Origin of the sequence: Nocardiopsis rhodophaea, from assembly GCF_039530945.1 — a bacterium.
Taxonomy (GTDB): Bacteria; Actinomycetota; Actinomycetes; order Streptosporangiales; family Streptosporangiaceae; genus Nocardiopsis_C; species Nocardiopsis_C rhodophaea.
The window spans coordinates 55,562-113,232 of sequence record NZ_BAAAPC010000019.1; the positions used below are offsets into that span (position 1 = coordinate 55,562).

Genomic DNA, 57,671 nt, shown 5'->3' on the forward strand with positions numbered 1-57,671 from the left:
CATCTCCAGCCCGCGCGACGCCGTGGTCGACCCCGATGTGCGCGGCGCGGTCCAGGATGAGGTCGACGCCCTCACCGCGCGGGGCATCGACAAGATCATCGTGGTCTCGCACCTGCAGGGCATCGGCGAGGACAAGAAGCTCGCCCGCGAACTGCGTGACGTCGACGTGATGGTCGCCGGTGGCGGGCACGAAACCCAGGCCTCCGCGGGCACCCCGCTGGTGCCGGACGACGTCGTTCCCAACGACCCGGAGACGGGTGAGCCGCTGGAGTACCCGCTCTGGGTGGCGGACTCCACCGGCACCCAGGTCCCGATCGTGACGGCCGGGTCGGACTACAAGTACGTCGGGCGGCTCGTCGTCAACTTCGACAGCAACGGCAAGGTCACGTCGGTCGCCGACCGCTCGGCCCCGGTACGTGTCTCCGGCGTCGGCGACGACGCCGTCGAGCCTGACCCCGACGTGTACAGCGAGGTCCACGAGCCGGTCGCGGCCTACGTTGCGGGGCTGGCGGAGAGCACGGCCGCGACCACCGACGTCGGCCTGGACGGGCGGCGCGACCCGGGGGTGCGGACGGGGGAGACCAACCTCGGCAACCTGTTGGCCGACGCCCTGCTCGCCACCGGCCGGGCGAACGCCGCCGCGTACGGCGTGCCGGAGCCGCGGATCGCACTGCAGAACGGCGGCGGGATCAGGAACAACTCGGTGATCGGCCCCGGACGGGTCTCCGAGCTCGACACCTACACGATCGCCCCCTTCCCCAACCAGGTGGTGGTCGTTCCCGAACTCCCGCGCGCCCAGATCAAGGAGCTGCTGGAGAACGGCGTCTCCTCGATGCCCGCCGCGGACGGCCGGTTCGCGCAGGTGGCCGGGATGGACTTCAGCTATGACGTCTCACGGACCGCCCAGCAGGTGGACGACGACGGCAACGTCCTGCGGGAGGGCGAGCGGGTACGCGACCTCGTCCTGCACGATGGCACCGTCATCGTCTCCGACGGCGAGGTGGTGGACGGGCCGCCGATCACCGTGGCCACCATCGACTTCTCCGCGCGCGGCGGCGACCAGTGGCCGTTCCGCGGCGCGGACTACACCGTGGTGGGCGCCAATTACCAGACCGCGCTTTTCGACTACCTCACCAAGGACCTCGGCGGCCGGGTAACCGCCGCCGACTACCCGGAGGACGGCTCGGGCCGGATCACCCCCCTCGGGTAGGGCGGATCGGCAGCGCCACCACCGCCGCTGGCCGGTGGGTTTCTGGTCGAGCTGGGGTGCGGCGCGGCGCCGCACCCCCGCTCGACCCGGTGCGGGGCGTTGAGGAACCGGGTGGCTTCGGCCGCGCTGATCAACTCCCCGCGCCGCGCGGCTTCGACCATGGGGACGAACTGCGCGCGCGGCGCCGCGGTGGAGAGATCGGCGAGTGTGCGTGCCACCGTGGTCAGGCGGAGTGGCCCCATGCGGGTGGTGTCCCGCGCGCCGACCCAGCGTGCGTGGACGCGCAGCGGCGGCACCGGACGCCGGGCCCGGCCCGTGGGCCGAATGGCCATGTCCACCGAACCGCACCACCGCGGGGATCCCCGCAGGCCGTGCAGCCGGGCCGCGGTGTCGAGGCAGGCGCAGGAGTCCCGCCCGAGTGCGAGCTGCGCCGCCATGGCCTCCCGCTCCAGCCCGGGGGAGGCCAGGCGCGGGTCGCCGGCCACCTGCGCGAGCGACATCGCCACCACGTACACCCCCACATAGCGGCGGATCAGGTGACCCTCCTCGATCATGGCGACGAGCCGCCGCCTGCCGAGGCCGGACTGGTACACCTGCTCGGTGGTCACGCACCCGCACTGCTGAACGGCGGTCTGGGCGAGCCTGGACTGGGCGGCGACCAGGCCCGCGAGTGGGGAGCCATTGGCGAGGGAGTGGTTCGTCGTGTGGACTGAGGGGCCGGACGTGCGCTGTGTTTGGGTACGAGCGTTGCGAGGGGTCATGGACTCCAGCGTGCGTGGACGCCCTCCCGATCTCCATGGCGGTTCCACGGCCTGTGGATAACCACGGACGGAGGACATCTCCACGGCGCGCGTCGGGCCTCTGGTTCCGTTGGCCTTCCTGGCCACCGCCCGCGCGTGGGCATCGGCCGCGCCACGGGCCCGCGTGACCAGTGTCGAAGGCAGCGTGATCAGCGGCGCGGGCGGCCGCAGCAGCAGGCGTAGGACTGGCCCGAACTGCACCAGCACGGAGCGGGGTCATTGGGCGGCCAGGCCTGCGCACCCTCGCGTTCGGCCTGGTCGCGCAGGTAGTACTCGCGCGTACCGGGCTGGTCCTCCCTCCCCGACGGAAGTCTCTTCACCACCTCGGCGTCCTCGACTGTCACGGGGATCAGCAAGCGGCGCCACACCCCGCTCGTTTCGGCGGCGATCTGCCAGATGATCTCGTTGCGCTGGTAGTACATCCCGGACTCGACGCCGGGCGGCAGCGCGTCCACGGCCTCCGCGCGCTCGACCTCGCTCCGGGGGAAGAAGGGGGTCAGCACGGGTTCCCCTGTGTCGGGATGCTCCCGCAGGCAGCGGGCTTCTGCTTCGAGGTCCTCCTGGAACATGCGGAAGTCGAGGTCGTCCGGGGGCAGCCCGAGCGACGTCCGCAGCGCCGTGCGGTTCCTCCCCGCCTGCCGGCGGTCGCGCCGCTCCGCGCCGTCGGAAGGGCATTCGAGGGTGAGGGCGCAGGTGTACCAGTGCAGCGCGCGTTCGAGGTCGCCGTCGGCGGCCCACAGTGAGCCGAGCTGCTCGGCGGTGTGCACTGTGGGGGCGCAGCGCTCAAGCAGTTCGAGCTCGGCCATGGCCCGCTCGGGCTCGCCCTGCTCACGCAGGAGCATCACCTTGAAGTACCGGGCACTCAGTGAGACTTGGCGGTCGCCCTCCCGAATGAGGTGGTCGCAGAACTCCAGCGTGCTTGCCTCGGGGTCCGCCACGCCCGCGCTGCGCGAGGCGGACCGGAACTGCAGCAGCCCTGGGATGGTCGACCTGCCGTCACGCCACGCCATACGCCGCGCCACGGCGATCCGATCCTCATCCCGCTGCCAGCGGCCGAAATCGGAACCCTTGTACATGCGGCGAATATAGTGCGGACATCACCGCCGCATCCGGCTTTTCCGCGCATTCGTCGCCTCTGCACCACCTGGCATCGGCTTCCGCGTCGTTCCCCGGCTTCCCCCACACGGCCGCTGAGTCGGAACGTCGCCATGTGCGGACCGAGCCGCAGCGGGTCCACGCCCCCTCACTTCTTTGGGGTGCCGTCCGTGATACCCAAGCCTGACCGAAACCCGGGGGGACGCGCGGGCGCTTCGCAGCGAACTCCGGGCGGTTACCCGCCGAGCCACTTCTCCCGATGAGTGCAAACCAGAAGGTCGAACTCGTCCGACGCGTAGCCGAGGGCACCGCGCACCCGGGCACGTCCGACCAGTTCCGGCACATACGCGAGGTCCACATCCTCCAGCTGCTCGACACTGCTGTTCAGGTGACCGCGGCAGGCGAAGTCGAACCAGCTCAGCGCGTCCTCCATCCGTCCGTTGCCTTCGAGTAGCTCCCCCAGCAGGACCGCGGGGCCCTCCATCGGCCCTCGGGACCACAGCTCCCGCAGCTCCGCGTCAGCGGCGGTCCCGTCTCCCCGCTCCAAAAGCACGTCGATCTTGCCGACCGTGGCGTACTGGGCGTCCTCCCGGTCCACCGCCTCCTCGATGAGGTACTGGTACACGCCGAGGGCCCGGGTCAACTCGCCGTCGCCCCGCAGGACGGCCGCGGCGTCGAGCAGGATCTCACCGCGTTCCTCCGGGTGGTCGCGCAGTTCCTGCTCGGTTTTCCCGCCCAGTTCCAATTCGGCGATACGCGCGGGAAGTCCCTCGGGTCCTATTATGCTCGCTTTTACTTCGGCGGAGGGGTTGATCGAAGTCATGAACACCACGGTAGAGGACGCGCGCGCGTCGATGTCGACATTCCAAGCCATAAATCATTGGCGCGTGGGGAGGTGCAGGGCGTGTTTCCTGTTGACCGCGGGCCGACCCGGTTAGCATGCTGCCGATTGGCACTGTCGATTCAGCTCCGATTCGATATCGGAGCGTGTGGGGAATCCCGACCGAGTTCCCTTGCCACAGCGCCCATTAGGCAATCATCGGTCGCGGGCATTTGGACACAGAGATTTTCTTCGATCACGGGGGTTCCACCATGCCGCTACCGCGGACCCGACTCCTGACTCTGCTCGTGGTCGGCGCGGTTGGCGGTGCTGGGCTGCTCGCCACTGTGCGCACGGCCGACGCTCTGGGGTGGGCGGTGGCGCTCGGGCTCGCCGCCCTGGGCGCGGTCGGGCTCGTACTCGGCATTCTCGCGCTGCTGGTGCGCCGCGTGTTGCTCCAGATACGAGGACTGAGCCGCACCCTCGACAAGAACACGCGGAGTATGTCGGAGGCGATCGGCGAACACCGCGTGGAGTTCACCGAGATTATCGAGGGCACGCGCGCCGAACTCGCCGGATCGTTCGACCGTGTGCGCGCGGCCGTGCGGGAAATTCATGGAAATCTGGACCATATACGCTCGGGAGCCGCGGACTCCCCGCAATCACAGCAGTTCGGGCATTTCCCAGGAATCTCCGGCCAACCACTCCGCGAGGACGGCTCCGACCCCGGCGACACGCTGCGGGAACAGGCCCCGGAAACGGATGACCTGGTGCGGTTCGGCCCGTACATGCCGACTCCTCGCGGCTGGGCGACCTCGCCGGACGTCCAGCGGTTCGTCGCCCTCGCGATCCTGGAGCGCCAGCCTGAACTGATCGTCGAGTGCGGGAGCGGGACCAGCAGCATCTGGCTCGGCGAGACGCTGCGCCGGACGGGCACCGGACGACTCGTGACGCTCGAACACGACGAGCGCTACGCGCACCTGGCCCGGGACATGGTGGCCGCGCACGGCTTGGACGGCATCATCGAGGTGCGCTGCGCGCCGCTGACGGAGTGGCAGCGAGAGCAGGGCGAGGACGGCGCCACTCCGGCCAGCGCCGACGCCCCCACCTGGCGCTGGTATGACCGTGAGGCCGTGCACGACCTCTCCGGAATCGACATGCTGTTCGTGGACGGGCCGCCGACCGACGCGGGAGCCCGGGCGCGCTACCCTGCCGGCCCCGTCCTCTTCCCTCGGTGCTCGCCAACCGCGCTCATCGTCCTAGCCGACACCACCGACGCCACTGGCGCCGACGCGACCGCGGGCGACCACTGGATGGCCGAGGACCCCGTCCTCCAGCGCGAAAGCCTGCCGGGGGAAACCGGCGGAGTCCATGTCTTCACCTGGAAACAGGAAACGCCGTGATCCGCGATGAGCTGCGCACGGCGCTGGACCTGTCGTCCCGGCACGAGCCCGCGCTCCTGTGCCACATCGGCGGTGCGGCGGCCCTGGACCAGCTCCCGGACGGAGCACCCTACGCCGACTGCCGCGTGATCGACCTGGACGGCGGACTCCCCGAGCCCCCCGAGACCCCGTCCGGCCCGCCCTCGCCCATCGGCGTGGCCGCGCTCGTCGCGGCGACGCCCACCGACCTGCGCCGCGCTGTCGTCCTCACCGAGGCGCTGCCGCCCTCAGCACACGTCGTCCTCGGGATCGCCGCCCTCCCGCAGGGCGGCACACCGCCCCTCCCGGCCGCGCCGGGTCTCGACCAATGGGCCGACCTCCTCCACGACCTGCGCGCTCACCGACACGCGGACGACGCCTGGAGCTGCGAGTTCCGATTCCTCGAACCGGTGGCCGTCCGAGAGGCGGTCCTGGCCGTCGCGCGATCGATCGGCGGGGGCCGACGGCAGTCGAACGCCGCACCCCTGGTGGCGCTCAGCGGGCCGGACGCGTCGCTGTGGCGTCCGGGAGACCCCACGGCGGTGCGCGTCGGCGCGCGCGGCCCCGTGCCCCTGGCCCGAGTCGCACCCATCGCGGACATCGCGCTGCGCACCCACACCAGCCATCCGCCCCCGTGGACCGACGACCACGTCGACTGCGTCGACCGTCCGACGATCGCCTCGCTGTCGTGGGCGCGATTCGGCCATGCGGGGGACGAAACGCGTGTCTGCGATCTGCGGCCGGGCGCGCTGGAGGTCGACGACGTTCCGCCCATCGACGAGCGCGTCGTCAACCCGAAGGGCTTCCGGCCGACGGACAGCTCGCGCGTCGCCGGTCTGGTCCCGCGGCCGGACCGCTGGTCCGTCGTCGTCGGCAAGACCGAACTTCTCCGTGTACCCGATTCCGGGACCATCACCGACGTCGACCTCGACCGCCTCCGCTACCTGCGCGGGGTGCGCGTCGACTGGGGGCGGCACAGCGGTCCGCTGGCCGCGGTTCGGGCGGTCGCCGGTCTGGCCGCCGGGGGCGTGCCCGTGTTCAGCGCGTCGGTGCCCCGGTGGGGCCGGTGCCTCGGTGCGGAGCTGCGGTCCCTTCTCACCTCGGTCACCGCGGACGATCTCGCCGACCCGCTCACCCGCGAGGAGCACAGCGTGCGTCTGCGCCGCGCCGCACTGCGCACACACGGCACCATGGCGCGGTGGCGGCGCATCGGTGCCCGCGCCGGGTTCCCCCCTCCCCCTGCGCCCACCGTCTCGGTCATCCTGTGCACCCGGCGGCCCGACATGCTCGACTTCGCCCTGCACCAGGTCGCCCGCCAGCGCGGCGTCGACCTCGAAGTGGTCCTCGGCCTGCACGGGTGCGACCCCGACCTCCCCGAGGTGCGTGCGGCGGTCTCCGCCTTCCGCGCCACCGGTCGCGAGCTGACCGTCCATATCGCCGACAGCGGCACCCGCTTCGGCGCTGTGCTCAACCGGCTGGCGGCGCGTGCGGGGGGAAGCGTCATCGCCAAGATGGACGATGACGACTGGTATTCGCCGGACCACCTCGCCGACCTGCTCCTGGCGCGCGACTACTCCGGAGCCGACGTTTTCGGCTGCTCCGACGAATACGTCTACCTGGTCGACTTCCATCAGACCCTGCGCCGCGCGAACTGGGCGGAGCGCCCCGTGACCTTCGTATCGGGCGGGACGATCGGCATGGACCGCGCCGTCGTGGAGGACCTCGTCGCGTTCCGGCCGATCACCGTCTCCGAAGACTCCCAGTTCCTCCTCAACGTCGCGCGCTCCGGCGGCCGGATCTACCGGACACACGGACTCGGCTACGTGACGCGCCGCTCTGGATCATCCGGCCACCTGTGGGATGAGGGCACCGCGTACTACCTGCGCCGCGGCGGCCAGCAGTGGTACGGGTGGCGGCCCAGCGCTCTGCTGGAGTGCGAGCAGCCGTTCGCCACGCCGCGGGAAGCGCGCATGAGCCACGCGCAGGAGATCGGGGGAGAACGTGACGGTCGTCGACACGACATCGCCTGAGCCCGGGGGCGGGGCGGGGAGCGGTGGCGCGGCGGACCCCGCCGACCACCAGCCCCGGATTCGCCGCAACGACTACTCCGTGCTGCGGCCACCGCCGATCGGCGGTTGGACACCGACGCTGGGCGTCTCCGTGATCATTCCGGCCTACGGCAACGCGGAGAAGCTGCGCCTGGTGCTCGCGTCCCTCGCCGCGCAGACCTACCCGGCGCACCTGATGGAGACCGTGGTCGTCGACGACGGCACCGATCCCCCGCTGTCCCTCCCCGAGATCCGGCCGGACGATACCCGGATCATCCGCCCGAACACCCGGGTCTGGGGTCCGAGCCACGCGGTCAACGCGGGCGTGGCCGCATCGGACGGGGAGGTCGTCCTCCGCCTCGACTCCGACATGGTGGTCTACCGCGATCACGTGGAGTCGCAGCTGCGCTGGCACCACCTCGCCGACTACCTCGGGGTCCTGGGCGACAAGCGGTTCGTGGACTACGCGCCGGAGAGCCGCACGCCACACCAGGTCTACGAGGCGGTGCGCGAAGGGCGCGCCGCCGAGCTCTTCGACCACGACAGCGGCGGGGAACTGTGGATCGAGAAGATCCTCGCCCGCACCAACAGGCTGCGGTCCGAGGGGGCCCAGGCCTACCGGATCTTCACGGGGGCCAGCTGTTCGGTGCGCCGCGACCTCTTCGACACCGTAGGCGGCATGGACCCCACGCTGGTTCTCGGCGAAGACGCCGAACTGGGATACCGGCTCGCGCAGGCCGGCGCGGTCTTCGTCCCCGACCTCGACTCCAGCGGCTGGCACCTCGGCCTGCCGAGCATGCGGGTGCGCCGCGAGGAGGGCACCCGCTACCGGGTCCCCTACATCGGCCACCGCATCGCTGACTCCCCTCTGCGGCGCGACATCCGGGGCCGACAGTGGCAGGTGCCCTACGCCGAGGTCATCGTCCATGTCTACAACCGCCCCTGGGAGCAGGTCTGCGACACGGTGGACCGGCTGCTCACCGGGGAGACAGACGACATCCGCGTCGTCCTCGTCGGACCATGGACGGCCCTGGACACGGACCCCTCCCGCGCACCGCTCGACGACCCCAAGATCGAACTGCGCCTGCTCCGGGAAACCTACCGGGTGGACAGCAGGGTCCACCTGAGCGACGCGGTGCCGGTCCGGGACGGCTCCGTTCCCTTCCGGCTCACCCTGCCCGCGGGCAGCCGACCCACGCACCACGCGTTGAGCACCCTGATCGACATCGCCGAGAAGGAAAAGGCCGGGCTGGTCGGCGTTGTGCTGCCCACTCCCCCGGACGGCGGGGCGCACCCTCGCCTGGAACGCACAGCGGCCTTCGCCCGCGCGTACCGGCTCGGCGCCACAACGAACGACGTGGACGAGATCGTGGACGAGATCTACGGGGTCCGGTGGGTGGACGGGACCGGCGTGTTCGTCGATGTCCCACCCAGGGGCAAGAACGGAAAAGAGCCACCCGCGTGCCGCGAATGCGGCGAGAAGCTGGCGGCCGCCCAGCGCCGAGCCGCGCACGAGCGCGCCCGTGCCAATCGCTTCCAGCGCCAGCTGCGCTGGCTGCGCCGCTCCCCGAGCTCCCGATTCTGGCGCCGTGTGCTTTCCGGAGCGTGGTCGAAATGGTGAAGGACTCCCCGCCCGCCGACGGCCTGGCGGCACGCGCCCGCTCCCGCGCCGCCGACACCTACGACGTGCTGGTGCGGCGCTCGTATCACATCGCCCGGTGGTTGCCGCACCGCGTCACGAACGCGCTCCTGCGCCTCGCCTGGGGCCCGCGGGACCGTTCCCGACCACGGCTGCCCGCCGTCGCCCTCCTGCTGCTGGCGGCCCAGGAACGGGCGACGGACGCGCGAGACCTGGCGCCGTACCTGGCCGAGCAAGCCAGTGAGCCAACGCCACGGGGACGGCGCTTCCTCCACCGGCTGGCCGCGGTCCTGACCGCGGTGAAAGAGCCGCGGCTGAGCGAGGCGGTGCTGCGTCGGCTCCCGCGCGTGCCCGCCCGCTACGAGGCACCGCTGCGCGGCGCGAGCGCGTACCGCGGCGGTCAGACCCTGTTCGAGGAAGGGCGGATCGGCGACGCGCTGGCCGAGGTCGCGCCCTACGCCGACGCGCACGCGCTCTGCGAGCGGCTCTACCGCCACCTGCTCGGCGAGCGCGCGGCGCTGGGCCCCTTGCCGGTTCGGCCCAAGCTGGAGGCCCCCGCCATGGACTGGATACCGGGGCGGGTGCTGCACCTCGTCTCCACCGCGCTTCCGCAGGCCGATGCCGAGTGCACGGCGCGCACCCACCGCCTGGCCGCAGCGCAGCGCGACGCCGGGCTGGACCCGCACGTGGTGACATTCGCGGGCTGGCCGCGCGGCGGCGCCGACACGGCCGAACGGGTGCTGGTGGACGGTATCCCCTACCACCGGCTGGGCCCGGGTCCGGGGCCGCACGAGGGATTCGGCCCCCGGGTCGAGGAGTCGGCGCGTGAAGCGGCCGACGTCGCCCGCAGGCTGCGCCCGACCGCCCTGCACGCCGCCAGCGACCACCGCAACGGGTCGGTGGCGCTGGACGTCGGCGCGCGGCTGGGGATTCCGGTCGTCTACGAGGTGCGCGGGCTCGCGGAGGAGGCGTCACCGTCCACGGCGGGGGCGGGAGCCGAAGGCGGCGAGCGGCACCGGCTGGCCGTCCAGCGCGCGGCGGAGGTGATGCGCGCCGCGGACGCGGTGGTGACGCCGTCGCGGACCATGCGGGAGGAGATCGTCGCGCGGGGTGTGGCCCCGGACCGCATCGTGCTGGCCCCGCACTCGGTGGATCCCGCGCTGCTGGACACCGCTCCCGACGGCGCGGGCTTCCGACGCGAACACGGCATCGCGCCGGAGGAGTTCGTCGTAGGGTCGGTCTCCCGCCTCGTGCCCGACGAGGGCTTTGACGTGCTGGTCGAGGCGGCGGCTCTCCTGCGCGACATGGGCGTCGCGGTGCGGGTGCTGCTGGTCGGGGACGGTACGGCGCGGCCGCGCCTGCTCTCGCTTGTCGAGGAGTTGGGGCTCCAGGACGCGTGCGTGCTGCCCGGGCGGGTGGGTCCGGGGGACGCCCAACGCGCGTACGCCGCGCTCGACGTCTTCGTGGTTCCGAGGGAGGACACGCAGGCGTGCCGCCTGGCGACGCCGCTCGAACCCGTGGAGGCGATGGCCCTGGGGCGCCCCGTGGTGGCCAGCGACCTTCCGGCCCTCCGGGAACTGCTCGGCGGAGGCGACGCGGGCGTGATGGTGCCGCCGGGCGACGCCGAAACGCTGGCCAAGGCGCTGGACCGCGTGCAAGGAGACGCGGAGCTGCGCCGCACCCTGGCGGAGGCGGGCCGCGCGGAGGTCGCGGCACAGCGGACCTGGCCCAGGATCGCCGCGACCTACCGCGAGCTGTACCGCGTCCTGAGGGAAAACTGAAGGGAAAACTGATCGGTCAGCACGGGGCGGGTCCACGCCCTGGCCGCGTGCCTTTTTTGCAAACGGCACCGCGCTCGGGATGGCGCCCCCGCGTCGGCGGCCCCACCGCGTCGGCGACGACAGTAGGCCCCGGCGGTGCGACAGCGGCCTCGTGGGCCCGGCCCGCCGTCCGCCGGAGCCCGTGCACGATGTGCGGCTCCGGCAGCCGGTGCGTCGGACTATCCGACCCCGCAGGAGCCGTCCCGGCCCGAGGCGGAGGCACCCGCGCCGGGCCGGGTGCCCTCGGCCGGACCATCGGGGCGAGCCAGGGGAGCTGTGGTTGCGGTCGTCGCGTCCGCGGTGTGCCAGGTCGGGCGCTCAAGGTTGGTCACGGCCCGCAGGACCCACTCAACGGGGCCGTAGGTGTGCGCGGCCATCCACCGGGCGCTCGCCCACAGCTGGAGCAGGTAGATCGCGACCGCGATGAGCAGCACGTAGCGGGGCGCGACCTGGCCGACCAGGCCGAAGCCGAGCCCCGTGAAGATGATCCCGCAGACCAGGGACTGGCCGAGGTAGTTGGACAGCGCCATGCGGCCGGCCGGGGCGAGCGCCGCGGCGAGTCGCTGGCCGCGCTCACGCTGGAAGAACCGAAGGAGGGTGGCGGCGTAGGCGGCCGACAGGAACGGCCCGGTGAGGATGACCATGGACAGTGCGTAGAGGTCGCTGGTCCCGCCCATGTCGGCGAGCATCAGGGAGCCGGTGAGGCCGACAGGGAATCCGATCCACTGGATGAGGCGCAGCGCCCGGTCGTGCACGCTCACGTCGGCCAGCGCCCGGTGTCGGCCGGCGGCCAGGCCGACGAGGAAGGCGGCCAGCGCGACCGGCCCCTGCATACCGACCAGCGCGACGGCCATGTGCGGGAGGGCCTGCACGTGCTCCGCGATCACGGTCAGGGGGCTTCCGGCCAGTGCGGCGGTGGTCTGGCTGCCGGCGGCGCGTGCGGCATCGGCGTCGAAGGGCGCCATTCCGCTCAGCGCCAGCCAGCGGAACTGGATGACCACGAGTCCGACCAGGACCGCGGCCGTGATGAGCGCGGTGCGCGCCTTCACGCGGCGCATGGCCAGAAGGACGAGGCCGAGGAGGGCGTAGGTGGTCAGGATGTCGCCCTGGAAGAGCAGCACGGCGTGCAGCGCGCCGATGACGAACAGCCCGGCGAGGCGGCGCAGGAAGCGCCACGTGAAGTCGGCGCCCTTTCGCTCGGCGGAGTCGAGCTGCAGCGTGAAGCTGTAGCCGAACAGGAACGAGAAGAGGAGGTAGAACTTGGTCTCGAAGAACATCGTGACGAACCAGTGCGCTCCCTTGTCGATCAGGGAGGGGAACGCCGGGTCCTGCACCTCGTGGAAGGCGTAGCCCGAGGCGAAGTAGCCGATGTTGACGATCAAGATGCCGAAGAGCGCGAAGCTACGCAACGCATCGAGGTCGAGGATCCGTCGCTGCGGGGTCGTTGGTGGGGAGGGAGTGCTCACCGCGCTTGTGCTCATGCCGCCGAATCTATTGATCATGCGGCTCACCAGGCCATATTCCAGGCATGCCAGTGCGGGGTAGGGGGTTTGCCCTCCCTGAGTGGTGATGCGGGAACGTGACGAGTGGTGCCTGCACCCCTCGCACATGGCGCTACCCCCGGTGACCGAGGAAGTCGCTGCCGGCTCGGAGAGCAGCCGGGTTCCACGGCGGGGAGCGTCTGTCCCACGTCCGGCTCGGCCCAGTGCGTGTCGCGGTCACCTCATCTCCCGGTCCGTGCCCCGTACGTCCCGGGCCGGATCGGGGTCGTCAACTCCGCCGAACCACGTGGATCCCGCGGCACGCGGTGGCCGGGAGATGCCACAACCGTCATCACGTCGTTACCGAAACGAGGGGAGGGTGAAGGCCGCCCGCGACCCGACGCGGCGACGTCTCGGGCGGCCTTCACCCCCTCCTGCGGTGGACCCGCGGGCCCGGGATCAGCATGGCTTGCCGAGAATCCGCAGTACGGCGACCAGCAGCAGCTCGCGCAGCTCCGAGCGGTCCGCGTCCGTGTGCGGGGCGGCCAGCACCTCGTGGCACCTCTTGAAGACCATGCCCAGGATCATCTGGACCAGCGGTCGGACCGGACCCGCGTCCTTCGGCAGCAGCTCGGCGAACCTGGCCTCCTCGACCGCTTCGCACAGAGCGTCCTCCCAGGGGGCCATGTGTCCGGCCCACCACTCCGGCTCCGAGTCCTTCGCCTCGCAGGAAGCCGCCATCGCCGCCCCGAGCAGCCCGCCGGACTCCTCCGAGAAGCCGATGATGTCGTCGAGCAGTCGCCCGATGTACTCCTCGAAGTTCTCCATCCTCCCGAACCGCAGGTCGACGCGGGCCATGAGGGCGGCGAACCGCGCGTCCATGGCGTCGCGGAGGATCTCGGTCTTGGCATCGCGGTCGCCGTAGTAGGTGTAGACGCTGGAGTGGCTGATGCCGGCGCCAGCGGCGACCTCGGTGACCGAGATGTCGCGGAACGACTTGTGCCGAAGAAGGTCGGCCAGGCTCTGCTGGAGCTGAAGCTGGCGACGTACACGCCGAGCGGCACTGTCCTCGGCGCTCTGACTGCGCCGGAGGCGCGAAGATTCAGGCGGGGTCATAGTGCAGAGCGTAGATGCTGCGATCACGGCCCACGCCCCCTCTCCCACCTGCAACCACGAATCGCACTTGTTCGACAAAGTGTTTACTACAGACGATTCAGTGTTGACTATGCGGGGTGGGCTGCGCAAGACTCACCCCGGGCCGGACGCGCACAGCACGCGTCCGACCCCACGACGCGCTGGAGGGGGAGCGGCATCCGGACCGGCTCTCCGTGGACGGCTTAGGTGGAGTGCCCGGCGCCATCCCCCTCCTTCGCAACGGACGGCCCAGGCGGCGGGGCTCTTTCCCGAACTCCAGCCATCAGGCGCGTCGCGTGAACAGGCGCCGCCATCCGCGTCGGCCGGGAGCCGCGAGAGGGCGGGTGAATGGGGCCCGTGCGACGGCGGCCCCGGGAGTACCCGCCGGCGTGGACGTGGCCGACGTCGAAAGCCCGCCACATCGCGGAGCAGAGCGGCAGGCTGTCCGCGCGCATCGCATCCGACCGGTTTCGGGCCACGCTTTTCGGCCGAGTCGTTACCCCCCGCTGGGACAGGGGTGAGCACCATCGCCGACGGGACTTACGCTTCCAAGAGCTAACCCGACAGCAATCAGGTGACGGAACCCGCATGGCAGGCAGAGGGAACAGACCTCCACTCGTTCTTGGCGTGGATGTCGGTGGCGTGATCATCGATCGCGTCGCCGACGGCCAGGACACCTCGTTCTTCGGCGATCGGCCCATGGAGACCCCGGCCGTGGACGGCGCGTTCGACGCCCTGGCGGAACTGGCAACAGCGCCCTTCGCGGGGCGGGTCCACATCGTGTCCAAGGCCAAGCCCGCGACCGCCCAGCGCACCCGGGAGTGGCTGGACCAGCACGGCTTCGCCGAACGCACCGGCATCCCCGCGAGTCACCTGCACTTCGTGCCGGAACGCGCCGACAAGGCACCCGTGTGCGCACAGCTGGGGGTGACCCACTTCGTCGACGACCGCCTCGACGTACTGGAGCACCTCACGACCGTCCCCCACCGCTACCTCTTCACCGGGGGACTGGGTCACCACCGCCCGCCAACCGAGGTCCCTCCCTGGGCCACCCGCGCCGACACCTGGCCCGAACTGGTCGACCTGATCCGATCCAGTGCCCCGTCCTGATCGGCGGCACGACACCCACCTACCGCACCCCATCGCCGCCCAACGAGGACCCCACCCATGTCCGGCCCGCGCCTCTCCTCCCCGGCCCTCGACCGCATGCGCACCCTGGCCCTGCTCGAATGGCTCAACGCCCTCGTGATCTTCCCCGTCGCTGCCTGGGTGTGGCACATGCCCGTCACCGGGGCCAACCTCACGGGGTTCGCCCTTCTCGCGCTGATCCTCGTCGAAGGTGGCGCCTACTGGTGGCTGAAGTACCGGCACCTGCGCATGGGCCGACAGCTTCCCGCAGGCCTCACGGTCTTCCGGTACCTGCGCACCGCCAACGTCGCCCTGCTCGCCGCCGGGGCCGCGGTCATCGGCGCCGGATTCGCCATCGGGGGGCCATGGACGCATGTGTGGCCCGGCGCCGGACTGTGGGCGTTCGCGCTCCTGGAGCACATCAACTACTTCCACATCCAGCTGTCACACGACACCCGCGCGGACATCACCCGCCTCCTCCGCACCCGCCGCCTCCACCGGTCCCACCTGGCCCGCGATCTGGAACGGCTGAGCACCACCAGAGCGCCAGATGCTGCTTCTCTCCCAGGGCGTTAGTGTCCCCGGGCCGTCAGAGACCGCCCGGAAACTGCCATAGGCCACACTGTGCGCCCGCTGCTCCCAACGCCTGCGCATGTGCTTCCTACCCCTCGTCTGGCCAACGGGGTACCGCGCCGCCGGCGCCATCTTCCCCACGATGAACGACGATGCCCCTCTGGTCGCGCACCGGAGCGCCCGGTCTGTTCCTGCCGTGGGAGCGGGCGACGCCGTCGCCCGGGGACCGGCACCCCGTGGAGGTGCGCGGTGGCCCCGCAAGCGTGGTCGCGTCTGACCGGATCGTTCCGGTTCCGGTCCCGAACGTGCCTGTTCCCCAATGCGTCGGCGGCGAGAGGATCACCGACATGAACAGAGCCGTTATCGCCATCGACGTCCAGGAGTCCTTCCGCCAGCTAGAGATCTGGCAGGCAGCATCGGATCCGGACATCTCCCGTCCCGTCCAGCGGCTCGTCGGCGATGCGCGCGCCAAGGGTGACCTGGTCGTGTGGGTCCTGCACACCGAGCCCGGCAGCGGCACCGTCTTCGACCCCGACCTCGGGCACGTCCGCCTGATGGAGGGACTGGAGCCCCGCGGGGGCGAGCCGGTCCTCACCAAGACGTCGCACAACGCGTTCACCACCACCGACCTGCAGCGCCGCCTCACCGCCCGGGGGATCGGCGAACTGGTGGTCTGCGGCGTTCGCACCGAGCAGTGCTGCGAGACCACCGCCCGCCTGGCTTCGGACCTGGGGTACAGCGTCACCTTCGCCATCGACGCGACGGCCACGACGCCACGCGAGCACCGCGACGCTCCCTCGGGGCGCACGTTGGCGGAGGTCCTGGCCGACCCGCGTACGCTGTCCACCGATGACATCCGTGCCCGAACCGAATACGCGCTCGCCGGGCGCTTCGCCGCCATCCGCACCGTCGACGACATCACTGGGGCCGCTCCGACCGCGGGGAACCGCGCGTGACCGGATCGTGCGGCGCGTCGTCTTCCTGCTGATGCCGGGCGTCCATCTGCTCGATCTCGCCGGGCCGGCGCAGGTGTTCTCAACCGCCGACGAGGTCGGCCACGCCTATGCCATGGACTACGTCGCTGAGCGGGCCGACGTCCCCACCGCCCAGGGCGTGACGCTGCGCGCGTCGACCACCTGGCCCGGCCTCGGCCCCGCCGACCTGGTGCTGGTCCCGGGGTGGAAGTGGCACGGTCCCGCCGAACCGCCGGCATGGGTCAGTGCGGACCAGGCCCGACGTTTGGCAGCACACCACGCGGCCGGAGGGGCGGTGGCCAGCGTCTGCGCGGGAGCGTTCGCGCTCGGCACCGCCGGCCTCCTGGACGGGCGCCGCTGCACCACCCACCACGAGCTGCAAGATCGACTGGACGCCCGCTTTCCCAACGCTTCCGTTGTCCGAGATGTCCTCTACGTCACCGACGGCCGGGTCGCCACCTCGGCCGGTATCGCGAGCGGCATCGACCTCGCCCTGCACCTGGTGGCGACAGACCACGGCCCGGCCGCGGCCGCCCAGGTGGCCCGGAACATGGTCGTCTACGCGCGGCGCAACGGACACGACCAGCAGGTCAGCGCCATGCTTCGGTATCGCTCCCACATGAGCGACACCGCACACCGCGCCCAGGACATCATCGATGCCCGCTACACCGCGACGCTGCGCCTAGGAGACCTGGCCTCCGCCTGCGGGGTCAGCGAACGGACCCTCACCCGGCGATTCACCGACGCGACCGGCACAACGCCGCTGCGCTACCAACACATGCTGCGCGTCGAACGTGCCGAGCACCTGATCGCCCACGGAGCGACCGTCGACAGCGCTGCCCGAGCGGTCGGCTTCCAGGACCCTCGCATGCTGCGCCGCCTGCGCGCTCGCCGAGCCGCCCCGGCTTCCTAGCGCCGAGCTGGGCCGGTTCCGGTCCCCCGTGCGGCAATGATGTGCGGTCAAGCGCACACCGGAATGAGCCCGCGCTGCCGAGCCACCCCATCCGCGGCCGCTGTCCGCCGCCCGCCGTGGGTAACGGTCACTTTGGCAACGCTCGGTGACCGCTACCCGGGCTCTCCGCGGGCTACCGGGCGGCTTTTTTCTGGTAGGCCTCGCGGATCTCGGCCGGAATGCGGCCTCGTTCACTGATGTCGTAGCCCTTCTCCTTGGCCCATGCGCGAATCTTGGCGGTGTCGGCACCGCTGGCCGGAGCGGCCTTGCGGGCCTTGCCGCGTCCGCCGGCTCGGCCGCCCGCTTTGCGGCCGGCTCCGACGAACTTCGCAAGTGCGTCCCGCAGTTTCTTCGCATTGCGTTCGGACAGGTCGATCTCGTAGTTCTTGCCGTCGAGCGCGAACTTCACCGTCTCGTCGGCGTCGCCCCCGTCGAGATCGTCGACGAGTAGGACCTCGACCTTTTGTGCCATGGAACACCCCTCCCCTTCAGGTCGCGACTCCACTCGTGCGGAGTCGCGGACGAATCAACCCGGCACGCCGGACAGTGTGGTGTCCGCGGGCAGCCCCGTGGGAGCGCCCCTCCCGTTCGCACCGGCACTTCACGAACGTGGAGAAGCTCGACGGGGAACAGCTTGACGTCGAACTCGTCGTCAAACACCCCCGATTGCGACGGTCTATCCCGGAGACGGGTCTTACTCGTCTATTGCTTCCAGCGTGAGCCGATACTCTGCGACGCCCCCTCGCAGAATCAGGTTAATGGTTCTCCTGGTCTTATAACCATTCGCGCCCACAGGCTAACTATATGTTTCCGCATCCGGTCGTTGCCCGCCTATTACTCCATCCAAAGCACGTGGCCTCCGTGTGCGTGCGACTGATGGGGCGAGCCGTGTCCCGCGCGGCCATTGGCGGCGGCCCGGCCCAGCCGCCGCACGAAGACGCTGGCTTGGGCCAGGCGGTCTGTGCTGGATCAGACTCCGGGATAAGCACCCCCTCAGGAACGGTGATAGGGGATCAGGCGGAAGGAAATGGCGTGCCGGACGCACTCCTGATCCGCGGTGGCGGGCGGAAAGCCGCGCGGGAGCCTCTCCGAGGCGTATCTCGGGTTGATCGGACGTTTCGGGCTACGAGATGGTAGACGCATGCTCCGGCCGGGGCGTCGGGTCCGACCACGGTGCGGGCTCACCCAAGTTGGCTCCGTGCTTCGACGGCTGCAAACAGAAAGCCGCCAAAGACGGCAGCCAATCAGCAGCAGGAATTCGGCACGATCCTCTCCGAAGCCGCCGCACACCGGGAATAGGGACGGAGGGTTCTCAGCGGATCCGACTTCGCCTCGATTGCCTTCTTCCGAACCCGTCAACGGCCATGTCGCCGTAAGGCATCTGGGTGGAGCCGTCGGCCTGGTCCGGCTTCCCCTCGTCGATCGCTACGCTGCCGCGGACCTCGCGGGGAAGGCCGTCTCACCCCTCCCGTGACCGCGTCAGGCCGACAGCTCACCACTGACCGGCGCCGGATGGGCCCACAAAGAGACGAATACGCATATGACACGCAGGGCGCGTTCGCTCGCCGGGCGGGGCCAGAGCAATCACGCCGCAGGGGACAGCGGGTCCGCGCAGCCAACGTACGGGTGGCTGATGGGCGTGTCCCCACCCGACGACCGGCAGGAGCACGACCACATCACCGACGCGTCTGGGCTCCAGAACCGCTCCGGGGCCATCACGGTTCGGTGCGGTGGATGCGCATCGGGCCGAAAGCCTGGGAGACCGGCATCAACTCGATGCTGTTCACGTTGACGTGCGGCGGCTGCGACGCGACCCAGTGCACCGTCTCGGCGATGTCCTCCGGCGTGAGCGGTTCGGTGTTCGCGTAGGGCGCCTGCGCGCGCTCGCTGTCGCCGCCGAAACGGACGCTGGAGAACTCGGTCCCGCCGACCAGGCCGGGCTCCACACAGGTGACCCGCACGCCGGTGCCGAGGAGATCGGCCCGCAGGTTCCGGCTGAACTGCTGCACGAACGCCTTGGTCGCGCCGTAGACGTTGCCGCCGGGATAGGGGTAGCTCCCCGCGATCGACCCCATGTTGACGATGTGCCCACGGCCGCGCTCCACCATCCCCGGCAGCAGGGCACGCGTGCAGTGCATCAGCCCCGCGCAGTTGGTCTCCAGCATCTGCTGCCAGTCGTCGGGATCGGCCTCTTGGGCGGGCTCCAGGCCCAGCGCCAGTCCGGCGTTGTTGACCAGTACGTCCACATCGGCGAAGGCGGGCGGCAGGTCACCGACGACCCGCTCGATGGCGGCGCGGTCGCGCACGTCCAGCGCGACCGGCAGGACGACGTCGTCGCCCAGCTCCTTGCGTAGGCCGTCCAGGCGGTCGGCCCGCCGGGCGGTGGCCACGATCCGCGCGCCCTCGGCGGCGAAACGGCGGGCGATCGCCGCGCCGAAGCCCGCGCTCGCACCGGTGATGAAAATGGTTCGCTGCTGCATGATCACGAGCTTAGGATCCGAGCCCCGGATGCGCTGGCGCGGGGTGCTGCCAATACGCCGGTCCGGCCCCGCACTCCGCGTCCATGATCGGATCGACCGCCACTGCCGCTGGCCCGTCACCCCTGATTCAGACCTGGCCACCGGTGGCGACACGGGCTGCCTCGCCAGGTTCGACCCCACTGGGAAAGGGGCTCTGTACGGCACGAGCGGCTCCACTGGCCTTCCATCACGCGGACGCTGGCACGGGGGTCGCGGTCGGCGAGGTGGCGGTCATGTCGGGACAGTGGAACGCAGCCCGTCACACCACCCTCGAAAACGCCCGTACACTGACCGTTTTGCTTTTTGTGTGTTGGAAAAGGACATGATGCTCCCTCCTCCCGTTCGCGCCCTAAGGTCAGCGTCCTACGGAGTCCTCGCTCTCGGAACCGCCCTCGCTCTGAGCGCATGCTCGGGGCCGGACCCCGATGAGCTGCGCGCAGGGCCCGTTCCGGAGACCTCGCCCGAACTCGACAAGAGCGAGCTACCTCCCAAGCCGAAGGAGGACGCCCCCATCACCGAGCGCGTCGAGTGGTCCCTCATCGAGACGACCAGCGTCTATGCGCGGTGGTACGGCGACGGAATCGAGGCCGACTGCCCCGGCATCAAGGGGACCGGCGGATTCGGCTCGCAGGACGTCACCTGCACGGTCGCCGTGGACGGGGTCAGCGCCGAGTGGGACGTCTCCGTCGGGTCGATCATGTCCGAGTTCGAGCCGCTCGACGGGCGCCACGTCGTCCGCGACGCGGTCGAGGACGTCGCCCGGTTCGAGACCGGGAGCGAACACGTCCGCTGCGAGATGGACAAGGTGCAGCTCGCGTCACCGGATGACGAGGAGCCGATCACCTGTGTATGGGCGACCGAGGACGACCACGGCCGACTCGCGCTCATGCTCGACGACATGCAGTTTTCCGACAAGAGCTTCTGGCTGACCTCGGCCGAGTGAGCGCTGTCGGCACCCCAGCGCCCGACGCCGACCGCCGACCCGCCGCCGGGTCAGCCCATCCGCTCCAGCGCCCACCGCGCCCAATCGCGTCGGGCGCTGTGTATACGCAACCCGAACTCGGCGGCCATCCGTCCGAACGGCGGGCGCTCGCCGGCGGGCGTCTCGGCGTCGAGGTGGGCGGCGACCGCGGCGAGTTTGTCCGCCTCGTGCTCGCTGTCGTCCGCGTACGAACGCAGCAGCCGCCGTGTGTCCTCAGGTTCCAGCGCCGAGAGCAGGAACAGGCGCAGCACATGCACGTTGCGCGCCCGGCCCTCCTCCAACGGCGTGAACAGCCAGCGGTGCAGCTCGGCCCGACCGGCGTCGGTGGCCGCGTAGGTGCGCCTCCCCCGGGCCCCTTCCTCGGCCACCTCGATCAGCCCTTCGCCGGCCAACCGCGCCAGCTCCGGGTAGATGCGGGTGTGCGGAGCGTGCCAGGCGTACTCCCCCAGCTCGCCGTCGAACATCTTCTTCAGCTCGTAACCGCTCGACGGTTCGTAGGCCAGCATCCCGAGCAGCGCGTACCGCAGTGACATGTCTCTAAGGTACATGTAAGAGATTGACATGTACAAACTAGACATGTCATGTTGGCGTTCATGTTCGCTGCCTTCTCGGACTCGACGTCCACCCGCGCGCTCGACGCGACGGACCTCCTCGCCCCGGCCACCCCTTCGACGCGGCAAGGCGACCGGTGAAACCGCGCGCCCTCGTCACCGGGCTGATGTGGGATGTCGGGCTGCCTGTCGCCACCTTCTACGCCGCCCGCCTGCTCGGCTTCGACGCGTTCATCGCGCTGGCGGCCGGTGCGGTCGCGGCCGTGCTCCGCCTGTTGACCATCGCCGTCCGGCAACGCCGCCTCGACGGTTTCTCCGTGCTCATGGCGGCGGTCTTCGTCGTCGCGCTCGTGCTCGGCCTGATCACCGCGGACGCCCGGATGATGCTGGTGCGCGACTCGCTGGTCACCGCCACCGTCGGGGCCGGGTTTCTCGGCTCGTGCGCGGTCGGGCGGCCGCTTGTCTACACGTTCGCCCGCCGGATGAACGCCGACGACCCACGGCGGCTGGCCGCGTGGGACGCGCGGTGGCCCAGCGACCCGGGATTCCGTTCCGCCTTCGTGCGGCTGACCCTGGTGTGGGGGTCGGGGCTGATCGCCGAGGCGGTGCTACGGCTGCCTCTGGTCTTCGCCCTACCGGTCGACGTCATGGCCGGGCTGTCGACGGCCATCACGGTTATCACGATTGCGCTGCTGTCGGTGTGGACCGTCCACTATGTACGACGCCGCAAGGCGGCGACCGCTGCCGAAGCCGCCCCGGTGAGCAGCGAGACCGGGCGGCAGCCCGCCGGGGGACGCCCGTAGGAGAAAAACCGACGGCACCTACCGACTTCCCCCAGGGCGCTCCCTGGACACCGGAGGATGGCGGGTAGCCGGAGCGTTTCGGCGGCAAAATCCCCATCACCATGCTGCGGCCGCCGATCCCTCGGTCACGGCGACCGGTCGGTCCCAGTCGGCCCGGCCGCCCGGGGCAGGAATCGGTCCCGGGCGGCCGGGGCAGGATGGCGCGAGACCCGCTACAGCGCGGCGAGCCGCTCCAGTGGGAACGGCGGTGCCGCCAGCGGGCGGGTGGCTAGGCGTACCAGTATCAGGGGGTTGTCATCGCCCGCGGTGCGGTTCGCGCCGAGTTCACCGCAGGCGGTGCAGCGGTGGATGATCACCCACTCGCCGTCACCGCGCACCGAGATCGCGATCGGCTCCATGCGCGCGCCGCACTCGGCGGCACGGTCGCCTGGAACGTCTCGATCGACATGCCGGCTGTACAGGCAGTTCGGACAGTGGTTGCGATGCCGTGTACCCGGCGCGCTCATCGGCACGTCGAGGCGGCAGTGCAGGCAGCGGAACGCGTCGGCGTTCCGTCCGGGGCGCGGTCGTGCGCGCTTGTCGCGTCGTTTGGACACGGAGTGGTGGCTCCTTGCGAGAGAGATCCGGCGGTGGTCGGAACCGAGCGCCGTATCCCGCCCTCGCGAAGGGCCCGTACCGGGGTGCCCTTCCCCGGTCTCACCACCGGCTCAGGCGTTCGGACCCTCCGGGAGGACGACGGCGCTCGGAGCCGGCCGGGGTGTACACCACCGCTTACCGCACATAGGACAACGCTCTCTTCCGTGTCGACGAACGAGGATCCGGGCCGAGCCCTGCGGACCGGCCCGCTGATTCAATCCGTTGGCGCGGTAGGGCGCAACGAGTTTTTCGCGGCTGCGGCCGAGTGCCTACGTGAGGTTGAGGCTTCCCCTCGGACCTGCGGTCGACCGCGGCGCGCCGCGGTCGACCGCCCGGGGCGCGCGAGGCCGCGAAGTGATCACCGACCAACACCCAGGCGCCACCAGTGCCATCGAGTTCCGCGGCCGGTGGGAGCTTCTTCTCCTCCCGCGCCGATACGGGCCCGGCGCGACGGTCCAATTTCGTCCTACGCGGCGCCAGGGCCGTCGAGGAACCGATGCAGCACGGCGGCCTCCGCCCGGAGCCGCGCGGCTCGGTCCGCGTGCGTGGGCGCGGTCAACTGCGTTGCGGCCTCCAGCCGCTCGGCGGCCTCGGCTCGCACAATGTCCGCGACGGTGCGCTCACTCAGCTCCCGCCGGTCGGCCTCGGCAACGCCGACACCGACCGGCGAATGCTCGATGGCCGATCCGCGCATCTCGGCTTCGTCAACATCCACCGCCTCGGCGTTGTCCAGCGCGGCGAGCGTCGAGCGCAGGACGCTCACGGCGACCCGGTCGCGGGCGCGCATCGCTTCTGGCAGGGCTTCACGGAGACGAACTCTCAAGGACATGCCGGTGACCTTACGGCCGTACCGCCTGGACGCACAACGGAATATCCCCGTCACCGGGCGTCCCGCCAAGGCGTCCCCGCCAGCGCTATCAACGCTGTCGCGCCCCGAAGCGGCCGTCGTCCCCTCACCTGGCGCCCCTGAAGGTAGGAAGCCGTGGGGAACCCCGGTATTCGCCCCGACCGACTGACGGCGGGCTTCCCCTCGCTCCCGACCAGCACTCCCCACTCCATGTGATGTACGAAATAGGCGCCATCGGACCTATATGTCGGAACCGTGGGCGATGCTTCGGCGTCACAATGTCAGCCCTACGGCCAACGACGAGGCCGACCATCGATAGAAAAGGTCCCCCGTGCCCCCTCTTTCCCGTCGGATCGGCGTCTCCGCACTGCTCGCTCCGCTGGTACTCGCGGCCGCGGGCTGCGGTGGCCCCAGCATCGAGCTGAAAAGCAGCGACCGACTGGACGCCCTGCTCATCCCCGAAACCGCCTACCCCGACGGCTACGACGTGGAGACCCGCGACGTCACGGAAGCGTCGGACACGCCGTCCAGTCAGTCCTACGACCGCATCGAGCCGACCCAGTGCGCCGACGCGATGGCCGATAACCAGCCCGACCAGGTGCCCGACGGCTCCGCCGCAGGAGCGATTCAGACGGCGAAGCCCGGCGATTCTTCCGACGCCGACACCTTCTACACGTTCATCCTGGCAGAGGGCGAATTCTCCGGGGACGACGGGGAGGCCCCCGACACCGACTCCATGGACCGCTTCGCCTACGCCTGTTCGGACTTCACCGGGTATGTAGATGATGTGGAAGTCGAGGGCTCGGTCGAACGGATGGCCTCAGACGACCTCCCCGAAGGCAGCGACGGCTTCCTCATGACGATCGAGGCCGACCGGATGCGGATGAGCACGCGTGCGGCATGGGGCGAGGTCTCCGGTGTCTATTACGTCTTGATGGGGATCAACGTCAATAACGGTTCGGGGCCTTCGCCCGACGAGGTGGCGCGGGAGTGCTACGACGTGGCCAAAGACTCCGACCACGCAATGGGCTCCGAGGCGACCCAATGCTTTGACGACTACAGACAGAAGGTCGCCGACGACGAAGCCGCTCAACAGCAGGAGGAGTTCGACGGGATCCTGTCGAAGGGCGTAGAGCAGCTGGGGTAGAGCGAAAAAATCCTTCGTCTTCCTTTTCCCACGCCGTTTCTAAGCTGAGGTGCTTCGGCAGCAGGGGATCAAGTTTGCACCCACAGGCGCGCAGGCGGCGCAACCATTCCACGAGGCCTGCTCCGCCCTCGCCGCATCCGTGCCCACAGCACCTCAGGTGCCGCACCGATTACTCCTGCTTGGCAGGACAACGCCATTGAGGTGATCCCAGAGTTTTTCGATCGCCACGAACGCGGCGAAGCACGCAGAAGCGGCAGGAGGATAGGAGTGCCCGTTCCCCAGACATAGGCGTGGATGCCCCAGGCAGAAGGCGAGGTATCGACTCTGCGCCGGGCTAACGTGAACGGCTCCACGTGGTCACCTACCGTGCCACCTCGACATTCCCAGGGAAACCGTTCTCTTCGTCTCGAAGCTTTTTGCGGCCGAGCGCCGCCGACGCCGCACCCCCAAGAACAGCCGGGCCCTGACCTGCTTCCACCAGGAAGTCGTGGTGCTGCGCCACTACCGCGACGGCAGGGCGGCCGGCCCTGCGTGTGGTGCTGCACGGAGCATCGTAGGTCCACACTTCCCCTGTCTCCTGGCCCGTCCCACCCTGCGGTTGACGGGAACTTTGCCGCTGCTTCCTGGGAGCGGCGGCAACCCCCTTCTAGCATCAACAACAGGGCTTTCATCGCGCGTCGCCCGGACGCTGAGCCGACGGGTGCGGGGGTGGATCGTGGAGTGAGCGCGGGGGCGCTACGTGGTTGACAGTGGAGTTCAGAGCTCAGCGCGGGTCGGTGTCGACGCGTGGTCGCCGATGGCGCTGGGGGGCATCGGGGCCGGTCTGACGAGCACGGTGTTCCTGGTCTTCCTGGCGCTGCTGGCCGTCGCCGCCATCGTGCTGACCGTGTGGTTGTGGCCCCGCTTGGCTGGCCGAAGCGTACGTGCTGTGCTGGGCCGAATCGGACTGGTGCTGCTGGTTCATGTGAGCGTGCTCGCCGCGCTCGCCGGTGCGGTCAACAAGGAAGTGCAGGCCTACCCGACCTGGGCGGACCTCCTCGGTGGCGGCGCCCAACAGCGCATCGTGGGCGACAGCACCGTCCCCGGCGCCGCGAAAGTCGCTAAGCTCCAGGTCACCGGCCGCAGCGCCCCGAAGGTGCCCGGCGGGGCTGACCCCGCCGCCGTCGGACAACTTGAGCAGGTGACCTTTACCGGCCCCGTCTCCGGACTGCGCGGCACCGGCACCGTCTACCTGCCGCCCGAGTACTTCGCCAAAGAATCGGCCAAGCGCAACTTCCCCGTCGTGGTGGTGGTCGCCGGTAAAGAGCACGTCCCCCAACGCCTTATGAGCGATCTCGCCCCGGCCGCGGCCCAGCTGGCTGCCAGTCGCGCGAACCGGGTCAACCCCGCCATCTGGGCCGTCCTCGCCGATTCCGACGACACCGCACGCGCCTGCGTCGACGCACCCAAAGGTCCCCTCGGCCTGACGTTCGTCGGGCAAGACCTCCCCTGGGTGCTGCGCGACACGTACCGTACCGCCACCGACCGAAACGAGTGGGCGATCGCCGGGGTGGCGGACGGCGCGAACTGCGCGCTGCGCGCCGCGATGACCGACTCCGACGTCTACGGGGCGGCGATCATGCTCGGTGGGACCGCAGGCGCCCCCGATGGAGAGAACCTCTATGGGGGCAGCGCCAAGGTGCGCTCCCTCAACAACCCGCTGTCGCGGCTGAAGCACATCCCTCCCCCACCCATCCGCGTCCTGGTGGGCAGCACACGTCAGGACGGCACCGCCGACGAGCTCAATAAAGCTGCCGCACCACCGATGACCGTCGCGACCCTCCCCGGCACCGCGGGGACCACCGCCGCTTCGTGGAAACCGCGCATGGGGGACATCGCCCGGTGGCTCTTCCCAACCGACAAACAGGCGTCTGCCGACCGGGAGGGCTCCTGATGCCCGGCCGCCGTACGGAAGGGAGCGCCGCGCTGTGGAACTGACCAGCACCGCTCTGCTCGCCATACTCGGCGCCGTGGCGGCGCTGACGACCATCGGCGTCGTCGTTTTCTGGCGCCGCGCGGCCCGCCCGGGACTGTGGGGTGCGGTAGCCAGGCTCGGCATGCTCGGCGTCTCCCTGGTGTGCGTGATCGCAGCGGTGGCGGCACTCACCAACACGTACTTCTCTTTCTTCGGCACCTGGGACGCCCTCCTGGGCAGAAACCCCCCGTCGGCCGAACAGGAGGGCGACGGTGGCGCGAAGGTCCCCGACGCCTCCACGGCCGAGGTACTGCCGGGCGACGACATCACCGCGGAGACCCCCAAGCGTGTCGGGACCATGGAGAAGGTCAAGTTGCACGGCGTGCGCAGCGGGCTCGACGTCGAGGGCTACGTGTTCCTGCCCACGGAGTACTCCCAGCCCGAGCATCGAGGCGACCGGTTTCCCGTTGGCGTCGTCCTCAGCGGATTCCCCGGGGAGGCGCGCAACCTCGTCGAGCTGTTGAATCTCCCCAGCATCGTGGGGGAAATGCGCGCCAGGGACGAGATCGAACCCACCATCTGGGTACTCACCCGGCCCACGGTCGCCCCACCCCGCGACACCCTGTGCGTGAACGTCCCCGACGGCCCCCAGGCCCAGATGTTCTTCGCCCAAGACCTGCCCGAAGCCATCGCCGACCGGTACCGAACCGCCCAGACGCGGGACGGCTGGGCCATCATGGGCGTCAGCTCGGGCGGCTCCTGCGCGCTTCGTACCGCGATGATGCACCCGGGAACCTACCGGACCGCTGTGGGCTTGGGGGCGGACCTGCGCGCGGTCAAGGACAGCACCACCGGCGACCTCTACGGAGGCAGCGCGGCCTACCGCAAGCAAAACGACCTCCGCTGGCGGGTAGAGAACGCCCCGCCTCCCCCGATCGAGGCGCTGATCTCGGTCATCACCGACGGAAGCGACGGCAACCCGGAGGCCCCCCGACGCTTCGCCCGGCAGGCGAAGCCACCGATGCAGGTCGATCTGCTGGAGCGCAAGACGGGCGGACACAACTTCGACACCTGGCGGGGCATGATGAGCGAGGTTCTGCCATGGGTAGACCGTCGACTCCAGATCAAGAAAGCGGACTAGACTTGGCTCCCGCCTCCGGTCGTGATTAGGCGTCGGGGTCGGCCATCGCGCGCTTCGAGGAAGCCGCTCTGGCACTCACGTGCCCTGAGAAAATTCGGTCATGCCCTATCACCTGCGTTTCTTCTTCGTCGAGCCGACGGAGGGCTCGTCGAGGATCATCAGGCTGCAATGCTCACGCATTCTGGCACGGGCCAGGGCGAGCCGCCGCCACTGGCCGCCGGAGAACTCCACGCCCGTTCGTGGGTCGTCCTGATCTGCCCACAAAGCGTTCCAGCCGGGGCATAACGGCCGACGCCGCAAAGGTGTGCCGGTCGGGTGGGGCGATGGGTGGGGTGTCGCCGCATAGCACCGATGGCGAATCTAACCCCTCCGCCGGGACGCGTGAGTCATTCCAGTTTCACTTAAGGAAAGCACCTAGATGAGGGTGGCATGGAGTTAAAGGTGGAGCTCGAATGCAATCGAAACCAGTCGAAATCCAGCATCGACTCTTTCTAATTTCGCTCTTTGCCGCCGTTATTCGTGGTTAGCAACCGCACCTCTGCCGCGCCTGTTCGCAATGGCGGTTGCCACCACAAGGATGACAACGGCTGCCGCAAATCCGGCAGCTGGAAGGGCCAGGAGAGCCGGGCCGACGGAACCCGTTGGCACTGCAATGATTGCAGCCCCCACCGTCAGAAGACCGATGAAGTAACCCGTGAAGGCGCAGGACATCAACCAGGGAGCCGCAGCCCTGTGGCCCTCCACCCAGGCGGCATCTGAGGACTTCGTGATCCGTGTTCTCAGCCCGATCGCAGAATTCCTGTCCAGGCTGCCACGTGCCGCCGCGTTCCTTATATAATGAGCCAGTCCAGCTATGGCTACGAGCCCCAACGCAGAACAGAGAAGCGCTCCGAATTCTTCCATTTCCAGTCCTGATCCTTCTCTGAGTATTCCTTCAAAGACGACTCGAAGAACCGAAAACGGCGTCATAGGATGACGTGTCGACACAGCCTGCCAGCTCGACTTCGTGCCACACTGACGCCAAACCGGTTCTATTCACAGGTCATGCCGCCGTGGTTATGGGCGGTTGTCATGGTGATATGCATCCTGCAGAGGTGGTGAGCGGAGCCGATCATAAAACACCCTAGGCGTAAACGCGCTCAAATGAATGTGGGATCGGTGGGTTTCGGCAACCGCAGGCATCACTCGGGGAGCGTGACCGCGACGCCGCGTTTCACCAGGGATGTGTCGCCCTCGTAGCAGTTCTTGCCCGACCACACGACGATTGTGGCGCCCCGCATCACCACGGGCGCGCCAGCACCGCAGTAGTGATCGTCGGTGATGTCGTAGAGCGCCGTGGCGGCCATGTCGCCACTCTCGGGGTCGATCGTGGTCACGTGCCCCACCGCTTCCGACACGAGCCGCCCCGCGTGCCACCACATGCGTCCCCGGTTCAGCGGCGATTGACGGACGTCTACCGGCACCATGAAACCGACATCGGGAAAGGTCCGTACCCGCGCCGTGTCGGAGTCGGGTTCCACGCGCATGAGAAGGGTCGCCAGCGAGGAGGTGGCGGTGATGTAGACGGTTCCATCCGGCGCGGCTGCCGCCCCCAACCCGTCGGGTGCGTCGCCCCTATCGCCATCGACGGGGATCGCTTCGAGTTGTTCGCTTGCGAGGCGCACCCGGTAGACAGCGACGGCTCCGTCGTCCCCTACCCCAGTGACGATGACGGTCCCTTCGTCCGCGGCCGACATCGCCTCGATCCTCAGCGGGACCCGGATGCGCGACCATTGGTCGGCATCGACGGAATAGAGCAAGAGGGTCCGTCTACCGCCGCCGTCGGTGTCACCGCCCCCGATGACGACCCAGGAACCGCTGGTCACGGCCATCGCAGAACGCATTCCTACGGGGGCGTCCGAAACCCTGCGCCACGCGTCGGCCTCAGGATCGTAGATCGCTCCGTCGGACGCCGGACTCAGACTTCCCTCTGTGGCAGCACCGCCCCACACCAGCATGCCCTCGTGCGTCCACACAGCGACGTGCCGCGTCCTGGGGGCCAGAGGAGAGGGGGAAAGCGGCTCCCATCGCGACGTGTCGATGTCGAACACCGCTCCATCCGCCCTGCGGCCGGTACCCACTACCGACTCACCACCCCACGTGATCACGTTCCCGGCGTCACTGAGCACGGCGGTGTGTTCAGAGCGCATGGGCAGAGGAGCGCCGTCGATCCTTTCGACCGACACATCCAACTCCTCGCCAACTGGGCCGGGCGGCGCACAGGAGGTCCCGGCCAGAGCGCTCAGGAGGAGGGCGGCCACACAGCGGTTCAGTTTTCGGTGGTATCGATCGGCTTCAGGCATTCGTCGGTTCCATCGCCATCTGAGTGCGAGAAATCCTCGACTCACACCCGATATGTCGGTGGATCTTCGGAGATGCATATGTCGACAAGATCTGGTCTCAGCTCTTCGGCGGAAGTGCGTTCTCTGACGCCCTAACAGCACGAAAGGCGCCCCCGACCTGCACGGATACGAGTGTCGAATTCGTGTCCGCCGCAGGATCAGGAGCACCTCTCCGGTGGGCGAGCCTACACCGGTGGACACGCAGCGCCTGCACCGCGTGCGGAAAGGCGATTCCCGCTGCGGATGGTGGCGGGACCGGGGGCCTGGCGCAAGCCCAGGGCGGGGTGGGTGATGCGGACCCCCCAGCGCGTCAGGGTGTGCTGGGGGGGTTGGCGGCCCACTGGCCGATCGTGGCCAGGTTGCGGGCTGCTGTCGGGACGGTGCACAGGGCGATGAGGATGATGCAGCTCAGCGGGTGGCGGCGTCCCAAGCCGAACAGCACGCTGCAACGATCGCCCACACGATCGTTCGCGCCATGCCCACGCGAACCAGCCGGTACTTCTTGCGCCGTGTGGCCGCCATGGCGCGCGCCCAGTTCCTGGCGGACGGCATTCTGCCGATGCCGACCGTGGACCTTGACGCATACCTGGAATTCCGCTCGGCCAACCTCGCGATCCCGCTATACGTCGCCGCCTTGCGGCCGCTCCTCTCACATCGTGGCCGCTCTACGATCCCGAGTCGACGTGGCAGGGCTGATCACCTGGCAGGTCAAGTCAACGCGTCTATCATGCGTGCCCCACCCGCAACCGCCAAAAAAGGGGGAGGGACAAGATCGCGGAATGGCCGAGCCCGGCGACCACGCCTTGAGGCGTTGCCGCTGTGGGTTGACCACGAAAATCTATCTGGCCCGCGAGCAGCGCCAAAAGCCTACGTACGAGGTGGGCGCGGCCGGACAGAGAGGGGACGCGCCGCCGTTCCAACCGGTCATGGAACGCAGCCGGGTGGTCGGGTACGGGCGAGGCAAACCGACCGCACCCGACCTGTACGGATGTGCGCGCATAAGGCCTAAAGCTCGAAGAGGGCCGCTCCTACCTGCGTCGACGCAAGATCCCCGAGTCTGCCAATCGGATGCGCAACCACAAGCGGAAGGGGCGACGCGGGTCGTTTGCCCGGCTTCGACGGAGCCGACTGCCGGACGCGTCACGCGGTGGAGTGCGGGATCAACCAGATCAAACACCACCGGGCAGTGGCCCCGCGCTACGACAAGCCCGCCCCGCAACGAGGCCACCGCCCAGATCGCCGCCATCAGCGAATAGCTCTGACTCCCCGAACACACCCCAAGGCGCTCCGGATGCGTCCCTGCCACCTTACGGCTGCCTCACTCCTGGTGGTGCGGCGAGCCCGGTGTGCCCGGCTCGCCGGTGTCGTCGGCCTTGCCGAGGGCGCTGTTGTCCAGCCACTCGTTCCAGGGGCGCTGCCAGTAGCCCCAGCCGTTGTCGACCTCCAGCTCGCGGTCAGTGCCGGTGATGACCACCGGGTCGCCGACGAGGCTGTTGTCGTAGTACCACTTGGAGTCGGCGACGGTCATGTTGATGCAGCCGTGGCTGGTGTTGGCCTCGCCCACCCGGGGGTTCCACGGGGCGGAGTGCAGGTACTCGCCGGACCAGCTGATCCGCATGGCGTAGTCCGCGATCTCGCTGTAGTAGTTGGGGTCGTCCTTGGACACCCCCAAGGTCCCGTTGGTCAGCTCGACGTTCTGCTCCCGCGACATGACGAGGTGGGTTCCGGCGGTGGTCGTGTACTTCCGGGTGGTGGCCATGCCCAGGCTGACCGGGAAGTCCTTGACCTTCTCGCCGTCGCGCTCGACGGTCATCGAGTGCGCGTCCTCGTCGACCTTGGTGATCTGTTCGCGGCCGACCTCGAACTCGATGCGGTGGTCCTTCACCCCGTAGACACCGGGGGCGGCCTGCACTCCTGCCAGGTGCAGGTCGACAGTCACCTTCTGGTTCGGCTCCCAGTACTCCTCCGGGCGGAACACGGCCTTCTTGTCACCGAACCAGTTCCACGCGCCCGTGACCGGCTTCTCCGAGGTGACCTCCATGGCCGCCTCGACGCGCCCCTTGTTCTGCACCGGCATGTCGAAGTCGATCATGACGGGCATGCCGACGCCAACGGTATCGCCGCTGCTGGGCTGGTTCTGCTTCAGCTCCAGCCGCTTGCCGACGACGGCCTCCTGGGTGGAGAACTCACTGGTGAACTCGCTGCTCTCGCCGCCCTTGTCCACGACCGCGGTGACCGTGACGTCGCTGCCCGGGGCCAACGTCCAGTCGCTCACCCACTCGGTCTTGTCACCGTTGAGCGTGCCCGAGGCGGGGATGTCGTCACCGGAGTCCTCCGCGCCGCCCGCGGGCACCGGGGTGCTCTCCTCGATCTTCACGTCGGTGATCTCGCCGCCGGAAGCGGTAACGGTGACCGGCAGGTCCGGCCGCACCTCGGTCGCGCCGTCCTCGGGGGAGATGGACACCTCCAGGGGGCCGGAGTCCGTTGCGTTTTCCGAGGCGAGCTCGCTCGCGCCGCCGGAGCAGGCGGTGGCGGCGAACATGACGGCGGCGGTGCACACGGCCGCCGACCACCGCGCACGCGAAGACCAGGGGGGAACAGGGGATGCCACAGGGGCCTCCAGAACTTCTGTCGTCGTAGGGGAAAGGGATGGGGACGCCGACGGACGTGCTCCGGGGAAGTGAGCGCGGGAACGTCCACGGAGTGGTGATCCGCGGAGAGACGACGCCCGTGGAGAGAGGATGCGGACAAGGGTGGTTCGGTTCACCGAAAACCGGGACGAATTACCGACACGTCTCCGAAATCCGCCGCAATCGCGTGGGATCGAGAGTATCCGGAGCCGATCGCACCCACCCGGTCACTTCGCGTCACCGGCGCCTCCGTTGAGGCGGGTTGGTGCAGGGGGTGGAGATGGCGTCTCTTTCGGAGAATGCCACCCTCGTCGGTGGGCACAAGGGAGGGGCGAGCACCGGCACGGGCGGCTAGGACGGCCAGGACGCCGGGCCACCACCAACGGCCGGGCCCTGACCTGCTTCCATCAGGCGGTTCTCGTGCCGCGCCACTTCCGCGACGCCACCTGCCCGGCCGCCTTGGCCCGCGATCACGGCATCGGCCCCTTCACCGCTACACCAACGAGGCCACCGCCAACCTCGCCGAGCAGGCACCCGACCTGCACAAGGCCCTGGACGACGAGCGCAGGGCACAAACCGGCCACCCCGTCCTGGACGGCGTCGCCATCCCCACCGGCCGCTGCGCGGAGAAGCCCACCAGCGGCAAAGGCGAACGAATCGATCTCTGGTACTTGGGAGAAGGCCAACGTCCACGGCGGCAACCTGCGATGGCGGAGGAGCCGCGAAGGCTCCCGCTGATTTGCTCCGATGTCGAGCCCCGTATCGGTGCACCATCTCACAGCCGCTCGCGTCCACGTCCTGCCCGCCCTCGACGTCGCGGCCGCCAACGGGCTACCGCCCCTGGCGGACCTGGGCTACGAAGGCGCGGGGATCGGCATCGCCTCCACGCCAGCCCTAGCAAAATCGGAGCCATCGTCAAAGCCGCTCTTGTCCCTACACACTTCGAACATGGACGGCCCACATAGAAATCTCTCGGATTACCTCAATCGTGCTCGGTTCCGGATTCTCCATCTTCGGAGGGGCTCTTCATCGTGTTCGCGTGAGCGTGGGCAGGCGGCGGGAAGTAGGTCTGGCGCGGTTTGCGTCATCCGATCAGGGGCGGCGGCCAGCAAGGACGCAAAACTCGTTCCCCTCTGGGTCGGCAAGTACGACCCAGCTCTCATCTCCTTGGCCGACGTCGGCGCGTCGAGCACCTAGGTCGAGCAGCCGTTGGACCTCGTCGTCTTGCTCTTTGTCAGTTGGGTTGACATCGATGTGGAGCCTGTTCTTGACGGTCTTGCCTTCGGCTACGTGCGCGAATGTCAACGTCGGTGGCACTGGGCCTCGGCGGTTCTTGCCTTCAGGCACCATGGGGGAGCCAATGGTGACAATTCCGTCGCCTTCGTCTTGCACCTCGTAGTCAAGGACCGAGCACCAGAACCGGGCGAGACTGCTGGGATCGGCACAGTCGATCGCAAGCTCCGTGAACTTACTGCTCATGTCGGGACCTCCCAGTCACGCGGCGGGTCCGCCAAGGGCCACACGCTAACCGCGGTGTTCGACGGCGAGGTAAACCGTACGTGGTGTGCGTTCGCCGAGGGCCGGGTGGGGCGCAGAGTCTCGTAGGCGTGGCGGAACAGGTTGACGTCGGCGGCGTCGCGGACTCGTGCTGAGGTGGGGTCTTCGAGTTCGTCCACGCCATGCGGGAAGTGGAGTATTCGCGCTGCCCGGGCTGTCAATGCCATGTCTCTTCCAGGCGTTGTGGAATCGGTGATAGCGCATCGCCCAGCGTGGAGCTCGCCTCTATACGGATCTGACCGTGCGACCTCACCCGTGCAGAAGCACTGCCTAGGGCACCAGCACCAACCGGGCGCCCTTGGTATCACGGTCCCAAGCGTCGGTGACCTGGCTGAGCGGGACTGCCTCCGTGTCAATCACCAGGTCACCCCGTGCAGCACCGGCCATGACCTGGGTGAAGGCCGCACGGAGGAGCTCAGGGTCGGGCATGCGCCCGGTTCCGTTACCGATGATCTCCAGGCCCGACGAACGCAGGGCGGCGGCGGACAGCGAGATGGCGGGGCTGGCCATCTCGCCCACCTGGACCAGCCGCGTCCGTGAGCTGGCGGGGGTCAGGTCGCCCCGGCTGACCGAGCGGATCAAGGCCTCGGTCGGCGCTCCCCACAGGTAGTCGATGACGACGTCGAAGCCGCCCTGCGCCGCGTTGGCGAACTCGGCGGCAAGGTCGATATCAGGGGCGTCGATCTTGATCGTGGCGTCGGCGCCGAGCTCGGTCAGCCGAGCGAGTAACGTCGTGTCGCGCCCGGCGGCGACGAGCCGTCCTCCTCGGAAACGCACGAACAGCACGGGATGGACATCCAGGTCGTCGCCGCCCCGGACGAAATACCGCTGTGGACCTCAGTGAGCCTTCCCGATTCGGTGTCGGGAGGGGAGGAGGGTAAGGGGCAGCGCCGGGCGCGGCCAGCACTGCCCTGCTCACGGACGCTGCGTAAGGGACTTTCGAATCAGCAGGCTGGCCGCCGTGCAGCCGACGCTGACCCCGGCGATGAGCAGGACGATTTCGATGCCCGGATCCCCATGAGCGAAATGGCCGACCAGCGCGACGGCCACGGTTATGCCCGCGATAACCCCAACAAAGAAAAGGGCCACTCCGAGCAGTTCGAATGACGTGCGTTTCCAATTCCGCATTGTTTCCACCAAGCCGCCCCGTCCCGGGGCCCGGGACGGGGCGCCGTGCTCGCTACGCTAGCAGGTTGCGGTCCAGCCAGCCGGAAGCCGGTAGCGGATGAGCAGATTGGACTGGTCATTGGCTTTGAAAAAGAGTCCCGGCGCCAGGGAGGGCGCGTCGAGTCCCGCCGAGCCGAAATCGGTCTGGGCCTGGGCGCTCGCTCCGAACACCGGCTCTGACGTTGCGCTAGTCTTCGTCTGCACCGTGAAGTCGTAGGTGTGGCCAGGGGTCGCGTCCATCGTCGCCGCGTAGGCGGTACCGTCATCCAACCCGGTCCAGTTCCAGTACTTGGTGTACCCGATTCCGTCCTGGCGCTGGTACTTCAGGTCCCACAAGTTCTTCCATTCGTAGGTGCCGCTCCTGGCGATGCCGATGTCGATCTTCTTCCCACCGGAGGCCTTCGACTGGGAGAACGTGATCGGAGACGTCTTCGACTCCGCATAGACACCCCCCTTGAACGACGGGTTCGCAAACCCGGTGATATGCGAGGGCTGCGGCCAATCCATCCCGATCGAGATCGCCAGGTTGTACTTGAGTGTCGCCGTTGATGTGTGCGGCTGCTGCCCGAATCCGTTCTGGGCGTCGAACGCCTGGGCCCACCCGTAGAGAGAAGGGGAGGCCGCGCGCGCCATGGCGTACTGGCGACCCTTCGCGGGCGGGGACGGGTCGGCATGCACGCTCGGGTTGTAGCGGCACCAGACGTCGTTCCAGTCGTCCTGGCTCACCTCGACCTCGGTGCGCCGCACCTGCGGACTGGCGGCTTCTCCCGGAGCCAGCTCGACAACATTGTGCCGAGCGCCCGGGACCTCCTCCGCACTGAAGACGGCGTCTCCGGCAGTCTCCTCCCCATGAAGGGACGGCTCTACAGTCTCCACGGAGCCCGAGGAGACGTCCGAGTCCCGGGGCTGCAGCTCCACGGGAGCGTCCACGGGGGACCAGTCCTTCCAGGATTCCTGGTCCGCGTACACAGCCGTGGGCATCGCGAGTGTCAAGGCGAACGAGGCTCCCACCGCTCCCACCATCCACTTATTTCTCATTCTCATTGGCACACCTCAGCTTTTCCTGATCGCGCTTCAACCCCGTTGGGATGCGAACACGAAGCATTGCAACATTTGATCAGGAGATAACACAATACTCCCACAATCTACGCTTCTGAATATGCCCGTCATCAACTAAAACATTTCACATCGGACACCCAAGCCATGACCTGCTGACACGGAGATCAGATTGATAGAGGTGGGATATTAGAGTCATCGGAACTCAATTTCTTAACGCGCACCTCCGATCCCCTGTGCACCGTATTTGAAAATGGCAGTGGTGAGTGACCGCATCCGGCAATCACGTCTCAGTTGACATGGAAAGACGCATCGTTTACGGGGATAGGCATACCTGCCGATCCGGCCATCGATTTGGTGATGCCAGGGCCAGGGCCAGGGACAACGTCGCATGAGGCTTCTTGGTCCCGGCCACTGGTCTATGAACCCCCGAGGATCCGGCGACACAAGGCGCGGCCGCATGGGAGAGAGGTGGCTCACCAAGCCAGCACCCGGCGCGCATGTCAACACAGCGCAACTAGGACTTCAGTGGCCAAAACACCGAAAAGGCGACCAGGAATTAAGTATCTACGCCGACGTCAACCCTAATCCATGCCATACTGAGGAAAAGTCGAGAGGCATACAGGCCAGGAGGATTGCGAATTTCGAGTTACAAAAATTCGACGTCAGCATGGTGAGCCATGTCGCCATACAATCCGCCATTCACAGTTACTTACAGTCCTTCTCCACTCCCAAAGTGATGCCCAACCCGGAGAATCTTTGACTTGAAGCAGACGGTTGTCACGGTGGTATATAGTCTGCAGCGATACTGCACCCAGTCAAGCATAAAGGAACCTGACTGTTAAACATTATTGAAGTGATCCCAGCGATTTCTATGTCAGGCGCCCCTGCTCGAAATCCGTGACGACAGGAGTCGCCTTGGCGACATAGGTAATCTCCCTCGCCTTACGGAAGACGTTTGACCTCGCCGGGAAACGGGTCCCATCCACGGACACCCCAGCAGCCGGGCACGACTGAGCCGGGCCGACCGGCCGTCCCAATCACTGCTCGTACCACGCCGTCAGGTAGGTGCGCAGGGTGTCGCGACCGAATCGTCGCGGGTCCCAGTTGTCGTCACACACCACTGACGGGTCGAGCCAGAGGTAGGCCCAAGCGGTACCGCCGCCCGCCAGGTCCAAGAGGCGGCAGAGGTACTCGGGACCCTCGAAACGGTCGATAGTCTTCCAGTCGAGTCCGGAGAGGCCAAGGATCACGACACCCTCGGTCGTGGCGTCAGCAGCCGCGACCAGACCCGGGTACGGCCGTCCCTTGAGCGCGGCCGCCCGCCAACCGCACACGGCCGCCGGGCGGCACCGGACCGTCCTACCCAGCAGCGCGATCCGGATCTCGGGAAACATCAGCGTGCCATAGGAGAACAGCGCGTCCCCGGCCTTGGGGCCTCGTGCGACGTCGATGGAGGCACCTCCCCCACGCGGCGGCGGAAGAACCACTCGGGCGAGAGGGGCGACGGCCCCTCCCCCGACCTTTCTATCCCGATCTGGTCATGCGACGCGACGGCGGGGGCGATCACAACGCTCTGCCAACGGCGGCCTGCTGCACCCGCACCCGCATGCTCGTGCCCGCTTCCCTCCTTCGTCGAGCCCGCGAACACGCCTTGGACGAACTACCGCGGGAAGACGAAGAACACCAGGAGCGGGACCATCATCGAGAGGAAACGGCGTACCGCGCCACCCCCTCTCGAATGACCAGTCAATCGACTCGTTCTCAGCCATGACGACGACCATGTTCCACGATTCGGTTCCCGCGTACTCGTGAGCGAGCTCGACGACGTGCTGATTGCGTGCCTGCTTCTGCGCGGGGGCGTCCGGATCGCATGGTGATCACGACGTAGACGATGTCGTCATCGCGGTCCACACCCAGGGAGTTGTTGTAGCGCGGCAGGCCGCTGGTGCCGTCGTAGCTCACCAGCACCTGGAACCGGTCGTTGAACGGGAAGCCGATCGTCTGGACCAGGGCGTCGTGCATGGCACGGCCGAGCGCGCTGAGCCTATCGCTACCGGCCCGCGGTGCGTCGATGCGAACGAATAGAAGCGGTTTTCCTTTTTCTCCAGTGATGGGGTCGAAGGCTCGTCACTGGCGACCGGCACGGCGGATGGGGAACCCGAGGGCACCGTCGACAACCTGGGTGTAAGCCCCGGCCGAGCCCACAGCGCGGGCCAGCACATAGCCGCCCTGCAGCACCGCGACCAACACGGCAGCCGTGGCGGCAGGATCGAGCCCGTCGTCAAGCTCGCCACTGGCACGCCCCTCCTCCAACAGCCCCGCCAGCCGCTCAGTAAGCCAGGCGAAGGTCTCCTCGACCGGCTTGCGCAAGTGCGGATCGGCCGTCACGGCAGGGGCCTGAGTAAGCTGCCCGATCGGACAACCCTTAAAACACAGGTGGTATGCAGACGGTGTGCGGGCAAGACCCTTCGGGCCTGGGCGTTGGTGCCCGGTCGGACAACCGGGCACCAACGGTGTCATCGCTGCGCGACGGATCCGGCGCGCGGCACGCGCTCCCACTCTTCGGCCCGCGGGCCGATTCCAGAGAAGAGGCGGTCCAGAAGACGGTCCGGCATGATCCGCGCGAACATGCTCATATTCCGGGAATCAGCACCCACGCGGTAACGGGTGCTGGGAGCGGGATCCGTCAGTGCTCGGGCCACGGCACGGGCAAACTGCTCGGGAGTGGTCCTGCTCGCCATTGCCTGCCCAGCGTTGGCCTCCACGAACGCGGCGAACGACGCCTGGTAGATCTCGGCCACCCCGGGCGGCGCCGCCCGCAATGCGTCGGCCGCAGTGTCGGAGAGCTTTCCCCAGATCGGCGTCAAGATGGCGCCCGGCTGCACCACCGACACCCGAACACCGCTAGTGGCCAGTTCCCTGCGCAAGGCGTCGCTCATCGCCTCCTTGGCGAACTGCGCGGCGGCGTAGGCCCCCAGGTATGGGATCGCGACCTTACCCAGTCCGGAGGTGATGTTGACAATTCGGCCGCGTGTCCGGCGCAGGAGCGGGAGGTGGGCGCGGATCATCGCGAGCTGTCCAACGACGTTGGTGTCGAGCTGGCGCCGCATCGTCTCGCTGTCGACGCATTCGAGCGGGGCGGAGACAGCGATTCCCGCGTTGTTGACGAGCCCACGCAGCCCTCCGTAGTCGGCCTCGACAAGTCGGGCGCAGGCCTCGACGGACGCGTCATCGGTGACATCGACGATGGCGTAGCGGAGCCGACCGTGGAGGGACTCCGCGACCAGTTTCTCCCCGTCTTCCGCGCGCCGGACCCCGGCGAGCACCTCGAACCCGCGGTCTTCGAGCTCCAGCGCGCATTCGCGTCCCAGTCCGGACGAGGCGCCGGTGACAACGACGGCGTCCCCGGCCGTGGAAGCGGCGCTCCTGTCTCGAAAACGTGTGCTCATCGCCTCTCCTCTCCATGGATCATCGGCACAGGATCGTCAATCCCGGCTCCGGGGAAGGTCAGTGCGGGCTCCAGCCGGCCGACGAGAGACCGGTGCGACATGTACCGGAAGTAGGCGTCGCGGACCCGCCGGCGCACCGGCCCCTGCGCCTGCTCGAAATCGCTGACGGTCCGCGTGGCCTCCACGATCTCCCGAGTCCTCTCGCGCCTGGCGTCCTCGTAGGAGCGCAGCGCCCGCGCGCTGTCCGGCTGCCGCTCGACGTGCCGTGCCAGCACGACGGCATCTTCGATCGCCATGGCCGACCCTTGGCCGAGGCTGGTCAGCATCGGGTGGGCGGCGTCGCCCAGGAGGGTGACGGGACCGTTCCCCCAGCGCTCCAGGAACGGCCGGTCCCGTGAGGAAACGGACAGGACGTCGCTGTCGGGCGTGACGCGAATCGCCTCGCGCACCTCGTCGGGCCAGCCCGCGTAGGCGCGCAGGATCTCGGCCCTTCCGCCGCGCCACCCGGCTGAGCGCTCCGGGGGCATGTTCTTGGTGCCCCACCAGTAGAGGCGGCCGTGGCCGATGTCGACCAGCCCGAAGCGCATCCCGTCGCCCCAGAAATGCATCACTGACCCCGAGGGGAAGCGGGGGTGGTGGTACTCAGTGATGCCGAGCCACACGATGTAGCCGCTGTCGTGGGCGGGTTCGTCGGGACCTGCGATCTGCTGCCGGATCGCCGAGTTGAACCCGTCGGCACCGATGAGCAGGTCGGCCTCTGCGCTCCCACCGTCCTCCAGGTACAGCCGCGCCCGGCCGTCGGTGATCTCGAACCCAGCGGCACCACGCCCCAGGTGGACGGGGATCCCCGACGCCTCCTCCTGGAGGGCCGCAAACAGGTCGGCTCGGGAGATGCACACGCTGGGCTTCCCCAGTCGCTCGATGATCTCGGGGAAGGGGAACTCCCGGATCAGCCGCCCGCGCCAGTCCTTGACCAGGTAGGTGTCCAGAGTCCGGCCCCGCTTCTCCAGGCCCAGGTCGATGTCGAGCGACTCGAGTGCGGCGACCGCGTTGCTCATCACCGACAGTCCGAACCCGGCGGCGCGGATCTTTGGCGCGCGCTCGAAGACCTCCAGATCGACGCCGACACGGCGCAGCGCGATGGCTGCGGCGAGACCACCGATTCCAGCGCCCACGACGATCGCCGTTCTGCTTCCGTTCATGTCAGTCCTCCTCGCCGACCGAACCGTTGTGGCCGACGGCGCCGAGCGCTGCCGAGACGACCGCGGGCACGTAAGGCTCCTCCATGATCGTGAGATGGTCACCGTCCACCTCGACCACCGACAGGCGGCCCGAGGTGCGTTCACGCCAGCCGTTGGCCGGGTCGGCGTGCATGCTGCCGATGGCGCTGTGCATCGACTTCAGCACATCAGGCAGGGGCTGCTTCGCGTGGACGAGGACCATGTCCTGGTCGACGACCTCAGGCCAGTAGTCGAAGGCCGACCGCCAGTTCGCCTCGTACAGCCGGAACAGGCGCCGCACGATCGCGTCGGTGCTGCCAGGGGGCAGGACACCCTCGTCGATGGCCAGCTGCGTGATGAACTCGAACTTCTCGTCCAGCGTGGCCAGTTCGGCGGGGATGACGGCCTCGGGCGACTCCCCACCGCGTTCGAGCCAGAGGAGCTCCCAGAAGAACCAGGCGATGAGCGCCTCGTCATCGGTCCACTCGCGGCGTTCGGGGTTGAGAGCGGTGGTGTCCAGCACAACCAGCGAGCCGACCTCCTGACCGGCGGCCCGCAACTGGCGGGCCATCTCGAAGGCGACGAACCCGCCGAAGGACCAGCCACCGATGTGGTACGGCCCCTCCGGCTGGACCCGGCGCATCGCCTCGATGTAGCGGCGCGCGATCTCCTCCATGCCGCGCACGGGCTCCGTTCCGGCGTCCGCCCCGTAGGCCTGGAGCGCGTAGAACGGCTGGTCGTTCGGGAGGTGTTTGGCGAAGGGGACGTAGCAGAGCACGTTTCCGCCCATGGGGTGGACGTAGAACATCGGGGGACAAGACCCGCCCCGGCGGATCGGCACCAGCGGGTCGAAGTCGACGCCGGTCCGCACCGCCTCCCCACCAACCTCGGGAAGGCGCTCAGCCAGTTCGGCGATGGTGGGTGCGGCGATGAGCGAGGACAGGGGGACGGCCGCGCCGAACCGCTGCTCTATGAGCACCACGAGCCGCATCGCGGTGATCGAGGTGGCGCCCAGCTCGAACAGGTCGTCGTGGACACCTATCTCGGGGAGGTCGAGCAGGTCACCGATCATCTCCGCAAGCGCCCGCTCACGCGCGTCCCGCGGTGCGGCCGACGCGGCTGTGCGGGCGGGGGCGGTGAGCGGTCGACGGCGCAGCGCGTCGTCGTCGCGCTTCCCGCTGGCGGTCAGCGGCATCGCGGGAAGCCACTCGATGTGCGAGGGGACCATATAGTCAGGCAGCACCGACCGCAGCCGTCGGCGCACTGCGTCGATGTCTCCGCCCGCAGCGTCCCCCGAGAGGAAGGCGGCGAGGACGGCGTCGCCGCCGTCACGTCGACGCTCCACCACCGCGACCTCCGCCACCTGGGCCCCGGTAAACGCGGCGGCTTCGGCCAGGGCCAGCTCCACCTCGGCCGGCTCGACACGGAATCCGCGGATCTTGACCTGGCGGTCGGTCCGGCCCAGGCAGACGACGTCGCCGCTGGGGAGCACCATGCCGACGTCACCGGTTCGGTAGAGGCGTCCGCCGTCACCGCGCGTCGGATCGGGGATGAACCGTTCCTCGGTCATGCCGGGCTCTCCGACGTAGCCGGAAGCCAGGCACACCCCGCCGAGGTGGATTTCCCCTTTACCCCCAGCGGGGACGGGGCGGCCGTCGGGATTGAGGACGAGGACGCGGGCGCCGTCGATCGGACGGCCGATCGGCGGCAGCGCCGGGAACTCCGCAGGGTCCCCCGACATGCTGTAGGTGGTGACGACATGGCTCTCGGTGGGACCGTACTGGTTCTCCAGGACCACGCCGTCCAGCGCGGCGCAGAACCGGCGGATCTCGTCGGTCACCCGGAGCTGCTCGCCGGAGGACCCGAGGACCTTCAGATTCCGGGGGACGATGCCGAGTGCGGTCGAGGCCTCGGCCAGTCGCTGGAGGGCGACGTAGGGCATGAATACGCGTTCGACCCTCTCGCGGTCGATCGTCCGCAGCAGCTCAGGGATGTCGCGTCGCAGCTCCTCCGAGACCACGACCAGGGTGCCTCCGCCGCAGAGGGTGGAGTACAGCTCCTGGAAGGAGACGTCGAAGCTGAGTGGCGCGTACTGCAGCGTCCTGCGCCCCACGGCGCCGCTGGGGACCCGGTTCTGCCAGGCGACCAGATTGGCCAGCGAACGGTGCGGCATTGACACGCCCTTCGGGGTGCCTGTCGAGCCAGAGGTGAAGAGCAGGTAGGCCTCGTCGTCGAGGGAGACCTTCGGCAGAGGCGCGGAGTCTCCCACCTCTAATGCGGCGGTAGCCCCGTCGAGCAGGGACTCGGCGGAAAGCACGCGGCTGCCGTCGTCGATCAGGTGCTCGTGGTGCGTCTGGACGATAACGCGCTCCGGGTCGCTCAGCCCGAGCATGGCGCGCAGGCGCTCTGGGGGGTAGGAGGTGTCGAGTGGGACCGCCGAGCAGCCGGCGCGCGCCACGCCCAGCATGACGGCGACGGTGTCCGGGGACCGGTCCATCGCGATACCGACGCGGTCTCCCGCGCGCACCCCGACGGACAGAAGCATGCGCGCGATACGTGCGGAACGGTCGTCGAGCTCGGCGTAGGTCCAGGACTCGTGGCCGAACACCACCGCAGGAGCGTCCGAGGCTGTGCGGGCACGCTCGACGAACGTGCGAACCACGTCGGTCGGGCCGGTTCCCCGACGAAAGGTGCCGGTTGGCTCCTCCACCGCGAGGAAGGATGTGTCGATGGCGTCGTGCGGCCGCTCCACCATCCGGCGCAGGATGCTCGTGTAGAGGTCGGCGAAGAGCGTGCTCTGCTCATCGGTGAAGATCCGGCCGGAGAAGTCCATGCGCAGGCGGACGCGTCCGTCCACGGGGTCTGCCATGGCGTTCACCAACAGGGCGAAGTTGGTCTCCTCCCACGCTGTGAAGCCGCGGTCTTCAACACCGGGAAGTCCGAGCACAGGACCGAGCTGGCGGAAGTGGATGTAGTTGAACGCGGTGTCCACCAGTGCGGCTGCACCGATGTCCTCCTGGATGACGCTGAGGGGTACACGCCGGTGCGGGTGGCTCTCGCGTTCCTTGCCGATGACGTGCCGCACGGCGTCGAGCCAGGTGCCGCCCGTGAAGGAGACGCGCACGGGGAGCGTGTTGAGGAACAGGCCGCAGACACGCTCGCCGCCTTCGACCTCCGGTCGGCCGTGGGTGACCAGTCCGGTGGTCAGGTCGTCCTGTCCCGACAGCGCCCGGAGCACCAAGGCGTGGGCCGCGAACAGCACGGACTTGACCGGTGTTGCCTGCTCCTCGGCGAACGCGCGGACAGCACGTTCCAGGTCCTCGGGGATCGGGACGTCGCGGACGATCATCCCCGTGTCGCCGCCGCCCTCGTGGGAACGGAACCCCTCGACCTGCGGGGGGTGGGCACCGTCGAGCTCCCGACGCCAGTAGCTTCGGCTCTCCTCAGAGGTGATCGCGGCCCGCTCGTCCGCGGCGTGCAGGGCCGGGCTCGGGGGCGGGGTGTCAGTAACCGGACTGATGTCCAGGCCCGAGGCGTGCAGGTAGTCCCGCAGCAGTTCGCTCACCAGGTTGGCGACGCTTCCGCCGTCGAGTAGGGCGTGGTGGAAGGAGAGCACCAGCTCGACCGTCTCGGGCAGCACGAAGGCCTGAAAGCGGTAGAGCGGTGCTGTGTCAAAGCGGTAGTCGTGCAGCCGCCGCTCCCCCATGTACCGGGTGATCGCCTCCTCGGCGGCGGCGGGCGGTACATCGCGCAAGTCGGTGGCGCCCAGACCGCTGGGGGCATCGCGGTCGATGATCTGCAACGGCTCGGAGTAGCCGGCGAGTGCGAAGGACGAGCGCAACACGGGGTGGCGGGCGACGAGGCGGCCGAAGGCGCTCGTGAAGAGGTCTTCGTCCCACGGCAGGGCGATACTGTACCGGAAAACGTCCTTGTAGACGGCCGAGTCTTGGCGCTCGCGGCTGTGGTAGAGGAGTCCGAGTTGGAGCCGGGTGAGGGGGAACGCGTCCTCATGCCCTTCGAGACGGGCCCGGTCGACGTGCGACACGAGCGCGAACGGCTCAATGTCGGCACGTTCGGCGGTCCCTGCGGCGCGACCGTCGGCCTCACTCCGGTCGATGAGCGCGGCCAGGGCCGCCACTGTCGGATTCTGTACGAGGTCGGAGAGGTCGAAGCGGACTCCGGCCTTCTCGGCCAGGGCGCGCACGCGCAGCATCGTGATGGAGTCCCCACCGAGGGCGTAGTAGTCGTCGTGGACGCCGACCCGCTCAAGGCCCAGAACCTCGGCCACCACATCGGCCAGGGCAGCTTCGGTCGGTGTGGTCGGCGGGCCTCCTCCAGGATCGACGGAACGGACCGGGTCGGGAAGGGCCTTCCGGTCGACCTTGCCGTTCGGGGTGAGCGGCAGGCGGTCGAGCCGGACGAAGTGGGCGGGGATCATGTAGTCGGGCAACGACGTGCGCAACCGCGCCGCCAACTCGGCGGCGTCGAGGTCCTTATCGGCGGTGTAGTAGCCGACGAGCACCGGCCCGCGACCGTCCTCAGGACGGTCGACCACGGCCGCGTCACGCACCCCTGCCAAGCCGACCAGGGCGTTCTGAACCTCGCCCAGCTCGACGCGGTTCCCGCGGATCTTCACCTGCCCGTCGATGCGGCCGAGGTACTCGATGGTGCCGTCGGACAGCAGGCGGGCCAGGTCTCCCGTTCGATAGAGGCGCCCACCCGGGGTGAAGGGGTCCTTGACGAACTTCTCGGCGGTCAGCTCGGGGCGGTCCAGGTAGCCGCGAGCGACCTGGACCCCGCCGACGCACAGTTCGCCGGGCGCACCGACCGGCTGCGGTCCGCCGTGGGCGCCGAGGACGTAGAGGCTGGTGTTCTGGACCGGCCGCCCTATCGGCACGCGGCTTACCGGACCTTCGGCGGCGGGCGGGCAGTCGTAGCGCGTGACGTCGACGGCGGCCTCTGTGGGCCCGTACAGGTTGACCAGCAGCGGCGCGGTTCCGATGTCCTGAAGCTCGGTGAACAGCCGATTGAATTGGTTGACCCGCTCGGCCGGGAGCGCCTCTCCACTGCAGAAGACGTAGCGAAGGGTCGACGCCGCAGCGCGAGCTTCAGTGTCCTCCTCCAGCAGTTCAAGGAAAGGGCCGAGCATCGAGGGAACGAAGTGGAGCGCGGTCACGCCGTGCTCACGCGCGGCGCGAGCGATCTCCCGCGGGTCCTTCTCGGCCCCCGGTGGCAGGAGCACGAGCTGGGCGCCCTCAACGCACCACCAGAACAGTTCCCAGACCGACACGTCGAAGGAGATCGGGGTTTTCTGCAGGAGGGTGTCACCGGCACCGATCGGGTAATGCCGCTGCATCCAGGCGAGGCGGTTGACCACTGAATGGTGCTCAACCATGACACCCTTGGGCCGCCCGGTGGAGCCTGAGGTGTAGATGATGTAGGCGAGGTCGCTGGAGTCGGCCGCGGGCGGCGGCGGCCCGTCAGGTCCCCGGTAGAGGTCAGCGACGCGGTGAACCGGGATGTCTGCAGGGACGCGGTCCGCGTCGACACCCGCGCTGGTCAGGACGGCGGCCGGACGGCAGTCCTCAAGGAGGAGGGCGATCCGTTCCTCCGGATAGCCGGGGTCGATGGGGACGTAGGCGCCGCCGGCCTTGAGGATGCCCAGGAGGCCGGGGAGGAGCTCGCTACCGCGCTCGGCCATGACCGCGACCCGGGCCTCCGGACCGACACCCTGTGCCCGCAGCGATCGGGCAACCTGGTTGGAGAGGCGGTCGAGCTGCCCGTATGTGGTCACCGTTCCGTCGGCCGAGTCGACCACCGCTGGGCGGTGGGGGTTCCGCGTGGCCTGCTCGGTGAAGAGACCGTGCAGCGTCTTCTCGCTGGGGTAGAGCATGCGCTCGCCCTGCCTGCCGCGCACGACCTCCTCGTACTCCTCGTCGGTGAGCATGGAGAGCGCCGACACCGGGAGCTCGGACATATCCAGCCCCTTGCGGACGAGCTCCGCCACATGACCGGCGAACGCCTCCGCGGTGAGGTCCCCATCGAAAACGTCACGCGCGTAGTCGAGGTCGATGCGCAGGTCGTCCTCGTCCTCGAACGCGTGGACCATGATCGACAGCGCGTTCGCCTCATGTACGGGCGCCATGATCGTGGTGGTGCGTTCGACGCCGGAAATCTCCGGGGGGCGCGGGTAGCGCATGTAGGAGAGGGTGACGTCGAAGAGACCGCGAACTCCACCTGCATCCGTCCGGAGCTCGCTGAGGATCGCGCCGAACGGGAATCGCTCGTGCTCGCGCATCCGACGGAGGCGATCCTGAGTCACGCGCGCCAGGTCGAGCATCGGGATGCCCTCGTCGACCGCCACGCGCAAGGGAAGGTTGTTCGCGAACTGACCGACCAGTTCGCGTTCCGCCCTGGTACGGCGGTTCAAGAAGGGGACACCCAGCACCACCTCGGGGGATCTCAGGACACGGGAGGTCCAGATACCGACGGCCGTAGCAAGGTACGGCAGTGGCGACGCTCCAGACTCCAGGATCCGTCGGACCGTCTTGCCGTCGATCGTGAAGGAGTGGCGGCCCCGCTCGACACGCTCGGTCACGACGCGCGGGAAGAGTGCGGGAGTGACCCTGGCCAGGTTCTCCCGGTGGAATCGGCGGTCGCGATCGTACTGGTCGGAGCCGCGGTAGGAGTGGGCACGCTCGATCTCCGCCAGGAAAGAGCGCGATGTAGGTACCTCGTAGGACTCCCCGACGGAAAGCGCCCGGTACTCGGAGAGAATCTCGTAGGACAGCAGGTTGAGGGCCCAGGCGTCGGCGATGATGTGGTGCGCCTTCAAGAAGAGGTACGCCGACGTGCCACTTCCCGCGACCAGTGTCGCCTCGACCAAGGGGCCGCTTCGTACGTCGATCGGTCGGCGCAGCTCGCGCTCCCGCCAGTCACGAACGGCCACCACCGGGTCGTTCGCTTCGGACAGGTCGACGACCGGAACCTCCGGCGCCCAGCCTTCCCCCGATACGAAGTCCGGTTGAACCCGCGGGCGGCCGTTCTCATCCTCGCCTATGCGCATCCGTAATGCGTCGTGTCTCCGCAGCGCGCGAACCACACAGTCGGTCAAGAGGTCAGCATCGATGCCGCCGTCGAGGTGTTCTTCGAGGACGACGTTGAACTGGGGGCTCCCAGGCGTCTGGTAGTCGGCTACCCAGATGTCGTCTTGGTACGCGTTGGTTCGAGCTCCGTCGGAGACGGAGGCCGGGAGTACGCGATTCACTTCGCCGTTGTTCACCGAGTTCCTCTTCCCACGTTCGCAGATACGAGAAGCCCCAATAGGGGATCCGCCGCCCTGCAAAAGAAACCGATATTCCACTGGCAAGGTAAGGCATCGCTTCTCCTCCCCACCACTACTCGATCACGTAGCCATCAACAAAGTAGCGATCCGATCACCCAAAGCGACTCTTCGCTAATCAGGGGCATGACCCTTCTTTCTCGAAGGATGGCCGCCGACGATCACAGACCTCACCCGAGGACAACAAGTCGACTCCGGACCACACCCAAACCGACAACCGCGCCCGCGAACTTGCCCACCCCACCATGTGGCGCATATCACTTCTCGCACACCTTGCATACATTCCGCAACTCACAAACAATCAGAACAACCGTACAGCTTTCTAGGATTGCCCTTTCCACTGAACAACGTGAGCCATGCAGGCCATTTTCTCCGTTCAGCATTTCGAGGCAATCCATCGTACTTTCCATGCACAGGCCAGGGTCGGTTCAGACGACCATGTCAACGAGGGGCGGATTTATGAACCTCGCGTGCGCCGAAGTATCGAATATCGACCACGGGCGCCAGCCCGAGCGCTTGCAGTCCTACCAAACTTTTCTGCGAGATACCGATGCCCTTGCTCTGCGCGGACGAACGAAGCAGCGGCGCGAGGTCCAGCAGATCCTCTACGAGGCGCGTGCAAGCGGCAAGGGGGCCGTCATCCTGATCGAGGGTCCGCCAGGGTTCGGCAGAACCTGCTTCACCCGTGACTGCCTGGAGACGGCCTGCGTGACGGGCTTCACCCTCGGCGACGCACTGATGTGCGGCGCGTTCCCCGAGGGGCACCGAAGCCAGGCACTGCTGCATGCGCCCCGACCGCGCCTTACCCGATCCGAGTCGCTCCACTCCGAGGTCACGGATGGCCCGTACGCACTGACGGCGGACGCGACAGCCGCCCCGCCAGGACAGCTCCGGACACGGCCCGGGGTGGTCTGGGTGGTCGCCACTGGTGTGGAGGGACGGCTCCCTCCAGGCATCCTGATGTCGGACGCTCCATCCAGTGCCGTACACCGGATCCGGCTCGACCCGCTCCCCCCGCAGGCCATCTCCCAGGTAGCCGAAGACCTGCTCGGTTCTCCACCAACCGCGCGGCTCATCTCCCTTCTGAGAAGGGCTCAGGGACATCCCACCCTCACCGTCAAGCTCCTCGAGGGAATGACCGAAGAAGGAAGGGTCTTCCTTCGAGACAGCAAGGCTGACCTGGAGAACAAGCGGATCCCCAACCGCGTCCACATATGGCTGGAGGATGTCCTTCGGCGAGGCCCGGAACCCATGCTGAGATTCATGACAGCCTGCGCGTTCACAGGGCAGAAAGTGACGTCCCTGGAACGCATTGGAGCCATACTCGGGACAAGCAGAGACGAGCTCCACAGAATCGTTGAATCCGCCTATCGAATGGGCTTCATCGAGGGAAGAGAAGAGCTGAAGTTCCAAAGTCCAATCATGCATGAACTATTCTGGGGATACATTCCAAGTTTCTTTCCTGAGCTCCTCCAAGGAAGCACCAATCCCGCACCCTACCCCGGCACATCTCACCATCGCCAACCCTTTTCTCCAAGGTTGACACTCCAGGAGATGCGCCTCATCCTCCTCACTTCCGAGGGGTACACGAATCAGCAGATCGCGCGCCGTCTGGCCATCTCTCAGCACACAGTCAACTACCATCTAAAAAAGCTCTTCCGGAAATATGAGGTCAACTCCCGTGTCCGGCTCGTAGCGGCTGCGCTCAAAGACACCTCGCCACTCGCGGACTACCAGTGGCCTCATTGACTGGCCATATCCGAACGGCAGCGGAGCACGATTTCCACGTCCACGCTCCATTCCCCGGCTCCGGTATCCCCGCTCGACCTGTCCCGGGTATCCGGCGCCAGAAAGGACCCGCCCGGTGTTAAGACCTCTGAGCCCCCTGGAACGCTGGTACTGGATCGCGGACCGTATCTCCCCGCTCAACGTCATAGGGAGAGTACGGGTCGAGGGTCACCTGTCCGTGGATGCCGCGCGACGGTCCCTGGACCTCCTCCAACAGCGCCATCCGCTGCTGTGCACCGCGATCCGGGCCGACAGGGGAGAGGAACCGATGTACGTCCCGTCCAATCGGCCCATCCCGCTCCGGTGGAAGTGTGCCGACGCGTCGCACGACAACACCGAAACTCTCTGGGTACAGGAGGTGGAGACCGAACATTTAGCACGGAGTGTCAACTGGAAAACGGGCCCGCTGGGCCGAGCCATGGTGTTCAGCACCGCTGGTGACCACGGCGGCGACGGGCGGCACGACCTCATCCTCGTCCTTCACCACGCGATCGCTGACGGGACCACCGCGGTGTCCCTGTCGCGGCAATGGGCCGAGATCGCCGCCCGGATCACCGGACCACACACAGGGCAACGGGAGGACGCGGGCTGCCGCTGCCGCGAGCTCCCCGCGACCGAAGACCTGTTCCCGGCGGCCCACCGGTCCCATCGGGGCCAGGCGGCCGCGTCCAGCAAGAGGTGCAGGGACGCCGACAACGCCGCCCGCCTCTCCCCTGAGCGTGTGCGCCGAGAGCGCACTGTGAAATTCGAGCAGCGCAGGACTCGGCTCATCCACCGCTCCCTGGATCCAGACACGACGCGCGCGTTGGTAGCGGCCTGCCGCAGCCACGGGGTAACGGTTCACGGAATACTTGCCGCAGCACTGGTAGCGGCCGTCCACCGGGATGCCGAAACCCCTCAGGGCACCTACTTCGCGATCGGCTCGCCCGTGGATTTCCGAGCGGAGCTTGAACCGGCGGTGGGCCCCAATGAGGCAGGCACCTATGTCGCCACGCTTCCGTCGCTGGTCCGGTGCGACCCCAATCTGGACATCTGGATATCCGCCAAAGCGGTGAACGACGACTTGAGAGCGCGCCGCGCCGCAGGTGAGCACTTCGCCATGATCACGGACTTGGGCTCACGTGTGGCCATGGACATCGACGGCAGCCGCGAGCTCCTCCGCTACCTGGATGAGGAAGGACCTATCAACCTCTCCCTGTCCAACATCGGTGCCCAGGAACTCCCCGAAGCCATCGGCGGCCTGCGGATCACGGATGCCGACTTCGCCGCCGGGATATCGGTGACCGGCGTCCTCGTTGCCGCCGCGACGACCTCCCACGGCCGACTCAACTGGAACCTCACCTACGTCGACGGCTTCGTCTCCCGCGGCCGTGCCGCACGGATCGCCGATGACGCGCTCGGCACTCTCGTGGCCGCCCTGGGCCCGCGGTCAGGTACCACCGCGCACGCAGCGGAGTGAGCTCACCGTCCTGGGGGATCGGCTCGCCGATCAGACGTGAACCGTCCCCCACCCCACCGCCCCTGACAGACGACCCTGTGGAAGTTGGAGAGCGATGAGAGAGACACCCGTGCACCGCACGGCACTGGAGATCCGGGAGAGCGTGGCGCGGGGCACCAGCTCCGCTCAGCAGATGGTTGCCGAACGGCTCAAGTTGATCGGTGTGGTCGAGTCGGAGATCAACGCCATCGCGGCGTTGCGTGAGGACGGGGCCGAGGCCGACGCGCTCCGCGTCGACGGTGATCCACGCCTTCAAAAGGGACCCTTGGCCGGGGTTCCCGTCGTGGTCAAGGACGTGCACGAAGTCGCCGGACTACCGTTCGCCAACGGATCGCGCGCGATGCAGGGGTACACCCCCGAATTCGACACCGAGGTGGTGAGCCGACTGAAGGAGGCCGGTGCCATCATCCTCGGCAGCACAGTGATGCCGGAGTTCGGGCTGCAGGCGCGAACCGAGAACGCCCTGCATGGATCGACGCGCAACCCCCGGAACCTCGAATTCGGCCCTGCGGGATCCAGTGGTGGGGCCGCCGCCGCAGTCGCTGCCGAGATGGCCCCCCTGGCTCTGGCCGGCGACGGCGCTGGCTCCGGGCGTGCCCCAGCGGCCGCCTGCGGAATCGTCGGCCTCAAACCTACACGCGGCCGGATTCCTTGGGGCCCAAGTGCCTACGAGCACTGGGCAGGACTCGTTACCAGCAGCCCGATGGCCCGCACCGTGCGCGACGCCGCGCTCATGCTCGACGTCATCGCGGGCCCGATGTCCGGCGAACCCTACGGCCTGCCGAGGCAGCCAGAGGGGTCTTTCCTGGCCGCCTGCGACCGTCCGCCAGAGAAGCTGAGGATCGCCTACACGTTCACTCCCCCGCACGGGTCCCTCGACCCGAGCATCAGAGAAACCGTCAGGTCGGCGCTCTCGGTCTTCGAGGACCTCCCCCACACCCTCACCGAGGCGGCTCCCGATCTGGGCGGCATGCTGGACCCGTTCCTCTCGATTATGGCGGGCAACGTCGCCGCGCTTGTGCGGGGCATTCCGCCGTCGCGGCTGGACCGTGTCGAGCCAACGTCCCTGGACATCGCGATGCACGGGGAGCGGATGACATCCGCCGACTACTGCTCGGCCGTGACCGCCTGTCGGACACTCGCAGCCCGAGTCCTGCGGTTTTGGGACGAGGAGAAGTACGATGTCCTGATCACGCCCACGATCGCCCGACCCCCGTACCGAGTGGACGAGGGGCCGTCTGGTGAGGGATTCCTCGAGCGGTGGCGTGAGTTCGCGGACATGCTGGCGTTTGGCTACCCGTTCAACATGACCGGGCAGCCTGCCATGAGCATCCCCTGTGGTGTCGACGACAACGGTGTCCCGGTCGGCCTGCAGCTGGTCGGTCGGCCAGGTGACGAGGGGGTTCTCTTCGGCCTAGCCGCCCAGCTCGAGGGCCTGTGCCCTGAGCAGGCCGCTCCCTCTTGGCCCTACGCCTCGGGGAACTGAAGCGACATGTTGTCCCGATAGCACCTGCGCGCCAGGGGCTGGGCTGCTCGGTCCCTGCCGCGGAAGCGAACGAGGGCCGTCCCCAATCGAACACCCGGGGACGGCCCCATAGGATCATCGCTGCAGCCACCGGGCGTGCTGGTCGAAGATCTCGCGCATGCGACCACGCGCGTCACGCAGGGACAGCGGCTCGGCCCCGACCGCCACCCGGAACCGGATCCCTTCGATCTCGTCGACCGCATGGCGGGCGATCCGTTCCTCTCCGGTGAGGTCCTCCAGGATCGCGAGCAGCAATCGACGTCGGACAGAGGCCACCGTGCGCAGTTCGGGACAGCGGGCCGCGAGGAGCTCAAGCTCGTATTCCACCAGGACACGCCCCCGTCCCTCGGACGCCGAATCCGCAAGCAGCTCCGCGAGCATGTGCGCCCTACACGGTGAATCCGCCGCCATCGCGGTCATCCGGGCCTCTGCCTGGTCGACCGCGTGATGGAAGAGCGCCTGCAGCAACCGGATGCGGTCCGGGAAGTGGTAGCCGACCGAGCCAAGCGAAGTACCGGATTCACGGGCGACCGAACGGTGGCCTACCTCGGCGACACCGGCTCGCTCGGCGACCCGAACAGCGGCATCGAGGAGCTCCGCCCGCCGTCGGCTACCCCGCGACACGCGCCCGTCGCGCCCGCCCGGCAGGTCGACGGACATCAGGCCCTCCTCAACGCTGATACCTTCGCCGCCCCGCTTATGCCAGGGCCGCCCCTCTCCCGGACGCGGCCGAACGCAGGGCCCGACGGGCGGACCAAAGCTACTGCCACCGCCATGGACATGGGCGTCAACCTCCTCATTTCGCGAGTCCACCGATTGGTTCCTCGTAGTGCCCTTCTTCAACGTTGGCGGACTCATGGGCACCGATGGTCCCGATGTGTCGGAGGTTCACGGCGGTCAGCACCGCCAGCACCAGGATCCCCGCCGCACCCACGGCACCGACGACATTCACCCCCGCTGTGAAGGACTCCCTCGCTTGCTCCAGGAGGGCGTCGGGGAGCTGGGACGCAACCGAGGCGGCCCCGGAGAGGCTGTCACCGAACGCCTCGGCGACATCGGGAGGCAGGCTCGCGGCCTGCCCGTCGACGCGCAGTCGGTAGACGGCGGTGGCGAGGCTGCCCAGGAACGCGATTCCCGCCGCCAGGCCAAGCTCCTGAACGGTCTCCGACATGGCCGAGGCCGACCCGGCCTTCTCGGGCGGTGCCGCACCGACCACGAGGTCGGTGCCGAGCGCCGCGATGGCCCCGAGACCCAGGTAGACCAGCGAGAAGCCGGCGACGACCAGTGCGACGCCACCGGTGCTGCCGACCAGCGCGAGCAGGGCGTAGCCTCCGACCGAAATCACCAGTACTCCCGCCACGACATATCCCGGACGGATATGCCGTGCGACCAGCGGAGCCACAATTGAGGACAGCATCATCATCAGGGCGGGCGGGCCGTACAGCAGGCCCGCTGTCATCGGCGAGAGGTCCGCAACCAGCTGCAAGTACTGAGTGACCAAGAACATCGTGCCGCCGACGCCGACCAGACCTACAAGCATCATGCCCAGCGCGACACTGAAGGCGCGGTTCCTGAACAACGTGACATCCAGCAGGGGGCTGGCGAGGATGCGCTGCCGCCGGACGAACGCCACGACGAAAACCAACCCGGCCACGAGGGCGGCGACCACCCCCGGTTGCAGGCCGTCCTTGGCGAACTGCTTGATGCCGTAAATGACCGGAAGTATCGCGGTGAGCGACAGCGCGACGCTGAGGAAGTCGAACCGGCCGCTCTGCGGAGCGCGATACTCCGGAAGCAGGACCGGAGCGGCCACCAGCATGATCCCGACCATCGGAACGGCTGGAAGGAACGCCGCTCCCCACCAGAAGTACTCCAGCAGGACCCCGCCCACCAGCGGGCCGGCAGCCATGCCAAGCGCGAAGAATGTCGCCCACAGGCCGATCGCCAGCGCCCTCTGGCGTGCGTTGGCGAACATGTTGCTGATCAGCGCGAGCGTCGAGGGCATCAGGGTCGCACCGGCGATTCCCAACGCGGCCCGCGCGGCGATGAGCATCTCCGCACTGGTGGAGTAGGCGGCCATGAGGGAGGCAAGGACGAATGCGATGCCGCCGATCATCAGCAGTCGCCGGCGGCCGATGCGGTCACCCAGGGTTCCCATGGTGATGAGGAATCCCGCGATCAAGAATCCGTAGGCATCGACAATCCACAGTTCCTGGGTACTGCTCGGGCGCAGATCCACCGCCAGTGACGGCAGCGCCAGGTGCAGGACGGTGACGTCCAGCCCCAGCAGCACGGTAGGCAGCGCTAAGACGGCGAGTCCTGCCCATTCCTTAATGCCTGCCCGACCGCGGGTCGTGCGTCTCATGAAGGCTCCTTCCCATCACGCCTGAAGATCTCCTCCAGAGTGGTGATCCGCGCGCACGGTTCACGCACGACCTACTCAGGGGGCCGCCGGTAAGCTGCCCCCATGCGTTACGGAGTGCTCGGCCCGCTGGCTGTTTGGGATTCCCACGGCCGGCGTGTGGAGATCCCCGAGGTGAAGGTACGGGCCCTCCTGGCGATCCTCCTGGTGCATCGGGAAAGCCCCGTTTCGGCTGACCGGCTCATCGAGGACCTTTGGGATGGTCGTCCACCGGGCGGGCCCTTGAACACCTTGCACACGAAGATTTCCCAGTTGCGGCGGTCGCTCGGGCGTGAACAGGTGGTCAGGCACCCTGCCGGTTACCACCTGCAGGTCGAGGAGGGGGACCTCGACGCTTCCGTCTTCGCCAACCTGGTCGAGCGGGCGCGGACCGCCGGAACACCTCGCGCACAGGCGGTGCTGCTTACCGAGGCTCTGGAACTTTGGCGGGGACCGGCCTATGCCGATGTCGCCGACCGCGTATTCGCCCGGGCCGAAGCCACGCGCCTTGAAGAACTCCGTCTGGCTGCGGTCGAGCACCTCGCTGAGGCACGCCTCGAATTCGGCGAGCACGACGCTCTCACTACGGAACTCAACGGGCTGGTCGAACGACACCCGCTACGCGAACGGCTGCGGGCCACGTACATGCGCGCCCTCTACCTGGCAGGGCGCCGAAGCGAGGCCCTTGACAGCTACGAGGACCTCCGCGCCCACCTCGCCGAGGAGCTCGGCGCCGACCCAGGACCGGACCTGCGCGCGCTGCACGAGGCCATACTCCGGCACGAGCCACAGTTGGCGCCTGCGGAGGCGGCCCGCACACGGCACCGCACGAACCTGCCTACCCCGGCGACCACCTTGATCGGCCGAGAGGGGGACGTGACAGACGTGCGCCGACTGCTGTCGACGAAGCCGGACGTCCGGTTGCTGACGCTCACCGGCCCGGGTGGCGTCGGTAAGACGCGGCTCGCGCTGTCAGCCGCACGTGAGATGCTTGATGACTTTCCGGACGGCGTGTGGATGGTCGAGCTCGCGGGTCTGGATCGCCGCTCGGAGGCAGGAGACGTCGCCGAGCGGATCATCACCACGCTCGGTCTGTGCGACACGGCCGCCGACTCCGATCCTGTCGACCTCGTGGCCTGGCTCTGCACCGCGCTAGCCGACAAGTGTGTCTTGCTCCTTCTGGACAACTGCGAGCACGTGGTGGAACCTGTCGCAGCAGTGGCCGCCGCCCTTCTCGAGTCCGCTCCACAGACGCACATACAGGTGACCAGCCAGGAGGCGCTCAACATACCTGGCGAGACAGTGCGACCCGTTCTTCCACTGGCTCTGCCAAGCGCCGAGTCCCAGCTGGGCCGCAGGCACAATGCCTCCGTACGTTCCAGCGCGATGGACCTGTTCGTGGAACGGGCGGCCGCCGCGGTGCCTGGGTTCACCCTCACCGCGGACAACGCGCCGGCCGTGGCGGCGATCTGCCGACGGCTGGATGGGGTGCCCTTGGCGCTCGAGCTGGTGGCTCCCCGGCTCCGTGTCCTCAGCCCTGAGCAGATCGCGGCCCGCTTGGAGGACCGCTTCGCGCTACCGACAGGTCCGGCGCGCGGCCGCCCCGCGCGGCAGCAGACCCTGCGGGCGATGATCGACTGGAGCTGGGAACTGCTCAGTGAAACCGAACGAGCTGTTCTGCGGCGCTTGGCGGTGCACGCGGACGGCTGTACCCTTCGGGCCGCCGAGGCCGTCTGCTCCGACACGGATATCCCTGAAAAGCGGATCCTGGGCGTCCTGACCCGTCTCGTGGATCGGTCTCTGGTCGTCCGCGACGGAGAGCGCTTCCGCCTGTTGGAGTCAGTCGCCGTCTACTGCACCGAACGTCTGGAGGAGGCGGGCGAGCTGGCGCGATTCCGCAGCAGGTTCGTCGTCTACCACATCGGGCAAGCCGAAACGGCTGACCGGGAGCTGCGGGGGCCGGGACAGGCGAGGTACCT

The 57,671-nt window shown here is 68.4% G+C and carries 46 protein-coding genes (2 of these 46 running past the window's edge); 19 read left to right on the forward strand and 27 right to left on the reverse strand.

The annotated features are described in order from the left end of the window. Positions 1-1,210 carry the 3' portion of a bifunctional metallophosphatase/5'-nucleotidase gene (locus tag ABD259_RS19985; protein ID WP_344164485.1) on the forward strand. The gene continues 647 nt to the left of window position 1, outside the view, so 1,210 of the gene's 1,857 nt are visible here — the last part of the coding sequence; its start codon lies off the left edge, out of view; it ends in the stop codon at positions 1,208-1,210. On the opposite strand, the gene ABD259_RS19990 is transcribed toward ABD259_RS19985, so the two are convergent. The 3 genes from ABD259_RS19990 to ABD259_RS20000 all read right to left on the reverse strand — a co-directional run bounded on the left by ABD259_RS19990 (position 1,168) and on the right by ABD259_RS20000 (position 3,928). Further along, a complete protein-coding gene (locus ABD259_RS19990) occupies positions 1,168-1,971 on the reverse strand; it encodes a type IV toxin-antitoxin system AbiEi family antitoxin domain-containing protein (RefSeq protein WP_344164488.1) in 804 nt (267 codons plus the stop codon). The two genes, ABD259_RS19985 and ABD259_RS19990, sit on opposite strands and share 43 nt — an antisense overlap. 188 nt (positions 1,972-2,159) lie before the next feature. Then, positions 2,160-3,086 carry an SEC-C domain-containing protein gene (locus ABD259_RS19995; RefSeq protein ID WP_344101729.1) on the reverse strand — a complete coding sequence of 309 codons (927 nt, stop codon included), beginning with the start codon at positions 3,084-3,086 and terminating at the stop codon, positions 2,160-2,162. A 254-nt stretch (positions 3,087-3,340) separates the two neighbouring features. Then, a complete protein-coding gene (locus tag ABD259_RS20000) occupies positions 3,341-3,928 on the reverse strand; it encodes a tetratricopeptide repeat protein (RefSeq protein ID WP_344164491.1) in 588 nt (195 codons plus the stop codon). A gap of 269 nt (positions 3,929-4,197) precedes the next feature. Here ABD259_RS20000 and ABD259_RS20005 point away from each other — a divergent pair, with 269 nt between their 5' ends. Genes ABD259_RS20005 through ABD259_RS20020 form a run of 4 tightly spaced genes read left to right on the forward strand, consistent with a single transcriptional unit; the run spans position 4,198 to position 10,814 of the window. Next, the gene (locus ABD259_RS20005; protein ID WP_344101733.1) at positions 4,198-5,328 is read left to right on the forward strand and encodes a class I SAM-dependent methyltransferase; all 1,131 of its coding nucleotides are present in this window, start codon (positions 4,198-4,200) and stop codon (positions 5,326-5,328) included. Then, on the forward strand, positions 5,325-7,376 hold the full coding sequence (locus ABD259_RS20010; RefSeq protein ID WP_344164494.1) for a glycosyltransferase family 2 protein: 2,052 nt from the start codon (positions 5,325-5,327) through the stop codon (positions 7,374-7,376). The genes ABD259_RS20005 and ABD259_RS20010 overlap by 4 nt, the downstream gene beginning before the upstream one ends. Further along, the gene (locus ABD259_RS20015; RefSeq protein ID WP_344164497.1) at positions 7,348-9,015 is read left to right on the forward strand and encodes a glycosyltransferase family 2 protein; all 1,668 of its coding nucleotides are present in this window, start codon (positions 7,348-7,350) and stop codon (positions 9,013-9,015) included. Before ABD259_RS20010 ends, ABD259_RS20015 begins: the two co-directional genes overlap by 29 nt. Continuing rightward, a complete protein-coding gene (locus ABD259_RS20020) occupies positions 9,009-10,814 on the forward strand; it encodes a glycosyltransferase family 4 protein (RefSeq protein ID WP_344164500.1) in 1,806 nt (601 codons plus the stop codon). The genes ABD259_RS20015 and ABD259_RS20020 overlap by 7 nt, the downstream gene beginning before the upstream one ends. A gap of 218 nt (positions 10,815-11,032) precedes the next feature. On the opposite strand, the gene ABD259_RS20025 is transcribed toward ABD259_RS20020, so the two are convergent. Further along, positions 11,033-12,334: a DUF418 domain-containing protein gene (locus ABD259_RS20025; RefSeq protein WP_344164503.1), complete on the reverse strand. Its 1,302-nt coding sequence runs from the start codon at positions 12,332-12,334 to the stop codon at positions 11,033-11,035. 459 nt (positions 12,335-12,793) lie between these two features. After that, positions 12,794-13,450 (reverse strand): TetR/AcrR family transcriptional regulator, encoded by a 657-nt coding sequence (locus ABD259_RS20030; RefSeq protein ID WP_344164506.1) that lies wholly within the window; start codon positions 13,448-13,450, stop codon positions 12,794-12,796. A gap of 660 nt (positions 13,451-14,110) precedes the next feature. On the opposite strand from ABD259_RS20030, the gene ABD259_RS20035 reads away from it, so the two are divergent. From ABD259_RS20035 to ABD259_RS20050, 4 genes are all read left to right on the forward strand, one after another. Continuing rightward, positions 14,111-14,578: a hypothetical protein gene (locus ABD259_RS20035; RefSeq protein ID WP_344101743.1), complete on the forward strand. Its 468-nt coding sequence runs from the start codon at positions 14,111-14,113 to the stop codon at positions 14,576-14,578. 57 nt (positions 14,579-14,635) lie between these two features. Next, positions 14,636-15,172: a hypothetical protein gene (locus tag ABD259_RS20040; RefSeq protein ID WP_344101745.1), complete on the forward strand. Its 537-nt coding sequence runs from the start codon at positions 14,636-14,638 to the stop codon at positions 15,170-15,172. Between the two features lie 344 nt (positions 15,173-15,516). Next, positions 15,517-16,125: a cysteine hydrolase family protein gene (locus tag ABD259_RS20045; protein WP_344101747.1), complete on the forward strand. Its 609-nt coding sequence runs from the start codon at positions 15,517-15,519 to the stop codon at positions 16,123-16,125. Between the two features lie 7 nt (positions 16,126-16,132). Further along, positions 16,133-17,056 carry a GlxA family transcriptional regulator gene (locus ABD259_RS20050; RefSeq protein WP_344101749.1) on the forward strand — a complete coding sequence of 308 codons (924 nt, stop codon included), beginning with the start codon at positions 16,133-16,135 and terminating at the stop codon, positions 17,054-17,056. Positions 17,057-17,228: 172 nt separating this feature from the next. Here the strand turns inward: ABD259_RS20050 and ABD259_RS20055 are convergent, their stop codons facing one another. Then, positions 17,229-17,567: a histone-like nucleoid-structuring protein Lsr2 gene (locus ABD259_RS20055; protein WP_344101751.1), complete on the reverse strand. Its 339-nt coding sequence runs from the start codon at positions 17,565-17,567 to the stop codon at positions 17,229-17,231. A gap of 1,243 nt (positions 17,568-18,810) precedes the next feature. Further along, complete coding sequence (locus ABD259_RS20060; protein ID WP_344101753.1) at positions 18,811-19,575, reverse strand: SDR family oxidoreductase; 765 nt, start codon at positions 19,573-19,575, stop codon at positions 18,811-18,813. A gap of 361 nt (positions 19,576-19,936) precedes the next feature. On the opposite strand from ABD259_RS20060, the gene ABD259_RS20065 reads away from it, so the two are divergent. Next, entirely contained in the window at positions 19,937-20,557 is a 621-nt protein-coding gene (locus ABD259_RS20065; protein ID WP_344164509.1) for a hypothetical protein, read from the forward strand. Positions 20,558-20,607: 50 nt separating this feature from the next. Here the strand turns inward: ABD259_RS20065 and ABD259_RS20070 are convergent, their stop codons facing one another. Next, on the reverse strand, positions 20,608-21,129 hold the full coding sequence (locus ABD259_RS20070; protein ID WP_344101757.1) for a PadR family transcriptional regulator: 522 nt from the start codon (positions 21,127-21,129) through the stop codon (positions 20,608-20,610). Positions 21,130-21,284: 155 nt separating this feature from the next. Here ABD259_RS20070 and ABD259_RS20075 point away from each other — a divergent pair, with 155 nt between their 5' ends. After that, positions 21,285-21,950, forward strand: a complete 666-nt coding sequence (locus ABD259_RS20075) for a VC0807 family protein (RefSeq protein WP_344101759.1) — start codon at positions 21,285-21,287, stop codon at positions 21,948-21,950. A 212-nt stretch (positions 21,951-22,162) separates the two neighbouring features. On the opposite strand, the gene ABD259_RS20080 is transcribed toward ABD259_RS20075, so the two are convergent. Both ABD259_RS20080 and ABD259_RS20085 read right to left on the reverse strand, forming a co-directional pair. Next, positions 22,163-22,546 (reverse strand): RNHCP domain-containing protein, encoded by a 384-nt coding sequence (locus ABD259_RS20080; protein WP_344101761.1) that lies wholly within the window; start codon positions 22,544-22,546, stop codon positions 22,163-22,165. A 506-nt stretch (positions 22,547-23,052) separates the two neighbouring features. Further along, a complete protein-coding gene (locus ABD259_RS20085) occupies positions 23,053-23,415 on the reverse strand; it encodes a GatB/YqeY domain-containing protein (RefSeq protein WP_344101763.1) in 363 nt (120 codons plus the stop codon). A gap of 349 nt (positions 23,416-23,764) precedes the next feature. Here ABD259_RS20085 and ABD259_RS20090 point away from each other — a divergent pair, with 349 nt between their 5' ends. From ABD259_RS20090 to ABD259_RS20105, 3 genes are all read left to right on the forward strand, one after another. Then, positions 23,765-24,580, forward strand: coding sequence for a hypothetical protein (locus ABD259_RS20090; protein WP_344101767.1), 816 nt, complete (start codon positions 23,765-23,767; stop codon positions 24,578-24,580). A 739-nt stretch (positions 24,581-25,319) separates the two neighbouring features. Further along, positions 25,320-26,513: an alpha/beta hydrolase gene (locus ABD259_RS20100; RefSeq protein WP_344164512.1), complete on the forward strand. Its 1,194-nt coding sequence runs from the start codon at positions 25,320-25,322 to the stop codon at positions 26,511-26,513. Between the two features lie 34 nt (positions 26,514-26,547). Next, positions 26,548-27,675 carry an alpha/beta hydrolase gene (locus ABD259_RS20105; protein ID WP_344101771.1) on the forward strand — a complete coding sequence of 376 codons (1,128 nt, stop codon included), beginning with the start codon at positions 26,548-26,550 and terminating at the stop codon, positions 27,673-27,675. 108 nt (positions 27,676-27,783) lie between these two features. Here ABD259_RS20105 and ABD259_RS20110 read toward each other — a convergent pair whose 3' ends face one another. The 7 genes from ABD259_RS20110 to ABD259_RS20135 all read right to left on the reverse strand — a co-directional run bounded on the left by ABD259_RS20110 (position 27,784) and on the right by ABD259_RS20135 (position 35,020). Next, complete coding sequence (locus ABD259_RS20110) at positions 27,784-27,939, reverse strand: ATP-binding cassette domain-containing protein (RefSeq protein WP_344164515.1); 156 nt, start codon at positions 27,937-27,939, stop codon at positions 27,784-27,786. Positions 27,940-28,188: 249 nt separating this feature from the next. After that, the gene (locus ABD259_RS25925) at positions 28,189-28,644 is read right to left on the reverse strand and encodes an SdpI family protein (protein ID WP_425573547.1); all 456 of its coding nucleotides are present in this window, start codon (positions 28,642-28,644) and stop codon (positions 28,189-28,191) included. A 212-nt stretch (positions 28,645-28,856) separates the two neighbouring features. After that, positions 28,857-29,900, reverse strand: a complete 1,044-nt coding sequence (locus ABD259_RS20115; protein ID WP_344164517.1) for a Kelch repeat-containing protein — start codon at positions 29,898-29,900, stop codon at positions 28,857-28,859. 466 nt (positions 29,901-30,366) lie between these two features. Further along, the gene (locus ABD259_RS20120; protein ID WP_344164519.1) at positions 30,367-30,498 is read right to left on the reverse strand and encodes a hypothetical protein; all 132 of its coding nucleotides are present in this window, start codon (positions 30,496-30,498) and stop codon (positions 30,367-30,369) included. 876 nt (positions 30,499-31,374) lie between these two features. After that, positions 31,375-32,616: a L,D-transpeptidase gene (locus ABD259_RS20125; RefSeq protein WP_344164522.1), complete on the reverse strand. Its 1,242-nt coding sequence runs from the start codon at positions 32,614-32,616 to the stop codon at positions 31,375-31,377. A 1,162-nt stretch (positions 32,617-33,778) separates the two neighbouring features. Continuing rightward, positions 33,779-34,165, reverse strand: a complete 387-nt coding sequence (locus ABD259_RS20130) for a VOC family protein (RefSeq protein ID WP_344164525.1) — start codon at positions 34,163-34,165, stop codon at positions 33,779-33,781. A 348-nt stretch (positions 34,166-34,513) separates the two neighbouring features. Next, the gene (locus ABD259_RS20135) at positions 34,514-35,020 is read right to left on the reverse strand and encodes a hypothetical protein (RefSeq protein WP_344164528.1); all 507 of its coding nucleotides are present in this window, start codon (positions 35,018-35,020) and stop codon (positions 34,514-34,516) included. A 12-nt stretch (positions 35,021-35,032) separates the two neighbouring features. Between ABD259_RS20135 and ABD259_RS20140 the strand changes: the two genes are divergently transcribed. Then, positions 35,033-35,350 carry a hypothetical protein gene (locus ABD259_RS20140; RefSeq protein ID WP_344164531.1) on the forward strand — a complete coding sequence of 106 codons (318 nt, stop codon included), beginning with the start codon at positions 35,033-35,035 and terminating at the stop codon, positions 35,348-35,350. A 78-nt stretch (positions 35,351-35,428) separates the two neighbouring features. Here ABD259_RS20140 and ABD259_RS20145 read toward each other — a convergent pair whose 3' ends face one another. The 8 genes from ABD259_RS20145 to ABD259_RS20180 form a co-directional block, all read right to left on the reverse strand. Beyond that, positions 35,429-36,454 (reverse strand): hypothetical protein, encoded by a 1,026-nt coding sequence (locus tag ABD259_RS20145; RefSeq protein WP_344164534.1) that lies wholly within the window; start codon positions 36,452-36,454, stop codon positions 35,429-35,431. 1,052 nt (positions 36,455-37,506) lie between these two features. Next, complete coding sequence (locus ABD259_RS20150; protein ID WP_344164537.1) at positions 37,507-37,956, reverse strand: gamma-glutamylcyclotransferase family protein; 450 nt, start codon at positions 37,954-37,956, stop codon at positions 37,507-37,509. A 274-nt stretch (positions 37,957-38,230) separates the two neighbouring features. Further along, on the reverse strand, positions 38,231-38,491 hold the full coding sequence (locus tag ABD259_RS20155) for a tautomerase family protein (protein WP_344108905.1): 261 nt from the start codon (positions 38,489-38,491) through the stop codon (positions 38,231-38,233). 105 nt (positions 38,492-38,596) lie between these two features. Next, positions 38,597-38,989, reverse strand: a complete 393-nt coding sequence (locus ABD259_RS25930) for a TetR family transcriptional regulator C-terminal domain-containing protein (RefSeq protein ID WP_412759484.1) — start codon at positions 38,987-38,989, stop codon at positions 38,597-38,599. After that, positions 38,986-39,918 carry an SDR family NAD(P)-dependent oxidoreductase gene (locus ABD259_RS20165; RefSeq protein ID WP_344108910.1) on the reverse strand — a complete coding sequence of 311 codons (933 nt, stop codon included), beginning with the start codon at positions 39,916-39,918 and terminating at the stop codon, positions 38,986-38,988. The genes ABD259_RS25930 and ABD259_RS20165 overlap by 4 nt, the downstream gene beginning before the upstream one ends. Further along, positions 39,915-41,120 carry an FAD-dependent oxidoreductase gene (locus tag ABD259_RS20170; protein WP_344108912.1) on the reverse strand — a complete coding sequence of 402 codons (1,206 nt, stop codon included), beginning with the start codon at positions 41,118-41,120 and terminating at the stop codon, positions 39,915-39,917. Before ABD259_RS20170 ends, ABD259_RS20165 begins: the two co-directional genes overlap by 4 nt. Before the next feature lies 1 nt (position 41,121). Next, positions 41,122-48,420, reverse strand: a complete 7,299-nt coding sequence (locus tag ABD259_RS20175; protein WP_344108914.1) for an amino acid adenylation domain-containing protein — start codon at positions 48,418-48,420, stop codon at positions 41,122-41,124. Between the two features lie 501 nt (positions 48,421-48,921). Beyond that, complete coding sequence (locus tag ABD259_RS20180; RefSeq protein WP_344108916.1) at positions 48,922-49,266, reverse strand: hypothetical protein; 345 nt, start codon at positions 49,264-49,266, stop codon at positions 48,922-48,924. Positions 49,267-49,395: 129 nt separating this feature from the next. Between ABD259_RS20180 and ABD259_RS20185 the strand changes: the two genes are divergently transcribed. The 3 genes from ABD259_RS20185 (at position 49,396) to ABD259_RS20195 (ending at position 53,252) form a co-directional block, all read left to right on the forward strand. Next, the gene (locus ABD259_RS20185) at positions 49,396-50,229 is read left to right on the forward strand and encodes a helix-turn-helix transcriptional regulator (RefSeq protein WP_344108918.1); all 834 of its coding nucleotides are present in this window, start codon (positions 49,396-49,398) and stop codon (positions 50,227-50,229) included. Positions 50,230-50,344: 115 nt separating this feature from the next. After that, positions 50,345-51,727, forward strand: coding sequence for a phthiocerol/phthiodiolone dimycocerosyl transferase family protein (locus ABD259_RS20190; RefSeq protein WP_344164543.1), 1,383 nt, complete (start codon positions 50,345-50,347; stop codon positions 51,725-51,727). A 94-nt stretch (positions 51,728-51,821) separates the two neighbouring features. Then, positions 51,822-53,252 (forward strand): amidase, encoded by a 1,431-nt coding sequence (locus tag ABD259_RS20195; protein WP_344108922.1) that lies wholly within the window; start codon positions 51,822-51,824, stop codon positions 53,250-53,252. Positions 53,253-53,366: 114 nt separating this feature from the next. On the opposite strand, the gene ABD259_RS20200 is transcribed toward ABD259_RS20195, so the two are convergent. Continuing rightward, positions 53,367-53,951, reverse strand: coding sequence for a TetR/AcrR family transcriptional regulator (locus ABD259_RS20200; RefSeq protein ID WP_344108924.1), 585 nt, complete (start codon positions 53,949-53,951; stop codon positions 53,367-53,369). Positions 53,952-54,087: 136 nt separating this feature from the next. After that, positions 54,088-55,656 (reverse strand): MFS transporter, encoded by a 1,569-nt coding sequence (locus tag ABD259_RS20205; protein WP_344108926.1) that lies wholly within the window; start codon positions 55,654-55,656, stop codon positions 54,088-54,090. A 102-nt stretch (positions 55,657-55,758) separates the two neighbouring features. Here ABD259_RS20205 and ABD259_RS20210 point away from each other — a divergent pair, with 102 nt between their 5' ends. Beyond that, positions 55,759-57,671: the 5' portion of an ATP-binding protein gene (locus ABD259_RS20210; RefSeq protein ID WP_344108928.1), read on the forward strand. Its footprint extends 904 nt past the window's final position; 1,913 of the gene's 2,817 nt are visible here — the first part of the coding sequence; the start codon lies at positions 55,759-55,761; the stop codon falls past the right edge of the window.

Coding starts and splice junctions, on each gene's coding strand:
- ABD259_RS20195 (WP_344108922.1), top strand. CDS start 51,822: ATGAGAGAGACACCCGTGCACCGCACGGCACTGGAGATCCGGGAGAGC.
- ABD259_RS20170 (WP_344108912.1), bottom strand. CDS start 41,120: ATGAACGGAAGCAGAACGGCGATCGTCGTGGGCGCTGGAATCGGTGGT.
- ABD259_RS20205 (WP_344108926.1), bottom strand. CDS start 55,656: ATGAGACGCACGACCCGCGGTCGGGCAGGCATTAAGGAATGGGCAGGA.
- ABD259_RS20180 (WP_344108916.1), bottom strand. CDS start 49,266: ATGCAGCAGTGCCTGGCTTCGGTGCCCCTCGGGGAACGCGCCGCACAT.
- ABD259_RS19990 (WP_344164488.1), bottom strand. CDS start 1,971: ATGACCCCTCGCAACGCTCGTACCCAAACACAGCGCACGTCCGGCCCC.
- ABD259_RS20055 (WP_344101751.1), bottom strand. CDS start 17,567: ATGGCACAAAAGGTCGAGGTCCTACTCGTCGACGATCTCGACGGGGGC.
- ABD259_RS20070 (WP_344101757.1), bottom strand. CDS start 21,129: ATGTCACTGCGGTACGCGCTGCTCGGGATGCTGGCCTACGAACCGTCG.
- ABD259_RS20000 (WP_344164491.1), bottom strand. CDS start 3,928: ATGACTTCGATCAACCCCTCCGCCGAAGTAAAAGCGAGCATAATAGGA.
- ABD259_RS20045 (WP_344101747.1), top strand. CDS start 15,517: ATGAACAGAGCCGTTATCGCCATCGACGTCCAGGAGTCCTTCCGCCAG.
- ABD259_RS20040 (WP_344101745.1), top strand. CDS start 14,636: ATGTCCGGCCCGCGCCTCTCCTCCCCGGCCCTCGACCGCATGCGCACC.
- ABD259_RS20065 (WP_344164509.1), top strand. CDS start 19,937: ATGATGCTCCCTCCTCCCGTTCGCGCCCTAAGGTCAGCGTCCTACGGA.
- ABD259_RS20145 (WP_344164534.1), bottom strand. CDS start 36,454: ATGAGAATGAGAAATAAGTGGATGGTGGGAGCGGTGGGAGCCTCGTTC.
- ABD259_RS20165 (WP_344108910.1), bottom strand. CDS start 39,918: ATGAGCACACGTTTTCGAGACAGGAGCGCCGCTTCCACGGCCGGGGAC.
- ABD259_RS20200 (WP_344108924.1), bottom strand. CDS start 53,951: ATGTCCGTCGACCTGCCGGGCGGGCGCGACGGGCGCGTGTCGCGGGGT.
- ABD259_RS20060 (WP_344101753.1), bottom strand. CDS start 19,575: ATGCAGCAGCGAACCATTTTCATCACCGGTGCGAGCGCGGGCTTCGGC.
- ABD259_RS20155 (WP_344108905.1), bottom strand. CDS start 38,491: ATGCACGACGCCCTGGTCCAGACGATCGGCTTCCCGTTCAACGACCGG.
- ABD259_RS20030 (WP_344164506.1), bottom strand. CDS start 13,450: ATGACCCCGCCTGAATCTTCGCGCCTCCGGCGCAGTCAGAGCGCCGAG.
- ABD259_RS25930 (WP_412759484.1), bottom strand. CDS start 38,989: ATGACACCGTTGGTGCCCGGTTGTCCGACCGGGCACCAACGCCCAGGC.
- ABD259_RS20005 (WP_344101733.1), top strand. CDS start 4,198: ATGCCGCTACCGCGGACCCGACTCCTGACTCTGCTCGTGGTCGGCGCG.
- ABD259_RS20085 (WP_344101763.1), bottom strand. CDS start 23,415: ATGTCCTTGAGAGTTCGTCTCCGTGAAGCCCTGCCAGAAGCGATGCGC.
- ABD259_RS25925 (WP_425573547.1), bottom strand. CDS start 28,644: ATGACGCCGTTTTCGGTTCTTCGAGTCGTCTTTGAAGGAATACTCAGA.
- ABD259_RS20130 (WP_344164525.1), bottom strand. CDS start 34,165: ATGAGCAGTAAGTTCACGGAGCTTGCGATCGACTGTGCCGATCCCAGC.
- ABD259_RS20140 (WP_344164531.1), top strand. CDS start 35,033: ATGGACATCCAGGTCGTCGCCGCCCCGGACGAAATACCGCTGTGGACC.
- ABD259_RS20025 (WP_344164503.1), bottom strand. CDS start 12,334: ATGAGCACAAGCGCGGTGAGCACTCCCTCCCCACCAACGACCCCGCAG.
- ABD259_RS19995 (WP_344101729.1), bottom strand. CDS start 3,086: ATGTACAAGGGTTCCGATTTCGGCCGCTGGCAGCGGGATGAGGATCGG.
- ABD259_RS20020 (WP_344164500.1), top strand. CDS start 9,009: ATGGTGAAGGACTCCCCGCCCGCCGACGGCCTGGCGGCACGCGCCCGC.